This is a genomic window from Longilinea arvoryzae (assembly GCF_001050235.1).
Taxonomy (GTDB): Bacteria; Chloroflexota; Anaerolineae; order Anaerolineales; family Anaerolineaceae; genus Longilinea; species Longilinea arvoryzae.
The window spans coordinates 3,605,010-3,662,680 of the sequence record NZ_DF967972.1; the positions used below are offsets into that span (position 1 = coordinate 3,605,010).

Genomic DNA, 57,671 nt, shown 5'->3' on the forward strand with positions numbered 1-57,671 from the left:
CAGTTGGGAGCAGGCTCTTTACTGGGTCAAGCAGGCTGAAAACTACGGCCAAACGGAAGAATCGCTTGCTTATCGCAAGCAGGTGCAGGCAGCCCTTGATTCGATGGACGGGATCAGCCGTCTGGAGCTGCAACCCGCCCTGGCCGGTGGTTTTGGCACTCCGGTCAACATTACCCGCATCGTCACCTCGAACACAGACCTTTACCTGCTCGATTCCAGCCAGGGACGCATCCTGCGGCTCTTCATGACCGGTCAGGGGTATGAGGTCGATTCTGAATTTGATTGTTCGCCCGGTGAAAAGGGTTCGGTCATTATTCGCCCGCTTGTCGATCTGGTCGCTGTGCCGCTGACCAATTCTTACAAGGCCACCGTGATGGGTATCGATGACACCGGCAACCTGCTGCTTTGCGGGCCTGGCGTCACGGCATCCAATCAGACCACGCTGACCCCGCCCGACAATGGTTGGGGCAAGATTGTCGCCATTGCCTACAGTCAAAACGTGCTGTATGTCTTGGACAGCGTCAACAACGCAGTCTGGCGTTACGATGGCACAGATCTGGTCTTCCCGGATATGCCGCGCCTGTTCTTCGATCGCGAAGTCCCGGTCATGGCCGATGCCACAGATCTGACCGTGTACCAGGATGATCTTTACGTCTTGCACCAATCCGGCCAGATGAGCCGCTGCACCTACAGCAATTTTGATTTCTCGCCTACACGCTGCACCGACCCCGCGCCCTATGAAGATTCCCGTTCCGGGCGCGACTCCAATCCGACCTCCTTCAGCGACGCTCAATTCTTACAGCTTCAGGTCACCCAGCCCCCGGAAGCTTCGCTGTATATTCTGGACAGCAAGAAAGGCCCGGCCATCTACCAGTTCAGCCTCCAGCTCTACCTGGCCAAAGTGATGCGCCCGGCGGTGAATAGCGATTTCAGCTTACCCGAACAGGATGTAACCGCTTTTGCCATCACGCCCAGCCGTCTGACGGTCCTGGCCTTTGGCAACCAGCTTTATTACGCAACTCTGCCATGAGTCCGAACTTAACAGTGCACCTGCCGGGGCCCGGATTGCTGGCCCTGGTTGGCAGCGGGGAATATCTGCCCGGCATGCAGCCCGTGGACCGTTGGCTGATGGAATGGCTGGATCGACCGGTGAATGTGGTCTGTCTGCCCACCGCGGCTGGCACCGAAGGCAATGAACGCCTGGATTACTGGAACCACCTGGGTGTGGAGCATTTTCGAAACCTTGGAGCCGCCAGCGTGAATGCCCTGCCGGTGATCGATCGCAGCTCTGCGGAAAACGCCGCCTTCGCGGATCAAATTCGCGCCGCCAACTTGATCTATCTTTCTGGCGGAAAACCGGCCTATTTGCATGCCACGCTCGCGAATACAGTGGTCTGGCAGGCGATCGAAGCGGTGCTGGCGAACGGCGGAGTTATCGCCGGTTGCAGCGCAGGCGCGATGATTTTTGGCGACCGCATTCCGCGAGCGCGCAGCCCGTTCGAGTGGGGACCTGCCTTTGGCTATTTACCCGGCTGTCTGATCATGCCCCATTTCGATGAACTGCCGCCGTTTTTGAAAAGCGCCATCCCGTGGGTGGTGCAGCGAAATTTGCTGGTCGGCATCGAAGGATATACAGCTCTGATCTGCGTGCAGTCGGGTTTTCAGGTGCGCGGCCGCGGCGGCGTCACACTGGCAACCCAACATCAGCGCAATCGCTATTGCCAGGGAGATACCCTGCCCGCTTAATGGGTCTTCCTGCCCCGATTTTGCAACCAGGCAAGCAATTTTTCAGGCGGCCAGGTATTGATGATTTGTTCCGGTTCCAACCAGGCGCGCCGCGCCGCGCTGATGCCGTATTCGATCAAATCCAGTTGATCGGGAGCATGCGCGTCGGTGTTCAGGCTGAGTGGAATGCCCATCTCGGCCGCGCGCCGGGCATAGACTTCATCCAGATCCAGGCGCGCCGGATGCGCATTGATCTCCAACGCCACACCGGTTTCGCGGGCCGCGGCCAGCACTCGTTCCCAATCCAGATCAGCGCCCTCCCGGTTGGGCAGCAGCCGGCCGGAGGGATGCCCGATCACGTCCACATTGGGGTTACGCATAGCGCGCAGCAGCCGTTCGGTGATCTGTTCGCGGGGCTGCCGCAGGCTGGAATGCAGCGATGCCACCACCACGTCCAGTTCGGCCAGCACTTCATCCTCATAATCCAGGCTGCCGTCGGCGTGAATTTCCACCTCGGCGCCCTGCAGCAGGCGCAGTGAATCACCCATTTTTTCCTGCACGCTCTCGATCTCGGCGCGCCGCTCGTGCAATTTCTCCACCGACATCCCGCCCGCCACGCCCAACCCGCCGGAATGGTCGCTGATGGCCAGCACCTTCAACCCGCGTTCCCGGGCAGCGGCAGCCATTTCAGCGATGGTCGCCGCGCCGTCGCTCCAGGTGGAATGCACGTGTAAATCGGCCTTGAGATCCGAGCGCACCAGCAGGTGAGGCAGTTTTCCGGCCAGGGCGGCCGCGATTTCACCTCGATCTTCGCGCAGTTCGGGGGGAATCCAGGGCAGTCCCAATGCGGCGTAAACGCCCTTCTCATCGGCATAGGTTTGCTCGCTGCCGTCTGCCCGGCTGATCGACTGTTCGGAGAGGGAGAGGCCTTTCTTCTGGGCCAATTCGCGCAGGCGGACGTTATGTTCCTTGGATCCGGTGACGAACTGAAGCAGCGTTCCAAACCGCTCCGGGGGTTGTATCCAGAGCTGAATATTCAGCCCCCCGGCGGCTTCGATGCTGGATTTATTCTCGCCCTGCCCCGCAATCCGCTGCACTTCAGGGTGGTGGATAAAAGCGTCCATGATGGGTTTGGGGTCGCGCGCCGCCGCCACGAAATCCAGGTCGCCGATGGTGATTTTCCGCCGGCGCAGGCTGCCGGCGGCTTCGGCCTGCTCCACCCCGGGTAATTTTCGCAGCCATTCCACCCAGCGTATCGCAATCGGCAGCGCCACGCCGATCGAGAGGCGTTTGCTGCGCCGCGCCAGCGCTTCCAATCCGGAGATAATTCTGGCTTCAGATTTTTCGCCCATGCCGGGTAATCCGCGCAGTTTCCCGGCGCGGGCCGCAGCCTCCAGTTCGGCCAGGGTGGTGATGCCGCCCTTTTTCCAGAACATGGCGGCCTTCTTGGGGCCGATATCCGGCACCTTGAGCAGGTCGACCAGCGTGGGCGGTACTTCCTGCTCCAACTTCAGCAGGAAATTCAGCTTTCCAGTCGTCAGAAGCTCGTCGATCTTTTCGGCAATGGCTTTGCCAACCCCGGGAATGTCCAGCAGTTTTCCTTCGCGATGGATTGCTTCCACATCCGCGCCCAGGTTGCGGATGCTGTCGGCTGCTTTGCGGTAAGCCAGGGTTTTGTAAATAATCTCGCCCTTGATCTCGGAGAGATCGGCAATACGCTCGAATATGGCGGCAACCTCTTCATTATTCATGGTTTTATTATACACATCCGCTAAATCGGGAGATTCGGGTAAAATCGGATGACGCTTTGCGGAGGAAATTATGTCCATCTTCGAGTCGATCGACCGCCCCACCCTGCTGCTGAACGAGAAACAGGCCCGCCAGAACATCGCCTTCATGGCCGAAAAAGCCGCGCAAAACGGCGTTCGTTTCCGGCCGCACTTCAAGACGCACCAATCCGCTGAAATCGGCGAATGGTTCAGGCCGTATGGGGTCAGCGAGATAACCGTATCTTCGGTGGATATGGCTGAATACTTTGCCGATCACGGTTGGAACGATATCACCATTGCATTTCCGGTCAATTTACGCCAGGTTCAGGCCATCGATGCCCTGGCGCGACGCATCCGGGTCGGGCTGTTGGTCGAATCAACCGAAAGTGCGGCTTATCTGGCCCGGCACCTCACTGCGCAGGCAGACGTTTGGATCAAGATCGACGTCGGCGCCGGGCGCACCGGCCTGCCCTGGCAGCAACCTGAAAAGATCCTTCCGATCCTGCAGGTATGCCAATCCTCACATCCGCTCCACCTGCGCGGCCTGCTCACCCACGCCGGGCACACCTACGGCGCCGGTTCGGTCGAACGGGTCCGCCAGATCTACGCCGAGACCCTTCAACGATTGGAAAGCGTGCATGCGTATCTCTCGCAGGCCTCCCGTTCTCCGCTCGAACTTTCGGTCGGGGATACGCCGGCCTGCACGCTGGTGGAAGATTTACGCGGCGTCGACGAGATCCGGCCGGGCAACTTCGTTTTCTACGACGCGGAACAGACCTTGTGGGGGACCTGCCGTCCGGACCAGATGGCGACCGCTGTCGCCTGCCCGGTGGTTGCCGTTCATGCGGAGCGCGAGGCTGTCGTCGTCTACGGCGGCGCGATCCACCTGAACAAGGATTTCACAACCTACCAGGGCCAACGCGCGTACGGACTGGTAGCTTTGCCCGAAGCAAATGGTTGGAGCGAACCGCTGGAAGGCGCTTATGTCAGTTCGCTCTCCCAAGAGCACGGTCTGGTGCATGTGCCTGAACGCTGGCTGGATCGCATCCAAATCGGCGGTTTGTTGATGATCCTCCCGGCGCATTCCTGTTTGCCGGTCACGGCCCTCAAGTCTTTCCTGACCCTCGAAGGCCGTCGGATCGATACGCTAAACAGTTGAAATCCGAGGGGCCAAATTGTAAAGAATTGGGACGCAGGAACAGCCCCAACAATCAGGGACGACTGCCTGGCCCAGGAAAAAAGCCGGCGGAGCGCCTCTGCCCGTTTACTTGGACAACCCATCATTCGGGTCGCAATTCAAATCACATGGCGTACAGCGGCACGGGGGTGAACAACAGGACGAACACCACCAACCCCAGGCCGGCCAGCCACTTGCGCCGCGTATCCAGTGTGGTGATCTGGTCGAGCGGCTCGGCGTAGGAGCGGCCCACCAGGAAGAAGATCAATACCGCCCACAGCCACCATCCGCTCCAGAAAAATCCCATCACGCCCATAAACATCAGGATGAAGGGCAAAACGCGGCGGGCATTTTTGGAGCCAAACAGTACGTAAAGCAGGTGGCCGCCGTCGAGCTGGCCGGCCGGAATCAGGTTCAGCGATGTCACCAGCAATCCACCCCAGCCTGCCCAGGCCACCGGGTTTACCGACACATCCACGCCCCCATACGGCAGGGGTTGAGCCGTAAAGAAATAACGCAGCCAGTAAAGCGCCGGAGATAGATTTCCATAACTTACTGGCGCCGGCAGCAGCCGGCCGAATTGCAGGTATTTGATTAAAAAGTACAGGATGGAATTGCCTTCCATCATGTTATAGGACGTGGCATTCGCCGCGGCCTGCGCGGGCAGTGGGTTGATATGCGAAAGCGAAAGCCCCAGGATTAACACCGGGATCGCCACAACCAGGCCGGCCAATGGCCCGGCAATCGCGATATCCATCAATTGGCGTCGGTTGCGGGGACGCTCCTTCATATTGATAAAAGCGCCCAACGTACCAAAGGGGCTGATTGGCCAGGGCAACGGCAGGAAATACGGCAGGCTGACATGAACGTGGTGCAGGCGGGCCGCAAAATAATGCCCGAATTCGTGAGCCGCCAGGATGGCGATCATGCTCACGGCAAATGGCCAGCCGGCCTTTATGATCGCCAGCGCCCATGCCAGCGGTTCGGAAGGGGCAGCGCTCGTCATACCGAGGGCGCCGCCGGTGTAGACCACACTGATCAGCGTGACGATGAAGAAGAGCAGATTGACGACCGGATTACCGGTGTTGATCTGCGGCACGCCGCGCACCAGATAGATTGCCTGGCGATCGCCATCCCACCGGAAAAGCGGCGTGATGCCATGTGGCTTCATCCATTCCGCTAATTGATCATAAGCCAGTGCCGAATCCGCGCCCGCTAAATGGCCATGGTAACGGACCACATAATCCTGGTCACCATGCCCGGCGGTAATATCCTCGATATAAAAAACGCGCCGCACCAGCGCATCCAATACTTGCGTATCCGCTTCGAGTGGTGTGCTCATGAGCTACTCCTAAAGAAGGACGTTTACGCGATTTGTATCCGACCACATCGACACTCACAGGCGGGAATGGATGGGAGTCGAACCCACCGCGGCCCGCAACGCGACCCACCACCGGTTTTGAAGACCGGGGAGCCCACCGGAACTCAGCCACTCCCAACATTAAGCATACCTTACCCGATAAGGTTTGTAAAGAATGGAGAGGCTGGAAATTGGCGATAAATGGTACGAATCGTTAGAATATGGGTCCGAAGAAGCGTCTGATCCCGGAGGTGATCCCGCTGAAATTGGTAACGATAAAGAAAACGGCAATCAGGAACAGAACGATCAACAGAATAGCCAGCATTGCGCCGGAACCGCTACTGGCGAAGCGGAAGAATATTTTTACGATTGCCAGGAGAATAATTACCGCCGCCGCGAAAATGATCAGATAGGAAAGCCAGACCGGTATGCTGGGCGGCATAAAAGGGATGGGAGGAAGATAGGGAAGTCGCATAATCGCCGTCCTTTGATGAAAATATGAATGATTTAATCATAATCATTTTTCACAGTCTGGCAAGGTTGAATCCTCCGTTGAGGTAAAATCCAGACCAGCGCGTGGATTAATGATCCAATTTTCATGGAAAAATCGATGAGCAATTTTGTCGATTCCTTAAATTAACCTCTTGTAATCTGGAAAAATCGGACTATACTACGATGCTGGTTGATCAAAATTAGACAACCTATCAACGCTTAAAGGGTATAGCAATGGACGAACTCAATATTCTTGAAACTGAGCCTCCTGGAGAAGATAAGCCCCCCAGTATGCCACCGCGACCGGTTCGCTCCTGGCGGGTAGCCGTTGTTGCCAACGTGAAGGGGGAGACTTTACTGCCCCAGGATGCTCCAGCCGATGCCGGCGCGGAATTTGACCGAAGAGAAACGATTCAGGCAATTCAAGACGCTATTGAATCCGACGGCCACTATACAAAATTCCTTTCAGCCGACGCCAATTTACCTTTCGCCTTGCGCGATTTTTGTCCCGACATCTGCTTCAACATTGCCGAAGGAATCTGCGGCGATGGTCGCGAAGCTCAGGTGCCGGCCCTCCTGGAAATGCTGCACATTCCCTATACGGCCTCACGCGTGTTGGCCAATGCTGTCGGTCTGGACAAGACCATGACCAAACGCATCTGGCGCGAACAGGGTTTGCCGACCGCCGCTTTCCAGGAATTCTACTCAGAAGATGAGCCGCTCAATCCGGCGCTCCGGTTCCCGCTCTTCGTCAAACCGGCCCGCGAGGGTACTGGCATGGGAATGGATTCGGGCGCGATCATCCAGGACGAAGCTGCTTTGCGGCGGCGGGTGGCCTGGGTAATCGACAGCTACCAACAGCCTGCGTTGGTCGAAGATTACCTGCCCGGGCGCGAGTTTACGGTGGCTGTGATGGGACGCCATGACGCAACGGCTTTCAGCCGCCATCCCGAACGCTACGACGCAGATGGTTTTCACCGCTTCCCCATTCTGGAAGTCGATAACGCCTCCTCCGTTACGCCCGGTATTTATGGGTATAAAGCCAAGACATTGCATACGGGCGAAGAAGGCGTGCCTGGATTCATCTGCCCGGCCACGGTCGAACCGCACCTGGCGGAGAAACTTCAAAACCTGGCCATTCGCGCCCATCTGGCGGTCGGCGCAACCGATGTATCGCGCGTCGATTTCCGCCTGGATGCAGATGGCAATCCCCGGTTGCTGGAGATCAACACCCTGCCCGGGTTGACGCCCGGCTTCAGTGACCTGTGCGTCATCGCCAACGCTGAGGGGACTTCCTACACGGACCTGATCCTGGAGATCCTCGACCTGGGCGCTTCGCGCTACGGTCTGCTGCCGGAACTCGGTCACGAAGAGGAAAAACCGCTGCGCGTTCCTGCGCTGATCCACATGCTGCCGTCGATGGCGACCATGATGCTCAACTGACCTCGATCCAAACGGAGCGGCCCGCTGAAATTTAGCGGGCCGTTTTTTTTACAAGCCAAACGGGTCAGAATCTAGAACAAAAACGGGAACCAGCCGACCAACAGCGGGGCAATCGCCAGCATGGCAAACCCAGCGAGAACGCCCAACACCCATCCGGCCAGGATATCGGAGAGATAATGAACGCCGGTTGAGACCCGCGCCAGGCTGACCAACGGCGCCCAGATCAACACCACCCATCCGAACCAGGCCGGACCCAATCCCCAGGCCATGACGGCCAGCATTGCCGCCCGGGCGGCGTGCCCGGATGGGAAGGAATGCGGGTCAGTATTGCGGTAGATCGCCCCCCACTCTCCTTCCGGCCGCTGGCGGCGGATGGTGAATTTGATGGCCAGCACCAGCACGGCCAGGACGCCTACGCCGATGGCCAGAAGCGCGGTATGGTTATGCCAAAAACCGCGCGCGAACAACCAGACCACCACCAAACCGGCCATCCAGAACCAGGAATCCCCGGAATGCGCGAAAAACACGGCCAATTTCCAAGCCGGGCTGCCATCCTGGTGCAGGCGCACGCGCCGGCTGATGCGCGAGTCGAAATCCATCAGGCGTTGAAACAACTCAGTTCCCTTTGACGGCGGCCATGCGGGCCGTCAGGATATCTTCCAGAACATCGATATCCCGCGGCCGGTCTACGTCCAGCCCCAACTCAGCGAAGGGACATGAAACGGCGCGGGCGTTGATGCCCAGACGGCGGTTGATGGACGTTTCGGCTTCCTTTAATGTAAGCTGCCGCAGCATCAACAGGAATAAAACATCATACCCCAACAATGCAGCCTGCCGGGTTGGGCTTTTTCGCGCCTCCACCAATCGCTGCCAGAGGGGATGCTCGGGGCGGTTGGCAAAGTCAATTTGAAGGCCGCCAACATCCGCCAGACAGACTTCTTCATTCTTGAGATGCACGTAAATTTGGCGTGAATCCTTATCGACCGCTTCGATGATTTTCCGATTCAGAGAAAACCCGTACAATTCATGGTCGCTTTCCTGAACGCGTTCGATCAACCATTCGATCATCTCGGGCGTGATGGCTGGTAAATCGGCCGAAATGATCAGCACTTTCGCCGCCTCGGCATTTTGTTTCGCCAACTCGATCGCACCAAGACGGACATTTTCGATGATCTCACCCGATTCGGGGAGCATGATCAAAGGCTTTTTGCAGTCCAGAGCGGTAATCGGCGGCAGGCCGACCACGGCCACCCGCTGTACCGAGGGCGCATCCGACAGGGCATCCAAAACCCATTGAACCATCGGCTTCCCGGAAATATCCAGCATCACCTTATAGGCGCCTTGCGTGAACGCATACAACGGATCCCCTCGCTCAGGGACTCCGCCGGCCACGACAACCACATCCATCATCACCAGTCTCCCGCAGCAGAGACGTTACGAAACGCCGCTACCTATACGAAAAAAATAATTTAAGTGCAGAATGGGCCAAAACGAATCATCTTGACCGGGATCAGGAACATGGAAATTTTATCCCACGCGAGTATACACCAAGTCTACAAATCTGCAAACTCGTGCATCTTGAATAGAATTATCCGGGCAAAATTGTATAATCAATCCCGAGAATAAACGCTTGAATGCTCTTAAAACCTCAGTTTATCGAATTCAAGTAAATTGAGATTCATTTTCCTCTCAACACCCTCAAAGGATACTGTGAAATCACGTTCTCTCTACGCCCTCCTGGTCCCTTTTATACTATCCAGCCTGGGGCTTAGCAGTTGCCAGGCGGTTCAATCGGTTCAGGCGCAACCGAATTCAGGCGCATTCATTGCCCAATCGATCGTTGCGCCCGATTGCAATAACGGCAATCATATCCGCGCCATCCATGCAGTCGATCGAAATACCGTCACCTTCGAACTTTGCGCGCCAGATCGAACTTTTCCGGCCAAGGTGGGTGTGCCCGCTTTTTCGATTCAAGACGATGTGGTTCTCAATCAAACCCAGGGCGATCCGGAACAAATCAGCCTGATTGCGAACGGAACCGGTCCTTTTCGGATCACGAAAACGGCCGAGGACAGTCTTTTCGTAGGCCAATGGAACAATTACTGGGGCATTCCGGTGCGGTTGCAACTCATCACCTTCACCTGGAATAGCGATGCTGAAATCCGCCGCAAAAATCTGAGCCTGCGCACTGCGGACGGCATCAGCGCTGTCGATCCAATGGATGTGGGGACCATTCTCCTGGATGATTTTCTGAAGGTAGAAGAATCCCCGGTGATCAACACGGTTTTCCTCGGGATGAACAACACCCTGGCCCCTTTCGATAACCTCCTCTTTCGCCAGGCGCTTGCCACCGCGATCGATCGCCAGAAACTGGCCGACGATTTATTCGGCTCTTCGGCCCAGTCCGCCGATGAACTTGTCCCGGTCCTGTTTCCGACCGGTCACTCGAATACATCGACCGGTTATGTTTACAACACCGAAAAGGCGCAAGAGACCTTGAGTCAGAGTAATTTCGATCTCGATCAGGAACTGGTTCTGTCCTACGATCAAACGTCCAGCGGATTGATCCCCTATCCTGACAAATTGGCCGAAGAATTGGCGCAGGAACTGAAAATGATCGGCGTAAAAGTGCAGTTGAACCCCCTGCCGACGCAAGAGTTTCAGCAATCCCTCTCGGAAGGGAAACTGGGGCTGTACTTTATGGCTTTCAGCCCGGATTATCCGGACGCCAACAGCTTCTTCGAACCGCTTTTTTCCCAGGATAATCCGATGATCGGGAAGACCGACCCGGTTGTCGCCGGGAAGATCGCTGCCGCGCTGGCCACCAGCGACACAACCGTGATCCAGGAAAACTACGATGATATTAACGAGTGGGTCAAGAACCAGGCGCCTTTGATTCCACTGGTATATACCAATGAAGCCTATGCGTATCGGACTGCGGTGGACGGCATTCTCAACGGCGCGTTTGGCGAGAGCTTTGCTCAGATGGCCACCACCACTAAAAGCCTGACCTTTATGCAAGCCGACAAACCCGGGACCCTCTGGCCGGTTGATTTTAGCTCCGAGGATACCTTACGGATCACTCGCCTGGTCTTCGACACGCTTACCTCCTACGACCCGGCCGCGTTACTCACGCAACCTTCCCTGGCCGATACCTGGTCATCCAACGCCGATTTCACAGAATGGACGTTTCTGTTGCGTTACGACGTCCCCTTTTCCGACGGCAAAACGCTGGACGCGAACGACGTGGTGGCCACGTTCGCTGCCCAGGCGGATCGAACCAGCCCGAATCATCGTCCGGATTTGAACTATGATTATTACCAACGTATGTTCGGTAATTTCATGAAATAATCCATGCCACATTCCGGCGGATTGATGTACGGCGGCCTTCCGGCCGCCGTTTTTTAATCTCCAAACCTGGCAGACAGGCCTCGAAAGGATTGATCTTGGGATCATTCCTATATAATATGAGTAATAATGTTCGAAAACGCTGGAACCTTGATCTCGAGAACAGCGTCTGGTACACAGACTGTAATTGCGATCCCCTAATCCATACGCAGTGTATAGGGCCAACCTCATGAACCCTAAAATCCAATATTCCTCTAACCACCGCCTGCCGGTTAAGCCTGTTTTCTTTGGACTGGCAGTAATTCTGATTCTCATCAGTTCGGCCTGCAACCTCCCCATCGTCTCACCCACCCCGACCACAACCCCGCCCACCGAACTGCCCGCAACGCCCGTCGCGGCGGCCAAACCGCTGCCCGCCGCCGTGGTGGAAACCGATCCACTTCCCAACAGTGATCTTTCCGTGGACGGCGCATTGACGGTCTATTTCAACCAGCCCATGCAGCGCGCCTCCGTCGAGGGCGCACTGCGCACCGAACCGGTAATGGCCGGAAAATTCGAATGGCCGGATCCATCGACCATGCGTTTCATCCCCGACCAGGCCCTGCCTCCCGACACGCCCATCACCCTGACCATCGAAGATAGCGCCACGGCCGCCAATGGCCTGGCCATGAGCAGCCCGGTCTCGTACGAATTTCAGACCGCGCCTTACCTGACCGTCACCGAGCGGTTGCCGCGACCCGAAAGCACCGATATCGACCCGACCTCGGCAGTGGTGGCGACGTTCAATTTACCCGTGGTTGCGCTGGGCGAAACCAGCGCTGCGCCGGATGCCTTCATCATCGATCCCCCCGTGGAAGGCCGCGGCGAATGGCTCAATACCAGCACCTATATCTTCTACCCGGATCCAGCCATGCAGGGCGGCGTGAAATACACCATCACCCTCGCCCCGGATCTGAAAAGCCAGTCCGGCAGCCCGTGGTCATCGGATGCAAGCCTGAACTGGTCCTTCACCACCGCCCTTCCCCAACTGGTGAACCTCGAGCCGGCTTCCGGTACCGAACTGGGCCTGGATACCCCCATCACATTGACCTTCAACCAGCCGGTCGATCGCGCCAGCGTGGAGGCCAATCTTAAATTTACTCCTCAGGGCGGCGACCCCATACCGGGCAGCCTCAAATGGTCCGAGGATGCCACCCAGGTTACCTATACACCCGCTGAAATGCTGGCCCGCGACACCCTTTATACGTTGGCCTTATCGACCCAGGCCACGGGCCTGGGCGGCACCGCCCTGAGCAAGCCGTTGGCGGCAAACTTCCATACCGTTCCGGCGTTATCCGTGGTCGGCACCGACCCCGGACAGGGAAAAACGATCAAAAGTTACGGCGGTTACGGCGGCCTGGTCCTCACCTTTTCGTCACCGCTGTCCACAAAACAGGATTTTACAGAGTTGGTCCAATTCAGTCCGGAGATCAACGATGTCAGTTATTACGCCACCGAAAAGACGCTGAATATCTATGGCTATTTCAAACCCAGCAGCGATTATGTACTCACCCTCTCCGGCGAACTCGCCGATCAGTGGGGCATGGCGCTGGGCGCGGATTTCACCCTGAATTTCAACACCAAGGAAAGCCAGCCGGTTCTGAACATTCCAATGGTGGAATCCACCGGCAGCCGCGTGCTCTTCCTGACTTCCGACGACAGCCTTCTGCCGGCAAATGCCACCAACCTGACCTCCCTCAACATTCGATCCGGCGAACTGACTCTGGAAGATTTCATTTCCGGAACCCAAAATTACGACACCTATCCGCCCAAGCCAAACCGCTGGCAGCAGGCGGTGAACCTGGAAGCCAACCGCAATCAGACCATCGGGGTCGAATTGACCCCTGAAGGCCAACCGCTCAAACCGGGCTTATACGCTTTCAGCGTCGGTTCTTCTCAATTATTTAGTTACGACCACGATATCAACTTCTACATCGTCTCCAGCCACATTCAAATGACGCTCAAGGTCAGCATCGACGAAATGTTGATCTGGGCCGTGGACCTGGAGACCAACCAACCGGTCAGCGGTCTGGATGTCCGGGTTCTGGATCAAAATCAGACCGAGGTGGGCAGCAGCACAACCGACCCAAACGGACTGGCAACCGTTCCTCTGTCGTCGGATCGCAATGTCTACGATTACCTATATGTTGTCTCGGGTCAGCCGGGCGATGCTAATTTTTCATTGGCCGTCACGAACTGGTACGCCGGCATCAATGCCTGGGATTACGGAATTTCCAGTTTGATTCAACCGTCCAAACCGGGAGTCTACCTGTATACGGACCGCCCGATCTACCGGCCCGGCCAGACAGTTTATCTTCGCGGCATCGTTCGTACTCCTGTGAACGGCCGTTATGAGTTGGCTCCTGAAAAGGAATATACGGCCTCCATGGTCGGACCTTTCGATCCGCTCACGGGCGAGTCCGCGACTCTCGATACGCAAAACAAATCCCTGACGGCCTTTGGCACGTTCAGCATGACCTTTACCCTGCCTGAAAATGCAACTCCCGGGCAGTATCATTTCGAAGTGCCAGGTACGGATACCTATCTATTCTTTCTGGTGGCCAACTACCGCAAACCCGAGATGGAGGTCAAGGTCGATTTCGATTCGAACCAGGCCGTCAACGGCAGTGATCTGCACGCTGTTATCGACGCCCAGTATTACTTTGGCGCGCCGGCCGGAAATTTGCCGGTGACCTGGTCGCTTTCACGCCAGCGCTCGGATTTTTACATTCCGGGCGGATATCAGGTAGGTCCGGTCGACACCAACTGGCTGAATCCCTATTTCTATTTCACCTATTCCGGCCCACAAATTCTGTTGACCGGCGAAGCCACCACGGATACGTCCGGTAAAGTAGAGCTTACCTTCACGCCGGATCAGTTATCCACTCTGAACCAGACCGAATTGCAGGATTTGACATTGGAAGCGACCATCACCGATCCTTCCAACCAACCCGTCAGTGGGCGCGGATCGATGCGCCTGCTGCCAGCCGATTTTGCAATCGGCGTCCAACCCGAGGTCTGGAGCAGCCAGGCCGGCGATGAACTGGCCTTCAGCGTCCTGACGGTGGATTGGAATCAGAAGGTAAGCCCGAATCACCCCTTGAAAGCGAATTTCCAGAAAATTACCTGGAAACAGAGTTTCAGCGCCGATGCGGGCGAAATGGCCAACACCCCGGAATTTACTTCCGTGGGCAGCACCGATTTCACCACTGGCGCGGACGGCCTGGCGCGGATCGCCTTTACGCCGCAGGATCCGGGAATCTATCAGGTGACGGTTTCCAATGCCAATGCAGTGACGCAGGTTTGGGTCTGGGTGAGCGGCGCCGGATCCGCCCCCTGGCCGATGCTTGCCAATCAGCGCCTGCGTCTATCCGCGGACGCGCAGAGCTACCAACCCGGACAGAGCGCGCGAATCTTCATTCCCAATCCATTTGCCGGCGAGGCCCTTGCGCTGGTTTCCGTCGAACGCGCCAAAGTCATGCGCACCGAAGTCGTCCACCTGACCGGATCGGGGTTGGATTATCAATTGCCGTTGTCCGAAGAGGATGCGCCGAATGTCTATGTTTCGGTCACCATCCTGGGCTCTGCTGGCGGGCGGTCTGATTTCAGGCAGGGCTTTATCGAACTCAAGGTCGATCCGGCGGCCCAGATCTTGAATGTAAAGCTGACCGGCGAACCTGCCCGCGCCCGACCGGGCGAACCGCTGACTCTGACCCTGGAAGTGCGCGACGCCGCCGGGCAACCCGTGCAGGGTGAATTCTCCCTGGCGCTGGTGGATAAAGCCGTGCTGGCGCTGGCCGATCCCAATTCCGCGTCGATCATCGAGGCGTATTACGGCGATCAATACCTGGGCGTCTCCACCAGCCTGTCGCTGGCTGCCTACGGCCTGCGCTCGATCGCCATTCCGCCCGGGCGGGGCGGCGGCGGGGGCGACGGTATGGTAGCCGCGCCGACTGTACGCGAGGATTTCCAGGACACAGCCTATTGGAACGGTGAAGTCGTCACCGATGCAGACGGTCGCGCGCAAATCAACCTGACCCTGCCGGATAACGTCACCACCTGGGTGGGCATGGTGCGCGGCATCACCCGGGATTCGCTGGTGGGTGAGACTGAGTTGGAAATCATCGCCACCCGCGATCTGCTGGTGCGTCCGGCCACACCGCGTTTTCTGGTCGCCGGCGATCACCTCGAACTTGCGGCCGTCGTCAACAACAACACCACCCAGGACCTCGATGTGCAGGTCAGCCTGAAACCGACCGGCTTCACGCTCGATGATTCAGCCCAGGCCCTGCAGACCGTTCAAATACAAGCCGGCGGTCAACAACGCGTGACCTGGTGGGGCACTGTGGAAAGCGTCGCAGAAGCCGACCTGGTATTCGGAGCCCAGGGCGGCGGGCTGGAAGACTTCGCCCGCCCAAGCTGGGGCAAACTGCCGGTCTTGACCTTCAGTGCGCCGCAGACTTTCGGCACGGCTGGCATGCTTTCCGAAGCGGGGCAACGCATCGAGACGGTCTCGCTGCCGCGCAGCTTTACCGCCACCAGCGGGGAACTTCAGGTGGAACTATCGCCTTCGTTGGCGGCAGTGGTGTTGTCCGACCTGACCGTCATCGAGCAATCACGGTACGATTTCACCGAAGCCATGGTTTCACGCCTGGTTCCCAACCTGGAAACCTACCGCGCGCTCAAAGAACTGGGGATCAGCAACATCGAACTCGAAAACCAGCTCAATGCCCAGATCAAGACCGATCTGCCCAAGTTGATCGCCCGCCAAAAATCGGACGGCGGCTGGGGTTGGGATTCCACCGCCGGCAGCGATCCGCAGATTTCCATTTACGCCGTCTGGGCTCTGACGCGCGCCCGTGAAGCCGGCTTCGAAGTCGCGAACCAACCCTTCAATAATGGCGTGCAGTACCTGCTCGCCAGCCTGATCGCGCCTCAAATGTCCAGCGAGGATTACCAGCTCGACCGCCTGGCGTTCCAGTACTTTGTGCTGGCCGAAGCCGGCCAGACGGCGCTGGAGCCGCAATCCCTGCTCGCCCTGCGCAGCCGCCTCAACCCATGGGCCAAGGCGATGCTGGCCCTGACGCTGGAAAAACTCGAACCGGGCAACGCCGACACCACCACCCTGCTGTCAGATCTGCAGGCCACGGCCCTGCGCTCCGCGAGCGGTGTCAACTGGCAGGATGCCGTCGAATACCGCCAGAATTTCGTCACCCGCAACCTGAGCACCGCCATCGTCACCTATGCCCTGGCCCGGCTCGACCCGGCCAGTCCGCTGCTGGTGGACGCGACCCGCTATTTGATCACCAACCGCGAAGAAATCGGCGGCTGGTCGACCAGCTATGAATCGGCCTGGGTGATCACCGCTCTGATCGAGACCATGAAAGGCACGGGCGACCTGCAGGCGAATTTCACCTTCACCGCCGCGCTCAACGGCTCACCTCTGGCCAGCGGCGAAGCCGGCGGCGCAACGGCGCTGAATCCGGTGCGCGCCAACGTACCCATCGGCCAGCTTTTGCCGAAGGATCCCAACGAACTGGTGATCTCGCGCCAGGGCGGAAACGGACGGCTGTATTATCGGGCTTACCTGAAAATCGACCGCCTGGCCCAGGATGCGAAACCGATCGAACGCGGCATGGCGCTGGAAAGGCGGTATTACCAGGTCGATGAGACCTGCAAGCTGCCGGATTGTCCTGAAATCACCACCGCCCGCCTGGATGCGAAGGCGCCCATCTGGGTGCGCCTGTCGCTGACCGTACCAAGCGACCAGTATTACGCCGTCGTCGAGGATTGGCTGCCGGCCGGCACCGAAGTGCTCGACCTGAGCCTGAAGACCAGTCAATTGGCCCTGACCGATCAGGTGGCGGGATCGCAATACAACCCGCGTAACCCCTTCGCCCAGGGCTGGGGCTGGTGGTACTTCGGCGATCCGCAGATCAGCGACGATTCGGTTACCTGGGTGGCGCCTTACCTGCCTGCCGGAACGTACGAACTGACTTACCAGCTCGTCCCGACCACAGCCGGCGAATTTCAGGTTCTCCCGGCGCATGCTTTCATCTATTACTTCCCCGAGGTGGAAGCGACCAGCGCCGGTAATCTATTGACCATCGAATAATCGAAGTCCAGGTCCGGACCCCGGCAGAGTAACTCAACGGCCTGTTTCTCTGCCGGGATTTTTTTGCCACGAGCCAGGTAGACCTCCCGGATCCAAACCGTTCCGGGATCGGCCGCCAACATCCAAATTTCTGTAAGGATGGGCTTCGCCCTGAGAAAACGATCCTGCCTTGTGATTTTTATCACACTAATTTGATCGTTTTAATAAAAAATATAACCAATCAACAATTCAGGAAAGAGTACATAAATTCTGATGACACTTACCACGTGACTTCTGGAAGTCATCAAGTTATACAAAATAGGTCCCATATTATTATTTCATCCCTCAAGGAGGTCGTCCCATGTGGCAAATCCTCATCATGGTGGGAATTCTGCTGTGCGCCATTATGGCGATCCGCACGCATCGTTTGCTGGTTTCAGCGATCTGGCTGGCCGGCACGAGCGCCCTGGTCGCCCTGTTCCTTTATCTTCTGGGCGCACCAGAAATTGCCGTCATCGAACTGAGCGTGGGCGCCGGCTTGGTCACCGTGTTGTTTGTCTTTGCAATCAACATTTCCGGTGAAGAAGCCATGGCAGCTCACCCGTTGATTCCCCGTCCTTTGGCGTGGGCTATCATCACTGTTTCTATTCTTTTGGTAGGCTGGTTGATGCTGCCCGGCGTGAATGTCGCCATGCCAGCGTTGCCAACCGGTGATCTGGGCACTACCTTGTGGCAATCGCGCAGCCTGGATGTCTTCTTGATGGCCGTTTTGATCCTGGCCGGCGCGCTGGCCATGCTGGGTTTGCTGGCCGAAGACAAGAAAAAAGAGGTGCACGAATGACACCATCCATTCCTGTGATCGCCGGCATCGTCATTCTTGGCCTGGTCGGCATCGGCCTGTATGCTTTGCTGGCCGTCCGCAACCTGATCAAGGTCATCATCGCCCTGCAAATCATGGTCAAGGGCGTACTGGTGGCCTTCATTTTGGCTGGCAGCCTGCGCGGGAATATCGCTCAGGCGCAAAGCATGGCGCTCGTGGTCATCGTCGCAGATACCATCGTAGCCGTCGTTGGTCTGGCATTGGCCATTCAAATCCGCCGCCATACTGGCACGCTGGATACCAAAGCGCTCACCACCTTGCGGAGATAAGCCATGGCAGCCATACTTTTATCCCTCACAATTGCAATTCCCTGGTTGGGTGGGCTGGTCGTTTGGCTGGCCGGCAACGGCCATCCCAACTTCAAGCACTATGCTGCCGTCGCCTTTGCTTTGCTGGCCGGCGGCGCCGGCGTCGCCCTGATTCCGTACAGCACGAGTCAGGTCGCGATCAGCATCCCGGTCGGCGGCGTTTTTGGTAATTTCACCTTCATCGCCGACGGGTTGGGCGTCTTCCTCACCGTGGTCGCCACGGTGGTCGGCTCTCTGGCCGTTATTTTCTCGGTCGATTACATGCGCGGCGAAGAGCAGCTCGGCCGTTACTACGCCATGGTGCTGTTCTTCATCGGCGGTATGTCCGGCCTGGTGCTCACCAGCAACCTGCTGCTGGTCTTCCTGTTCTGGGAAATTACCGCTCTGTGCTCTTATGCTTTGATCTCGTTCCATAACGATGACCCCAAGGCAGTGGCCGGCGGCATCAAAGCCCTCATCATCACCCAGTTGGGCGGCATCGGCCTGTTGGCCGGCGCGTTGCTGCTTTATTCGGCCACGGGTTCGGTTGATTTCAATGCACTCATCGCCAATCCCAGCCTGATGCCCGGAAATCTGCTGGCCATCATGGCCTTCGGTTTCCTGGTCGCCGCGGCTGCCAAATCCGCTCAGTTCCCCTTCCAGACCTGGTTGCCGGACGCAATGGAAGCCCCGACCCCCATCAGTGCGCTCATCCATGCGGCCACCATGGTCAACGCCGGCGTCTACCTGATGGCGCGCTTCTATCCGGCCTTCAAGGGTGTGCCGGGTTGGACGATGGCCGTCCTTCTGGTGGGGTTGATCACCGCGTTGATGGCTGCCGTCATGGCCCTGGTTTCGAATGATCTCAAACGCGTGCTGGCCTACTCCACGGTAAGCCAATTGGGCTACATGTTCTACGCCATCGGAGCCGGCGGCATTTACGCCAGCCAGTTCCATTTGTTCAGCCACTCCATCTTCAAGGCGCTGCTCTTCCTCGGCGCAGGCGCGGTCATCCACTCGGTGGGCACCCGCGACATGCGTGAGATGGGCGGCCTGGGCAAGCAAATGCCGCTCGTGCGCGCCGTCTTCATCATCGGTGGGCTCGCGCTGGCGGGCATTCCCATCTTGAACGGCTTCTGGAGCAAGGAAATGATCCTGGAAGCCGGGCTTAAGGGCGCGCCGATGTGGACGTACGTCCTCATGTTGATCGGCGCCGGCATCACTGCCCTGTACACCTTCCGCTGCATCTGGATGGTCTTCTACGGCGAACCGCACTCCGAAAAACACGTTCACGATGCCGGTCCCGCCATGAAAGTGGCGCTGATCCCGCTGGCTTTCGCCACGCTCACCTCCTGGCTGTTGGCCGGGCCGTTTGGCAAGCTGCTGGGACCCAATACCCTGCCCTCGCATGGCATCGAAATCACCTCGCTGGGCGAAGTCGTCCACGAAGTGCTCAGCGTTCCGACTTTGGTCGCCCTGGTGGTCATTGCGTTGGGTTTGGCGGCCTGGTGGTGGCGTGAGAAGCTCTCCGGGCTTTCCAATGCGCTGCAAGGCATTGGTCGGGCTGCTGCCAACAGCTTCGGCTTCGAAGCCATCAACCACGGCATCGTCAAAGGCACGCAAGACTCGGCCGAGGCGCTGCGGGTGACGCAAACAGGCTTACTTAACTGGAACATCTTTGGCATCGTTGCCGGGCTGGTCCTGGTCCTGGCGATTGTTATCTTCGGAGGGTAGCCATGGATGCAAACACCGCTTTTACACTGGTTCTCGGGCTGCCCCTGGTAGCTTCTCCGATCGTATATCTGGTCGGGCGTCTCTGGGCGCGCCAAAACGGCAGCTCCAGCAATGCCAATCCGGCCCGCTGGCTGGCGATCCTGGCGCTGCTGGCTGCGGGCGTCTTCACTTACTTTGCCGGAGTTGGCGCGACTGCCACGTACACCGGCATCACCCTGACCTTTGGGGACCTCAGCCTGACCATGGACGGTCTTGGGCTGTTCCTGACGGTCACCGTCCTGGCGTTGGGTTTGATGGCCACCCTCTACTCGACCAAATACATGGAAGCCACAGTCGGCGAAGAAAAATTCTACGCCCTGTTGGTCGCCATGATCGGCGCCATCATCGGCCTGGGCTGCGCCACGGACGTGTTCAACATGTGGCTGTGGTTCGAGCTCATGGCCGTCACCTCCTACTTCCTAGTTGCCTTCTACCGCGATCAAAAGGCATCCCTCGAAGCCGGCATCAAATACCTGGTCCAGAGCGCCACCGGTTCGACGCTGGTGATGCTGGGGCTTGCCCTGACGTTTGCCGCCACCGGAACCATGCGTTTCGACCTGCTGCGTCAGGCGGCTCAATCCGCCAATCCGCTCCTGCTGGCGGCCGGCGCGTTGTTCGTCATCGGTTTTGGCGTCAAATCCGCCCTCGTTCCCCTGCACACCTGGCTGCCGGACGCGCATTCGCAGGCGCCCAGCGGCATTAGCGCCATGCTTTCCGGCATCGTCATCGAAGCCGGTTTGGTGGCCATGCTGCGCTCTCTGAGCTGCCTGTATGCCACCAGCACCAGCCATATCTGGGGCATCCTGCTCCTTGTCTTTGGCGCGCTGAACCTGCTGGTCGGCAACCTGATGGCCCTGCGCCAGACCGAAGTCAAACGCCTGTTGGCCTACTCCAGCGTCAGCCAGGTCGGCTACATGCTGCTCGGCTTTGGCATGGCTTTCACCTACGGCGCCGCCGATGGCGCGGTGGGCGGTTTCTTCCACCTGTTCAACCATGCGCTGATGAAGGGCCTGGCCTTCCTTGCGGCCGGCGCCCTGCTGTATGCACTCTACATCGCCAACGACCGCCACGGCGCGTTGACGCTGAATGACCTGAACGGCGCCTCCCGGCGCTACCCGGTCACGGCGTTCTGCCTCAGTCTGGCGGTTCTGGCCCTGGGTGGGCTGCCTCCGCTGGCCGGCTTTATGTCCAAATGGCAGATCTTTGCCTCCGGTTTCGAAACGGGCAATACCGTGGCCATCGCCCTGGTCATCTTCGCGGCGCTCAACAGCGTGCTCTCCCTGGGCTACTATGCGCCCATGGTCAACCGACTGTACCGTAACGAGCCATCTCAAACCGTCCTGGAAGGTAAACCGATTTCAGCCTGGATGGCAGCGCCGATGATCCTGCTGGCGCTGGCAATCGTTGTGATCGGCGTCTGGCCTTCATTGCTCACCGAACTTACCAGCCGGGCGGCGCTCAGCCTGTTCCTGCTGATGGGCGGCTAATCGAGGAGAAAAACAATGGATATCTTGTTAACCCCGCCGCTAGCATTTCTAATCTACATCCCGCTCGTCCTGGTAATCTACTGGATTGGCATGCGACTCGCCGGCCCGACGAAGGAAAACGCCGTCAAGAGTTCGGCTTACGGTTCGGGTGAAGAATCCCCCACCCGCTCGGCCGCACCCGGCTACAGTCCCTTCTTCGTCATCGCGCTCTTCTTTGCCATCTTACACCTGGGCATGTTGGTGTTGGGTCTCGGCGATTTCAGCACCACCATGGTTCCTTTCCTGGTGGGGCTGATGCTGGCCCTGGTTGCCCTCCTGTTGGGTTGAGTGGAAAGGACAGAAAAATTATGGATATGCAAGTCAAAACTCCCTCAAGTCCAATGCAGAAAGTCATGGATGGTCTGCGAGCCTGGGCGCGCATCAATTCTCCCTGGGTAATTCATTACAACAGCGGCTCCTGCAATGGGTGTGATATCGAAATTCTGGCAACCTTAACCCCACGCTACGACCTGGAACGATTTGGCGTCAAGCTGGAAGGCAGCCCCCGGCATGCGGATGTGCTCCTCACCACCGGTCCGGTAACCCTCCAGAGTCGCGACAGGCTGTTGCGCATCTACGAACAGATGCCGGATCCCAAGTTCGTTGTGGCAATCGGATCGTGCGGCCTGTCGGGCGGCGTGTTTCACGATTGCTACGGCATCGTTGGCAGCATCGACGAAGTTCTCCCTGTCAGCGCTTACATTCCCGGCTGCCCGCCACGCCCCGAAGCCATCATCCAGGGCGTCGTGGCGCTGCTGCAAAGTCTGAAACCGAAATAGGAGGCAGCATGGATATCGAAACTCGTTTACAAACTGTTGAAAGCCTGCTGCAGCCCTGGACCGCTACTGCAACGCACCCCGAAGCGAACCGCTGCGACGTGGTGATCGATAGCCAGCATCTTCATGCAGCCGTCCAGGCGCTGAAGGAAGTCGGCTGGGGATACCTCTCAGCCATCAGCGGATTGGATTGCGCGGCGCCCGCGCCTGCCGAAGGCCAGCCGGCCGTGGAAGGCCATCTGGAAGTTCTCTATCACTTCTGCGACGGTCCCGCCGTACTCACGATCCGGGTCAGCCTGCCATATGCCGACGCCATCCTTCCCAGTGTATGTGATCTGCTGCCCTACGCCACGCTCTATGAACGCGAACTCATGGAATTGCTCGGCGTTCGCATCGAGGGCACCCCGAACAGCGACCGTCTGGTCCTTCCCGATGAATGGCCTGACGGGGTTTACCCGCTGCGCAAAGCCTTCACCGGCTTTGCTGCGCCGGCAACCGAAGGAAAGGAGTAAACCAATGGCTGTACAGGAATCGAACCAGAAATTTATCGTCCCCATCGGTCCGCAGCATCCGGCTTTGAAGGAACCGGGACATTTCGAGTTCACCGTGGATGGTGAAATCGTCACCGGCGCCTCAGTTCGCCTGGGCTACGTCCATCGCGGCATCGAAAAAGGCACTGAAGACCGGAACTGGACCCAAAACATCTATCTGCTCGAACGCATCTGCGGTATCTGCTCCCACATTCACGCCACCGCCTACACCGAAGGCGTGGAACAGCTCGCCAAGGTCGAAGCGCCCCCGCGCGCCCAGGCCATCCGCACGCTGGTCGCTGAACTCGAACGCATCCACAGCCATTTGCTCTGGTTGGGCGTGGCCGCCCATGAAGGTGGTTTCGACACGCTCTTCATGTACTCGTGGCGCGACCGCGAAACGGTCATGGACATCCTCGAGACCATCAGCGGCAACCGCGTTCACTATTCGGCCAATGTACTGGGCGGCGTCAAGTTCGACATCGACGACAAGCAGCGCGACATGATTCTCAAGGGGATCGATTTCCTTGAGCAGCGCACCCACCACTACATGAAAGTCGTCACCACCGATGAAACCTTCCTCGGGCGCACGCGCGACGTGGGCACGATGACGAAGGAACAGGCCATTGCGCTCGGCTCGGTGGGTCCCACGGCGCGCGCCTCCGGCGTGACCATCGACATCCGCGACTCGGCACCGTATGCCGCCTACAAAACCTTCCCCATCAACGTCATCACGGACGAAAACGGCGACTTGCTGGCGCGCTTTGTGGTGCGTCTCAAAGAGCTTTATGAGTGCTACCGTCTGGTGCGTGAAATGCTGGATCACATGCCCGAAGGTGAGCTGACCACGCGCGTCCCGCGCCGAATTCCGGCCGGTGAAACCATCAGCCGGGTCGAGGCGCCGCGCGGCGAGCTGTTCTACTTCTTGAAGAGCAACGGCGGTGAAAAGCCCGAGCGCGTCAAAGTACGCACCCCCAGCCTGTGCAACTGGTCTTCGGTGATCAACTTCGCCGTCGGCCACAAGCTGGCGGATATCCCCATGATCCTGGCCGGCATCGATCCGTGCTTCTCCTGCAACGATCGCCTGATTAAAATTCGCCGCGCCAATGACGCCCAGGTATGGACCTGGGAAGACTTACGCCAACACGGAATCGAGTATTACCGATGAACCTACCACTGCCCTCCATCGTACTGCTTTTGTTCTTCCCCGGTGGTCTTTTCCTGCTGGCCAGTGGTCTAGCTTACGAATGGGCCGACCGCAAGCTGGTGGCCCGTTACCAAAACCGCATTGGCCCGCGCTGGTTCCAGCCCCTGGCAGATGTGTTCAAGCTGCTCTCCAAGGAAGAGATCGTCCCGGCAGGCGCGCATGTCGGCCTGTTCCACGGCCTGCCCATCGTTGCCCTGGCTTCGGCGCTGACTGCCGCGCTGTACGTGCCGATGGTCGGTTTCAACGCTTCCTACAGCTTCAAGGGCGATCTAGTCGTCGTCTTCTACCTGCTCAGCGCGATGACCATTTGTATCGGTCTGGCGGGCGCGAACAACATCTCGCGCTTCTCCATCATCGGCGCCACCCGTACCCTCACCCAGATCTTCGCCTACGAAGCGCCGTTCCTGCTGGCGTTGTTGGGTCCGGCCATCGCCGCGGGCAGTTGGAATATCAGCGAAATCAACGCCTACGCACACGAAAATGTCTGGCTGATCGTCGCCCAGCCGATCGGCTTCCTGGTTGCCCTGGTGGGTCTGATGGGCAAGCTGGAACTGCCGCCCTTCGATGCACCTGAAGCCGAGACCGAAATCGTTTCCGGAGCGCTGACCGAGTATTCGGGCCGCGGCCTGGCGCTCTTCCGCATCGGCAAGGATGTCGAACTGATCATCGGACTGACCCTGATCGCCACCTTCTACATGGGCGGTCTGACCAATCCGCTGGATTGGCTGTGGAAAACGGTGGTTCTCCTGCTGGTGGCCGCCGGTTTACAATCATTGTTTGCCCGCCTGCGTATCGATCAAACCGTGGGCATGTGGTGGCGCGTTGGCGCGCTGGTCGGCCTGCTGCAACTGCTGGCCATCATCGTCGGCCGCCTGGTTGGCCCGCTGTTCTAAGGAGGGATAAACATGGCTATTGGTGCGATGTTTGGTGATATCTTCAAATCGCTCTTCAAACGCCCGGTGACGGAATTGTATCCGTTCCAGCGAAAACCTGCGCCTGAGCACCTGCGCGGTAAATTGATCTGGGACCCCGGTAAATGCTCCGGTTGCCAGTTGTGCATCAAGGACTGCCCGGCCAACGCCATCGAGCTGATCGTCCTGGATAAGGTCGCCAAGAAATTCGTGATGCGTTATCACGAAGACCGCTGCACCTTCTGCGCGCAGTGCGTGCAAAGCTGCCGCTTTGGTTGCCTTCAGATGAGCAGCCAGGAATGGGAACTGGCCCAGTTGGAACGCAAACCGTTCGAAGTCTATTATGGTAAGGACGAGGATGTCCAATTCCTGCTGGAGCGAGCTGCTCGCGCAGAAACTGGCGACGCTGAGTGCGGCGCTTGATCGTTCGCCGCGCCTGGCGCTGCTGGGCATCGGCAACGAACTGAATGGAGATGATGCGGCCGGGGTGCTGGTGGTGCGCGGATTGATGGCGCGCCTGGCCTCCCGGCCGCACCTTTTACTGTTGGAAGCCGGCCTGGCTCCCGAAGCCTTCACGGCGCCGCTGCGGCGTTTTGCGCCCGACTGCGTCATCCTGATCGATGCCGCCCTGCTAGACGATACCCCCGGCGCGGTGATGCTTGTCGATTGGCGCCAGACCGACGGTCTGAGCGCCACCACCCACACTTTGCCGCCCTCCGTGCTGGTCAAATTCCTTCAGCATGAACTGGGCTGCGCGGTGGAGCTGATCCTGATCCAACCCGAAGACATCGAGTTCGACCATCCGGTCACGCCCGGGGTTCTGAAAGCCGTCGATCACACTGTCACGGAGCTGGCTCGATTGCTCGCCTGAAATTCTGACAAAAATATAAATACCGGTTTGGGCGTGCTGTGGAAACTTCCAATGTATAATTCCTTCGGGAGGCAACCATTGAAGAATCCACGCACACGAAACCTGATCATCGGCCTGAGCGCAATTCTCTGGCCGTTTTTCATTTTACTGTTCTATTACGTCAGCCACAAACCCTTCACGCCCGAAATGGCGGGCAGCCTGATTACCGGATTGTGGCGCCTGCTGTTGGGTCTGATCCTGGTGGCGGTCTCTGGCGCGATCGGTCAGCGCGTTGCCCCTCTGGAGGATCTGCCCCGCCTGGTGCGCCTGAGCATCCAGGCCGCCCTCGGCCTGGGCGCCTTTGCGCTGGTCATCCTGATCCTCGGCTCGACCGTCGGCCTGTATCCCTGGCTGCTGGCGCTGCTGCCGGTGATTACCGGCGTACTCCTGCGCCGATCGCTGCTGACCTGGCTGCGTCAGGCGGCGGCGCTGCGTGATCTGTGGCGCGAAAGCGACGGCTTTGGGCGCACGGTGGCCATCCTGTGCGGCCTGCTGCTGTTGAACGCCCTCATCGTCGCCATGGCTGCTCCGCTCAAGTTCGATGCGCTCGTATCGCACCTGGCGCTGCCGCAGGCCTATCTCGAGGCTGGCCGGGTGCAATATCTGCCCTGGCAGGTGATGAGCGGCATGCCGCAAAACGCCGAGATGCTCTTCACCTGGGCCATTGCCCTTGGCGGGCTTCCCGCCGCTGCTGTGTTGGGCTGGTGGGTGGCGTTGCTGGCGGTGGTCGGATTGCTGGGTTATTTCAGCCAGAAGCTGAACGTGCGCTCCGCCTGGGTGGGTGCAGCCGCTCTGCTGGCCGGTTTCTCCCTGGTACTGCTGGCCGCCTGGGGCTACGTGGACTGGCTGGCGCTGCTGTTTGGGTTCTGCACGTTGGTATTGCTGGACCGCTGGCGGCGCAGGCTGGACGACCTGTCCCTGCTGCTGGCCGGCGCCTTCATTGGCCTGGCGATGGGCACGAAATATACCTCCGCCGTGCTGGCCGTGGCCGGGGCGGCCGGGTTGGCCTGGCACATCTGGAAACGCCAGGTCGCCTGGCGGGCCGGCTTGCTGGATGCGCTCAAATTCGGCGGCGCGGCGCTGGCCGTTTTCCTGCCCTGGTTGCTGAAAAACCTGTTCACCACCGGTAACCCGCTGTATCCCTTCCTCTTCGCTTCCGGCGCGATGTCTTCCCTGCGCCTCGAGGTCTACCAGAGCGTGCCCTCCTACGGCAACTGGTTGGATTTCTTCTTCCTCCCGCTGCGCGCCACTTACCTGGGCGTGGAAGGTGGGGACGGTTACATGGTGGCTCTGGGGCCGCTGCTGCTCGGCTTTGGGCTGTTTGCCTGGCTGGGTCGCGAACGGCGCACGCCCGAACAGCAGAATACGCTTGAAAACGCGGCCGTTCTGGCCATTTCCGGCCTGCTGATCTGGGCAGTCGCCAACCGCGTTTCGGGCAACCTGATCCAGACGCGATATTATTTCACCCTTTTCCCCGCCTTTACCACGCTGGCTGCCTTTGGCTATTGGGGCTTGAGCCATGTCTCCCTGCCCCAGGTGCGCCTGAACCGCATCTTTACCGCGCTGGTCTTGTTGGTTCTGGCCTTCAATTTGATCGAGGTCAGCGCTTTCACCTGGAAGAGCGGCGCTCCGCAGGCCGCGGCCGGTTTGGAGAGCCAGGAGGATTACCTGGCGGACAACCTGGGCTGGTACCAGCCCGCCATGCAGGCGGTTAAAGAACTGCCGGAGGGCAGCCGGGTGCTGATGCTCTACGAGCCGCGCAGCCTGTACTGCGCCCCGGCCTGTTCGCCGGATGAAATCCTCGACCGCTGGAAGCGCGACCTGAACGGGTTCGGCGACCCGCAGGCGATTCTCAGTTCCTGGAAGCAAAACGGCTATACGCACGTGATGGTCTACTCCGCCGGCATCGACTACCTGCGCACCGCGCATGACCCCCACCACCCGCTCAGCGATCTGACTGCGCTGGATGCCTTCCTGGCGGGCCTGCCCGCGCCGCAGACCTTCGGCGACGTGTACGCCCTGTACACCCTGCCGCACTGATCCGACTGCTCATCCCGGTTTTCGAGTATAGTTAATCATATCGCACGCTTTTTGGGAGGTTATTGTGGATCCGAAGAATTTCTACCTGGGACGCATCTATGATCCGGCACAACACAAAGCCACCGATCAATCCTTTTTATACGACCCGGCCAACCTGACCACGCATGCCATCATCACCGGCATGACCGGCTCGGGCAAGACCGGCCTCGGCGTCGGCATGCTCGAAGAAGCCGCGCTCAAGGGCATCCCGGCCATCATCATCGATCCCAAAGGCGATTTGACCAACCTCCTGCTGCACTTTCCGGATTTCAAACCCGGCGATTTCGAACCCTGGTTGGACCCCGAAGCCGCCCGTCGGGAGGGAAAGACCCTCGACCAACTGGCGGCAGACACCGCGGCGAGCTGGAAGACGGGCCTGGAAGGCTACGGCATCGGCCGCGAGGATATGCTGGCGCTCCAAAATTCAGCCCGGTTCACCATTTTTACCCCCGGATCGACCTCCGGCGTGCCGATCAACGTGCTTTCTTCTTTTGCCGCCCCGGACGTGCCCTGGGAAGATAACCGCGAGACGCTGCGTGAAAAGATCAGCAGCATGGTCACCGCGCTGCTGGGATTGGTCGGCCTGACCGATCTGGATCCCCTGCGTTCGCGCGAACATATTCTGGTCTCGAATGTCATCGAAAACGCCTGGAGCCAGGGACGATCGCTGGACCTGACCAGCCTGATCATGGAAGTGCAGAAACCGCCCTTCGACCGGCTGGGCGCTTTCCCGCTGGATTCCTTCTTCCCCGAGAAGGACCGCTTCGAACTGGCCATGCTTTTGAATAATTTCCTGGCCTCGCCCAGTTTTGAATCCTGGCTCGAGGGAATTTCGCTCGACATCGGCGCGTTGCAGACCTCATCGGACGGCAAACCCCGCCACAACATCTTTTACCTGGCCCACCTCAGCGAAAGCGAGCGCATGTTCTTCGTCACGCTGCTCTTTGCTGCCATCGAATCCTGGATGCGCGCCCAGCGCGGCACCAGCGGCCTGCGCATGCTGGTCTATTTCGATGAAATCATGGGCTATCTGCCGCCGGTGGCCAATCCGCCTTCGCGTACCGTGATGCTGCGCATGCTCAAGCAGGCCCGCGCCTTTGGCGTCGGCCTGGTTCTGGCCACCCAGAACCCGGTGGATGTGGATTACAAGGCGCTCTCGAACGCCGGCACCTGGATGATCGGCCGCCTGCAAACCGAGCAGGACAAAAATCGCCTGCTGGACGGTCTGCGCTCGGCCAGCGGCGCCAGCGACATCAACGCCATCGACAAACAGATCTCTGCGTTGGACAAGCGCGTCTTCCTCGTCAACAACGTCAATAAGGCCAGCCCGCAGCTCTTCACCACCCGCTGGGCGATGAATTACCTGGCCGGCCCATTGATGCGCTCCCAGATTCCGGCCCTCAATCAGTTGGCGGGCATCCAGCCCTTCGGCAAAGCTTCCCAGGCGGCGCCGTCAGGTACGCCCGATGCAACCAAGGCGACCTCCCCAACCCCGGCAGCCGCTCCGGTTTCACCGCGCGGCGCAGCTCTGACCAGCACGCGCCCGGTGGTGCCGTCCGGCGTCTCCGAATACTTCCTGCCGCTCGATTTGAGCTCCGCTGAGGCCCTCCAGGCCGCACGCCAACCCACCGGCGCCCAGGTGAAAGCCGTTGTCTATCGACCGGCATTGATCGCCCAGGCTGAAGCCCGTTATGTGAACACCCGCTACCGCCTGGATACTTCCAAGCAATTTGCGTGCGTGATCGACGATTTCGAAAGCATGAATGTGGAATGGGACCGCTTCATCTGGCGACCGTACAAAACCGACCAGGTGAACGACGATCCCCGCCCCCAGGCGACCTATGCCTCACTGCCCGGTTGGCTGAGCGATCCCAAGCGTTTCACCGCCCTGCAGCGCGATTTCGAGGATTGGGTCTTCCGTAACGGCGACCTCAAGGTGCGCGCCAATGAAACCCTCAAGGTCTACGCCGGCCCGGAAGTTACGACTGCCGATTTCCGCAAGTTGTGCAGCGACGCTGCCCGCGACGCCATGCAAACCGATCTGGAAAAGATCGGATTGGCTTACGACAAGAAAATGGACGTGCTCAAGGAAAAAGTCCGCAAGCAGACCAACAAAGTCGAGGAAATCCAACGCGAGGTCAGCCAGCGGACCGCAGAAGAAGTGGGCAAAGGCCTCGAAACATTGGTCGGCCTGTTCGGCGGGCGCAAACGCAGTCTGTCCGGCAGCCTGTCCAAACGCCGCATGACCGCCAGCGCCAAAGCCGACCTGGACACAGCCCGAGAAGACCTGACTGCGCTCAACAAGCAGCTCGAGGAGCTGACCGACTCACGTGAAAAAGAAGAAAAGGGTGTGGAAGAAAAGTGGGCGCGCATGGTGGATGATGAGACCGAGGTGCCGGTCAACACCACCAAGAGCAACATCTACATCGATTTGTTCGGCGTGGCCTGGGTGCCGTATTATCAGGCTGAAGCTGCCGGTCAGACGGTCGAGATCCCGGCCTTCAAGAAAGAAAGTATTTGATTTTAACGACTTACGTCGTTACTGCCGTTCCTTCGTAGTAACGACGTAAGTCGTTTCTTCCAGAGCGATAACCCTCGCCATCACAGGAAGTTTTACCTTCTTCGTAGTAACGGCGTCAGTCGTTTCTTTTCTTCGTCATCAGTTCGTCATTTCCTGGCGTCCGGATAACGCCCGCAGCAGCGTATTCTGATCGGCGTATTCCAGATCGCCGCCCACCGGGAGGCCGCGCGCCAGGCGCGTCACGCGCACGTTCAGCGGCAGCAGTTGCTGGCGCAGGTACAGGGCTGTGGCGTCGCCTTCCATGCTCGGGTTGGTCGCCAGAATCACCTCGCGCACCGAGCCGGCCTTGACGCGTTCAATCAGCGGGCGAATCTTCAGGTCATCCGGGCCGATGCCCTCGATGGGCGAGAGCACACCATGCAACACGTGATAACGCCCCGTGAAGCCCCCGGTCCGTTCCAGAGCCACCACATCCAGCGGTTCTTCCACCACGCACACCTGGGCTTCATCGCGCTGTGAACTGCCGCAAATATCGCACACGGACTGACCGGCCAGGGTGATGTTGAAGCATACCTGGCACAGGCCGGTGGCCGATTTCAAAGCAGCCAACGCGTCCGCGAGCTGTTGCGCCGAATCGTTGGTGGCGCGCAGCAGGTGAAAGGCCAGTCGCGATGCCGTTTTGGGGCCAATTCCGGGCAGCCGCTCGAAAGCGGTGATCAGGTTTTGAACGGGCTCAGGCAGGATCGGCATATTCTGGCCTAGAATCCCATGCCGGGCATGCCCCCGGCCAACGGCCCCATCCGGTTGGAGGCCAGCTCGCGGGACTGGTCCAGCGCGCTGTTGACGGCGCTCAAGATCAAATCCTGCAACATCTCCGCGTCCGCGTCTTTGAGCATTTCAGGATCGATCTCCACCGACCTGCAAACCTGCTGGCCTGTCATGACGACCTTGACTGCTCCGCCGCCCACGCTGGCGGTTACGGTTTCATCCGCCAGTTGAGCCTGCACCTGCTCCATCTGTTCCTGCAGGCGACGCAGTTGCTGCATCATACCGCCGCCCGCGCCGCCTCCGCCCGCCGGGCGGTTGAATCCCTTTGCCATACCATCCTCCGTAATTGTTCTCTCGATCCCCGTGCGGGGCATCGGTTAATCTTTATCCACGATTTTTCCGCCCAGGTTGAGGGCGGTTCCCACCATGCCGTCGGCGTCCACACCCAGGTCATCCGGCAGTGTCTTGGCCTTGGCGTTGGCCACCACACTGCTGATGAGAAGGCTGACGCCGAGCACCTGCTCGACCGCCTGGCGGGTTGCTTCCAGGTTTTCTCCGTCCATCTTCGAGCGCACCACTTCGGTGGCAAAACCCAGCACCAGGACGCCGTCTTTCAAGGTGAAGTTTTTGACCGAATTGAGCAGCCCCACAGCCTGCGGGCGGCGGGCTTTGGCCGCTGCGCAGATTTTAGCCCAATTTTGATGAATGGCCTGCAAACTGATCTCGCCGGCCGGCGCATTTGCCTGAACGGCTGCCTGCGGAGCCGCAGCGGCTTCAACCGGCGCGGCTTCAGTTTTGGGCTCCGATCTGTCAGGCCGGGGTGCGGGAGGCTCGGCCGGCTGGCTTGCCGGAGCGGGTGTGAAAGCCGGGCTCGGGCGCGAGGACCGGGCCGGTTCCGGATTTTGAACTTGCGCCGGAGTATAAACCGGCGCCGCATTGGCCGGGATGGCGAGGGTTTCGGTGAGGGCCAGTTCCAGCATCAGGCTGGGCTGCCAGCCCGAGCGGCCTTCGTTGGCCGCAGAATTGAAAACCTTGATGGCCTGCAAGAGGGTCGGCAAATCGAATTGGGATGCGTGCGCTGCCATCTGGGCGCGCATTTCGGTCGTCGCATCCACCTGATCGGCGTTGCCCATGCGAACCAGCAGCAGGCTGCGCAGATATTCAACCACCTGGCGCGCGAACTGGCGCGGATCGGTCCCGCTGTCCAGCGCTTGATGGATGAAATCAAGCCCACGATCGGCCTGGCTCGCCAAAATTGCGCCCACCAGATCCACAACCACCTGATTGGTGGCCGTGCCGAGCACTTTCTGGGCATTTTCCAGGGTAATCTTCTCCCCGGTGGAGGCGAGCTGATCCAGCAAGGATATGGCGTCCCGCATGGCGCCGGTGGATTGTCGCGCGATCAAGATCAATGCTTCTTCCTCCACCTGGAGGTTCTCGGCGGTTGCGATCGTGTGAAGATGCTGGACGATATCGTGCACCGGGATGCGGCGGAACTCGTGCCGCTGGCAGCGGGATAGCACCGTGGCCGGGATCTTGTGCACCTCGGTGGTGGCCAGGATGAAGATGGCGTGCGCCGGAGGCTCTTCGAGCGTTTTCAACAGCGCGTTGAAGGCCGCGGTCGAAAGCATGTGCACTTCATCGATGATGTAGACCTTGTAGCGTCCCTGCGAGGGGGCAAAATTGATCTTGTCTCTCAGGTCGCGGATGTCGTCCACGCTGGTATTGGAAGCCGCGTCGATCTCGATCAGGTCCAGAAAACGGCCTTCATCCACCGCTTTGCAATGCGCGCATTGGTCGCAGGGACGGTCACTCAGTTCATCCGCCAGGCAATTGACCGCCTTGGCCAGCAAACGGGCAGTGGTGGTCTTTCCCGTGCCACGCGGCCCGGAAAACAGGTAGGCGTGTCCCACCTTACCGCCGCGAATTGCGTTTTGCAGCGTGTGGACGATATGTTCCTGGCCGACCACCTGGTCCCACAATTGGGGCCGCCATTTGCGATAGAATGCCTGAGCCATGCACCTAATCCTGCAATTGAGATTCCGCAGACCGGGCGTCAGGATTTTCGCCTAACGCCGCGGCGCGTTCTTTGTCCAGATCCAGGGTACCGCGCTGAAAAACCATCGCCGGCACACGCAGGTTGTACTGGAGGATTTCACGATTGAGAAGCTCGATCCGCCTGGCGAAAAGTTCATAGGCGGTATCAAGTTCCTCGCCAGCAGTTCCCCTGTGGGCGCTGCGCAACAAGCGGTGCGCCAGCAGGCGCTTGCGTTCGATTTCCATGCCTTCTTCGATCCAGGGCAAGGTGAATCCGTTGTTCTTCAATAAGCGGAAAGCGGATCCGCAACCTTCCGCTTCGTAAGGGTTTTCATCGAGCTTGAGGGGCTTACCCTTGCCGGCCAGGCGATCGAATTCGCCGGCTTCCATTGCTTTGCGAATTTTTTCTTCCGCAATTTGATCCAATCCGCTCACAATCGCCCTTTCCATTTCATACCGATTTATGGAATACGGTAGGAGGCCTGCAACGTTCCCTGCGCATCCACCAGCGCAACCAGTTCGCCGGCTTCCCAGACGGCCTGTTTTTGACCCCAGAACAATTCGATCACCGAATCGGTTCCGCTGCGTGTATAGACGCGAATGGCACCTTTCTTGAGCGTCAGGTTGGGGAAGGTATATTCATGCCCATTCTCGTCGCGCAATTTCCAACCCGTAAGAACCAGATCGGTATCGGCGTCGCGGGTGATTTCCACCACTTCGGTTTGATAATCGCCAACGCCGAAAACATTCTCGATGGTAATCTTGCCATCCCCGGCCGGCGCCTGAGCGACGCTGGCGGGCGTGGTCTGGGTCGCGGCGGCGACATTGGTGGAGGTTTGAGCGGCCGGCAACGCCGAACTGTGCGCGTGGTCCCAGATCGTAAGCACCAGAATCGTGGTCACAGCCGAGACCAATACATTGATCAGTAAAAATGGAAGGGTGCGTTTCCATGAAGCCATAGGGTCTAATCCTGGTAGAATCATAGCACAGTTTACCGGTAAAATGGAAGGATAGGGAAGCGCAATATCCATGCCTTACCTGATCGATGGTCATAACTTAATTCCAAAATTAGCCGGCTTCAGCCTGAGCGCCATGGACGATGAAGCCCAGCTCATTCCCCTGCTGCAAACCTACAGCCGTGTGCGCCGCCAGCCGGTCGAGGTATTTTTTGACGGCGCACCGCCCGGCCAATCCGGGATGCGCCATTACGGCACCCTGACGGTTCATTTTGTCCGCCAGGGTCGGACCGCGGATGACGCCATCCGCGCCCGGCTCGACAAATTGGCGGCGGGTGCCCGTAATTATCGAGTCGTCAGCTCCGACCGCCAGGTGCAGGCCGAAGCGCGCAGCCGGCATGCCACCAGCATCTCCTCCGAAGAATTCGCCCGAGAGCTCCAGCTCGTTGTGGATGAATCACAACCTTCCGAACCAGGCCCGGGCCAGCTCAGCGACCGCGAACTCGATGACTGGCTGCACCTCTTTGGAGAGGATTCGAAGCAATCTTAAGATTTTCCAGGCGATCGTCTTTCTTATGATTGTTTAATGTTAATATTACAAATTAGGTGTATATTATCCATAAGACATCGGCTTATCGGTAAATAAAATCAGGTGTCTAGCCACAATAAAGTGGCGAATGAAGACGGTGGTTTTCCCTCCCTGAAGGTCTCCAGGCCTGTCCCCCCCAGGTCTGGAGATCCCCTTTTAATGGGGCCGGTGCGGATCAGTGGTTTTTAATGCAACCTCGAAATTACTATGGTATAGTGATTTTGCACGAGCGGCCTGCTGAAACTTCATAGCCGGGCAGCTTGCCTGGCAATTGTCTTCTGTGTGGCGCCAGCCACTATTTGGGACACTCTGGGTGCCCCACTTTCAGAAGCTTGACGCGCCATCCGCGTTTGCGGAGGCTCCTGCCCCAGGTAGGATTGACGTCGTGGAGATTTTTCTCCGAAGCAGCAGGCAGTTCGTGCTCCATTTAAACCAGTCTTGCCGGAGATTCCGGCTGATGCTATAATCCTTTCGTCCGCCCCAGTGGCTCAAGTGGACAGAGCGAGGCACTCCTAACGCCTAGGCTGAGGGTTCGAGTCCCTCCTGGGGCACTGAATGAGAATTATTCAATAACAAAACTGTAATACAACTGCAATATAACCAATCTTCCATTCGCTGGAAAGCGATGATAGAATGACTTTCGATAAACGTCTGGATGCCCCCCTCACCCAGGCGTTTATCATTTAAATAGTTCGTCTGTTATTTTTCCCGAATGACTTCAAGCATCAAACCCAACCAGTCCTGCCAGCCCTGGCGGGTCAACGGCCGCACGCGCACTTCACCGCTTCCGGTGTCGGTTGGAACCGTCAAAACCGCGCCCTGTGGGCCGGCCAGAGCCGAGCCGCCGAACAGCTCTTCCTCCCCGTCCGGATAGGCATGGCGCATAAAGGCGACCGTCGTTGAATTTTCGGCGCCTGCCAGTATAGCAGCCAGTTTTTCTGCAGCCTGACTCGAAAGGCCGCCCTGCATCAAGACCTCGCCGCCGGCGGCTTCGTCGCCCGCATCGCGGCACACCTGCCGGGCTTTGTCGAACGCCGATTGCATCACCAGGCCTTCTTCCATCGGGCCGGCATCTTCGCTCAAGTGAACCTCTGAAGCGCCCATAAACCGGCGCACCAGATCGCTGTCAGCCGGTAAAGCCCGGAAGCGATGGATCCCTTCCTGTGGAATGCTATGCTCGACGATCAAACTCTTGATACCATGCCAGAACACGCCGTTGGAGCGATCCAGACCCGTGTTTTCCATTATCACGGAATATAACGGCCGCACGCAGGTGCCGACCACCGCCAGCGCGAATTCATCCATGGTCGCGCGGCCGTCCACCTGCAGGGTCACCAGTCCGCGCGCCACCAGCGCGCGCCGGGCGGCGTCCAACAAATGAGTACGCTCCTGCTCGGTGGCGTCGGGTTCAAAAATCCCTTCCAGGCCGGGGATCCGGCGCGCCTTCAGCAGCACCAGTAGAAAATATAGTTCTTCCTGGCTTACGGTTAAAATCGGTTCCGGTTTTGTGGTTGTCATATCCCTCCCGTTGAACGACTCATTCCCAGTGGTGCGAGGGTAACAGCCAGTCGTTCGATTTCCTTTTTCGTATTGTAATGGGTTGCGCCGATCCGCACCAGTCCCCCATCCCCTTCCAATCCCAGGCGCTCGGTCACTGCCAGCGCATAGAAGTTCCCGTTCCAGACGTTGATATTCCGTTCGGCCAGATACTGCGCAATTTCGGCCGGTCGATATCCCTCCAGCGTGAACGAGACCGTTGGAACGCGTTCAGGCAGGCGGTCTGGATCCTGGATGCCGTATATCTTGACTCCGGGAATCGCCAGCAGCGTCTGAAGCAGTTCGCGGCTCAGGTCATATTCATACGACCGTACCGCCGACATGGCCTGCTTGAAAACGAGCCTGCGTCCGGGGTACTGTTCGGCATACAATTCGAGGTAATCTTCGCCAAATAGGTAACCCAGCCATTCGAAATATTCCAGCGCGCCCAGCAATCCGGCCATGCCCTCGAAATTTCCCGTTCCGGTCTCGAATTTACCCGGCGCTTCGGCCGGCGCGGGGCGCACGCGGTAAGCCGGCAGATTTTCCAGCACCTCCCGCCGGCCGTAGAGCACGCCCAAATGCGGGCCAAAGAACTTATAGGCCGAGCAGACCAAAAAATCACAGCCGATTTGTTGCACATCGATGGGTCCATGGGGCGCGTATTGGACCGCGTCCACATAAACCAGCGCGCCGGCCGCTTTTGCCATCTCAGTCATCTTTTCGACCGGATGGATCGTTCCGACGGCGTTGCTGGCATACCCAAAGGCAACCACTTTTGGATGCTCGGCCAGTGCAGCTTCATAATCCGCCAGATCGAGCGTGCAATCCCCGGGCTTGAAATCGACCCAGCGAATGTGACAATTGCATTCTTCCGCCACCCTGACCCAGGGTGTAATGTTGGCGTCGTGATCCAGGCGGGTGACCACCAGGTGATCCCCGGGTTGCAGCAGCCTGCCGATCGACCGGCTGATCTGGAAGGTCAGGCTGGTCATGTTGGCGCCGAAGACGATCTCAGCCGGTTCACGGGCATTAAGAAAATCGGCCACGGCCTGGCGGGCTTTCTCGACCAACGCGTCCGACTCGCGGCTGGTGTGAAACAGGCCGCCGTGGTTGGCGTTTGTATCCACCAGGTAGCGGGTCATCCGTTCCAGGCATGAACGGGCCACCTGGGTGCCGCCGGGGTTATCGAAAAAGAGGGTCGGCCGTTGCAACGCAGGGAACTGGGCACGTATCAGGTTGAGGTCGAGCGGCATTGTGGGGCTCCGGATAAAAAAAACTGGGCAGCGATTAACATCCGCCACCCAGTTGCCAGAAACGTTTATTGATTCCCGTCCGGATCTTCCTCATCCAGGTCTGTATCGCCATCATCGGACACCTGATCGGAAGTCCGGCGAATCCACAGCAACAGCACCTGTCCATCCTGGGTCTCCAGCGAGCGGGCTGCCATGATCGGCGCGCGTTCTTCAAGGCCCAGGCGATTGCGATAATGCAGGAAAATCGCTGAACCTTTATGCCAGGCGCGGTAGCAACGTTCGACAAGAGAGGGTCCGTTGAATGTACGCAGGCGTGTCAAAGACAGGTCGTAAAAATACGGCCCTTCGTTCAATCCCAACGCCCAACCGTCCTGAATACTCTCGAACGTGGGCGTGGGGCCTTCAATAATCGTGATCTGTTCTTCTTCCATAAGGCTACCATTCCACATCAGCGATGATACCACAAAATAAGGACTCCATCAGCCTTCCGAATGGATGAATGGCCTGCCTGGACACCGGGATTTTTCTTATAAATCTTCTATATATTGTTTGCATTCCTCAAATATACGGGAAGTAAGATTACATCAAGTTCGAAAAGAAAGATCAAATCAATCAATCAACCGACAGGTTTTTTGGAGGTATATCATGACAATGTATGTTCGCAATCCCATGAGTGAAATGCTTGCCCGCCGCATGGCCTGGAACCGCGCCATGGAACAATGGCCGGATGTCGAAGTCCGGGTTGCCCTTCCGCTCGATGTTCGATCTGAAGGCGACGATTATATCCTGACGGCTCTTCTGCCGGGTGTCAAAGGCGAAGATTTGAACGTTCAGGTGATCAACGATACCATCACCATCCAGGGTGAATTCAAGAGCGAGGATGAGAAGAGCGAATTCCTGCTCAACGAAATCCCCACCGGGCGTTTCTACCGCGAATTGACCCTGCCCGCTCCGCCGGATACCGGGAAGGTCGAAGCCCATCTGGAGAATGGTGTCCTCACGCTGCGCGTCCCCAAGGCAGAGGAAGCTCGCCCGAAAAGCATCAAGGTTGTCACCAAATAAGTTCTCTCCTCAGAGTTTTGGACGTTGAAAGCAGATCGAAGAGCAGGCGAGGCGAATGCCTCGCCTGCTCTGTTTTTTAATGGGTCCGCAGGGAATGCGCTTTGGGAACTGCGGTACAATAAATCCATGAAAGACGACCCAGACGAAACCCGGCTGCGCGAGCAGCTTCAGGGACTGCCGCTGTCGGAAGTGCGCTTCAGCGCTGAGACCGGCTCGACCAACGATGATGCCGGGCGGTGGCTTGAAACCGGCGCGCCGGATGCCGCGGTGGTGGTGACCGACTGTCAGATCGCCGGACGGGGCCGTCTCGATCGCCGCTGGATCACCCGGCCGGGCGCGGCTCTGGCTTTCAGCCTGATTTTTCACCCGACTCCAGCCGAAATGGAACATCTCGCCTTATTTTCACCTTTGGCCGGTCTGGCGGTAAGTGACGGTCTGAAAGCCGGTTGCGGGTTGAAGGCCGAGATCAAATGGCCGAATGACGTGCTGCTGCAGCGGCGCAAGGTATGCGGCATACTGGCCGAGACGAGCTGGCAGGCTGGCCGCCTGACCGGAGTGGTGCTGGGTATTGGTGTGAATGTTGCACCTTCTGCCGTACCACCGGCTGACAGACTTCTGTTTCCGGCCATCAGCGTCGAAGAAGCTGCCGGGCATCCCGTGGAACGCTGGATACTGCTTTCCGAAATTCTGGCGTCTCTTTTTGCCTGGCGAAAAAAACTGGCCAGTCCGGAATTCTTTCAGAGTTGGGAAAGCCGCCTGGCCTTCAAAGGTGAGGACGTGCTGGTTCAGATGCCGGACGGCCAATTGGAAGGAAAAGTAATGGGAATCGACCCGCAGGGTGGGCTTGTGCTGCGCACGCCTGCGGGAAAACAAGAAGTGATTACCGTCGGAGATGTGCATTTGCGCCCGGCGCACCTGCCCCCGGCGGAGCAATCCTGAAGATTTTTGGAGGCCGCTCATGCTTGATGATCTACGCAATTCAGCCGCACAGCAACCTTTTGAAGAAGATTTGCCGCCTGAAAAACCGGAAGTTCGCCGCACGTTGCGGCCTTCGCGAAGCCCATTCCTCGGAATGACCGCCAAGCAGCGCTTTATCATCGCCTTGATGCTCTTCTTGATGGTGCTGGTGCTGGGCACCTTCTGCCTGGTCGTTACCGGCAAGATGGCTTTCTAATACGTCGTTTGAATTTATAATAATGAACAGCGGATCGCTGCCGTTTCAGGCTGCCATCCGCTGTTCTTTATAAATCTTATCCGGGCAGATCTAGTTCTCTGGCGCGGAATTCTTTTCTTTACCGAACTCGCCGTCATTCGTGGCCGGGAAGCGCGCCACCGATGCCACCGCGTCCCCCGCGCCGAGATCCATCAGGTGCACGCCGCGCGTGGCCCGACTCGTTAGTGAAATATCCTTCACCTTCAGGCGCAGAACGATGCCGTTGCTGGAGATGAAGGTTACATCATCGGCTTCCTGTACCACCCGGGCCGAGACCACCTGGCCGGTGCGGTCCATATTCTTCACGTCCTGGGTAATGACGCCACCGGTAGCGCGGCCTTTGCGCGGGTATTCCGCGAGCGAAACGCGCTTGCCAAATCCCTGGCGGGTGACCACCAGCAGATAGCCGTCCGGTTCGACCACTTCCATGGAGGTCAACCGGTCTTTGGCTTTCAATTTCATGCCGGCGACGCCACCGGCCGTGCGGCCCATCACGCGGATATCATCCTCGGCGATGCGCAGCGCCTGGCCGCCAGCCGTTACCAGAATGACGTCGTCCTTGCCATGAGTCAGGCGCGCCCAACCCAGTTCGTCGCCGGAATCCAGCGTGATCGCGATCAAACCGGACGGGCGGACATTGGCGAATTCCGAAAGCGCCACCCGTTTCATGCGTCCCCGGACGGTAGCCATCGTGCAATAATGCGCGGCTTCGAAATTCTGCACCGATAGGGCGGCCGTGATGCGTTCGCCGGGTTCCAGAGCCAGCACATTCACGATCGAGATACCCTTGTCGGTGCGCCCGGCGTCCGGCAAATTATAGGCCTTTTCCGAATACACCTTGCCGCGATCGGAGAAGAACAGCAGCGTATCCAGCGAACGCCCCGGCAGCAGCGTGACGACCTCATCTTCTTCGCGCACCGATTGGCCGCTCACACCCCGCCCGCCGCGGTTTTGCGTGCGGTACAGGTTGGCGGCCGTGCGTTTGATATATCCGCGCTGAGTAATGGTCACCAGCACGGCCTCATCCGGCACCAGGTCCTCGATCTTCAGGTCCTCATGGGCTTCGGCAGTGATGCGGGTGCGCCGGTCGTCCCCAAATTTATCACTCAAGGCGCGCAAGTCATCCTGAATCACGCTAAGGATTTTCTTTGGGTTGGCCAGCAGATCTTCCAGGTAAGCAATCCGCTCCATGACCTCGGTGTGCTCATCTTCGATCTTCTGGCGTTCCAGGGCGGCCAGGCGGCGCAATTGCAAATCCAAAATGGCCTGGGCCTGAATTTCGGTCAGCTTGAAGCGTTCGACCAGGTTTATCTTGGCCGTATCGGCATCCCTGGCCTGCCGAATGGTTTGAATTACATCGTCCAGGTTGGCCAGGGCAATCAACAGGCCGTCCAGGATGTGCGCGCGGGCGCGGGCTTTTTGCAGCTCGAATTCCGAACGGCGGGTGATGACCACTTCGCGATGATCGACGAAGATCTGCAATGCGCGTTTGAGCGATAGCACGCGCGGCTCATTGTCCACCAGCGCCAGCAGATGCACGCCGAAGGTTGTCTGCAGTGGCGTGTATTTGAACAGTTGATTCAACACCATCTTCGGCTGGGCGCCGCGCTTGAGTTCGATCACGATACTCATGCCGCGGCGGTCGGATTCATCCCGCAGGTCCGAAATCTGGTCGATCTTATCCTCGCGCACCAGTTCGGCAATCCGTTCGATCAAACCCGTCTTGTTGACCTGATACGGAATTTCGGTAATGTTGATGGCGTAACGCCCGCCCTTCATCTCTTCGATATGCGCCAGACCGCGTACGATCAACCGCCCGCGGCCGGTCGAATAAGCCTGTCGGATGCCCTCGCGTCCCACGATCACACCGCCGGTTGGAAAATCCGGTCCGGGAATGCGTTCCATCAGATCTTCAATGGTTACATCGTCGAGGTTGGTGTAATTATCGATCAGATAAATGATGGCGTTGCATAACTCTTTCAGGTTGTGGGGTGGGATATTGGTCGCCATACCCACTGCGATACCGGAAGAGCCGTTTAGAAGCAGATCGGGCGAACGCGACGGCAGCACCATGGGTTCCTGCAACGAACCATCGAAATTGGGCGCAAAGTCCACCGTGTTCTTTTCGATATCGACGAGCATTTCCTCCGCCATGGCCGATAACCGGGCTTCGGTGTACCGCATCGCGGCCGGGGGATCGCCGTCCACCGAACCAAAGTTACCCTGCCCATCCACCAGCGGATAACGCATGGAAAAATCCTGAGCCATGCGCGCCATGGCGTCGTAAACAGCCGAATCGCCGTGCGGGTGATATTTACCCAGCACTTCACCGACGATACGCGCCGATTTCTTATAAGCGGTATTGGAGCGTATGCCCAACTCTTGCATTGCATACAGAATGCGACGATGAACCGGCTTTAGCCCGTCCCGCGCATCCGGAAGCGCACGGGCGACGATTACGCTCATGGCGTAATCGAGGTAGGCTGTTCGCATCTGTTCATCAATGTCGACGGGTTGGATCGTACCAATATCCATAAGGTCTAGTTCCTCTCCGTAAAGTTCACAACCTTGTAATTATACCCCACCCTATTACAAATTTCCGGTTTTTTTCTATTCACAGGATTTTTACGCTATAATCAGTACTTGGTATGAAATGGCGCATCACTCCCCTACTGATTTGCCTGAGCTTGTTTCTCACAGGCTGTTCAACCCATTCCAACTCGTCCGATTCCCAACAAAATTCGACCATTTACCTTCAAAATAAAGGCTCTGATACCATCGTCAACCTGGCGCTGGCCTGGGCTGAACGCTACCAGACCATTCGCCCGGAAGTGAGCATTTCGGTGACCGGCGGGGGCAGCGGCACAGGCATCACGTCTCTCATCAACGGAACGGTGGACATTGCCAATGCGTCCCGCCAGATCACCCAGGAAGAGATCGCCGCGGCGCAGGCCAACGGCATCGATCCGGTGGAACATGTCATCGCGCGGGACGCCATCGCCGTAATCGTCAACCCTGAGAATCCGGTCAGTCAGCTCACCATGGAGCAGATCTCGCGCATCTACCGCGGTGAAATTGCCAACTGGAAGGAAGTTGGCGGCGAAGATCGCCCCATCGTACGCCTTTCGCGCGAGACGAATTCGGGTACCCACGTCTACTTTCTGGAAGCCGTCGTCCGCCTGGGCAACAAGAACGACAAGGCCATCTTCTCCCCTCTGACGCTGTTACTGCCTTCCTCTGAGGGGATCATCTCCGAGGTGCGCGACAATCCGAATGCTATCGGTTATGACGGGCTGGGATACGTGACGCCTGAAGTAAAAGTCATCGCGGTATCCCCGGGCAACGATAAAGCGTACGTTCTGCCCTCCATCGAGAGCGTGAACAACCAGAGCTATCCGATCGCGCGCGATCTGTATATGTATTCGAAAAAGGACGATCCCCAGGCAGTTGTCGATTACATGCAGTGGATCCTGTCGCCCGAAGCGCAGCAGATCGTCATCGACCTGGGTTTTGTGCCCATCAAAACCACCCCATGAGCACCCTTTTATGATCGAACAAACTCGTCGTGAACGTCCCGTCAATATTTTGATCAAAGCCGCTGGTTATTCCAGCATTCTATTTGTTACCCTGATTTTTATCTTCTTGATGCGTGAAGGACTGCCCGCGCTGGCCAATGTCAGCCTTTCCAGCCTTTTTGGAACCATCTGGTATCCCATCGAGGGATATTTCGGCATCTGGCCTTTATTCTTCGGCTCGATCATCGTCACCCTCACGGCTATCCTCATCGCCATACCGTTGGGTATTGGAACCAGCCTGTTGATCTCCGAAATTGCCCCGATGTGGCTAAAGAATGTCCTCAAGCCGTTGATCGAAATTCTCGCCGGCCTGCCTTCCGTGGTCCTGGGTTTCATCGGCATTCAGGTGGTCGTGCCCCTGGTGCGCGAGGGCCTGAATCTGCCCACCGGCCTGTCCGGCCTGACCGGCGCCATCCTGCTGGCTTTCATCGCCACACCAACCATCGTCTCGATCTCCGAAGATGCCCTCAACACCGTACCGGCTTCCTATCGTCAGGCGGCGCTGGCGCTGGGCGCCACCAAATGGCAAACCATCTGGAACATTACCCTTCCAGCAGCGAAGACGGGCGTATTGACCGCCGTCATGCTGGGTGTCGGCCGCGCCATTGGTGAAACCATGGCCGTCATGATGGTCACCGGCAATGCCCCGGTGATGCCGCATGGCCTGGACGCGATCTTCCTGCCCATTCGCACCATGACCGCCACCATCGCTTCCGAAATGGGGGAAGTCGCCAATGGCAGCCCCCATTACCAGGTGCTCTTCTTCATCGGTATCATCCTGTTCATGGTTTCGCTGACCATCAACGTGGTTGCCTCGTGGGTCAGCACTCGCGGCCTGAAGCGTTCAGAACGGTCGCTCTCCTAAGGAATCAGTATGGAAGATGGCCTCCGCCCCAACCCCGTTTTGACCGCGTCGCACCGCCAGGAGAAGATTTCGATCTGGGTACTGTGGCTGCTCACCCTGATCACGGTGCTGCCCATCGTGGCGATCGTGATTTACATCATCGTCAAAGGCGCGCCTTCCATCTCCTGGGAATTTCTCACCAGCTTTCCACGCGACGGCATGCGCCAGGGCGGCATCTGGCCGGCGATCGTCGGCACGTTTTACCTCACCCTCGGCACGGCTCTTTTTTCGGTGCCGCTGGGCATCGCGGCGGGCGTATATATCGCCGAATACGCGCCGGATAACCAATGGACGCGCATCATTCGGATCGCCATCATTAACCTGTCTGGCATTCCCTCGGTCGTGTATGGCTTGTTTGGCCTGGGCGTTTTCGTCCTCTTTCTCAAATTTGGCACCAGCATCCTGGCCTCCTGTCTCACGCTCTCCATCATGACCCTGCCGACCATCATCAGCACCACCGAAGAGGCGTTACGGCAGGTGCCCTACTCCTTCCGCGCGGTGAGCCGTTCGCTCGGCGCCACCCGCTGGCAAACCACCTGGCGGATCGTGCTGCCGCAGGCCATTCCCGGCATTCTCACGGGCGTCATCCTGGGGCTGGAACGGGCCGCCGGCGAAACTGCCCCCATTCTCTTCACCGGCGTCTCTTTCTTCCTTCCCCAGTTGCCCGGCTCGATCATGGATGCCACCATGGCCCTGCCCTATCATATCTTCGTCATCTCCACTTCCATCCCCGGCATGCCGGTGCAAATCCAATACGGCACGGTGCTGGTGCTGCTCTTCTTCGTTCTGGGCATGAACATCCTGGCCTCGATCGTGCGCATTCGCGCCCGCGCCCGGCGGCAATGGTGATTCCTATGGACAAGATTGTGATCGAACACCTCAACCTGACCTATCAGGACGGCACCGAGAGCCTCCGGGATGTCAACCTGCGCATCGCGTCGAACGCGATTACCGTTTTCTTCGGACCCGCCGGCGGTGGAAAATCGAGCATGCTGCGCGTGCTCAATCGCTTGAACGATCAGACCGATGTGGCCCGATTGACCGGTAATGTCCTTTTGAACGGTAAGAACATCCTCAGCCCCAGCGTGGATCCGGTAACCCTGCGCCGCAAGGTAGGCATTGTCTTCTCACGCCCGGTGACGTTGCCGTTGACGATTTATGAAAATGTGGCTTACGGGCTGCGCCTGATGGGCGAAAAACGAAAAAGCCGCCTGGATGATGCGGTGGAGCAGGCTCTGCGCCTGGCAGTGCTATGGGATGAGGTTTATGATCGCCTGAATGCTCCGGCCAACGCCATATCCGGAGGTCAGCAGCAACGCCTGTGCCTGGCGCGCGTGCTGGCTCTGGAGCCCGAGGTGATCATGCTCGACGAACCCACATCGGCGCTCGACCCGGTTTCGACCTCCAAAATCGAAAGCCTGATGCAGGAGTTGAAACAACGCTTTACCATCATCTGGGTGCCCCACAACGTGCAGCAGGCAGCGCGCATGGCCGATTTCGCTGCCTTCTTCCTGCAGGGAGAATTGGTCGAATTCGCCGCCGACAAGCAGCTTTTCGTCTATCCCAAGGACAAACGCACCCAGGATTACATGGAAGGCAAATTCGGTTAAGCGGCGACGGCCCGGGAGAAATCCTTGCCATCCCATGCGAGTTCTGCTATAATCTCATTCGCTACGGGCGCGTAGCTCAGTTGGTCAGAGCGCACGGTTCACATCCGTGAGGTTCGTGGGTTCGAGCCCCTCCGCGCCCACAATTTATCCATACTGCCGCCAACGCCGGGCGGCAGTTCTCTTTAACATCCCATCCGTGCACCATCGAGGTGCGACCTGATCGGTGACTCGAGCGCATCCGGTTGGAACGGAGGAGAATCGGACCCTTTTTATCATATGTGATAGATTCGATTGACGTACTTCAAAATTGGTGAAATAATGGGAAAATCGGTAACCTGATTGTCAGGTTATCTTTTCGATGATCATTCTGGGGGAGTCAATTATGGTAATTTCATTGCAGAAATTTTTTTCTCGAAATTATTTATTCGGACTTTTGATTATTCTTCTGCTTCTCTTCCAACCAAGCCTTCTCGTCCGGGCCCAAACCCCGGATCCTTTTACCTCCTGCGCGGCAATATCAGGCATTCCGGGCGCCGAATGCGAGGTCCTGGTTGCACTTTATAACAGCACTAACGGGAGCAATTGGACCAACCACACCCACTGGCTGGAGACAAACACCCCGGAAGATTGGTACGGCGTGATCGTTTCGAACGGCCATGTCTATCGCGTTCTGCTGATGTCCAACAACCTGGTGGGAACCATTCCACCGGAGTTGGGAAACCTGACCGACCTGCGTTCCCTGGACCTTTCGGGAAACCAGTTGACCGGCACCATTCCGGCCAGTTTGAACAACCTCACCCAATTGGCCTATCTCTACCTGTCGTCCAACCAGTTGAGCGGCGGCATTCCCACCGGATTATCCAACCTCCTCGAACTGGATCTCTCGAACAACCTGATCTCCGGATCCATCCCCCCGGCCATTCAGGGCTTAAGTCACCTGAAAACGCTATATCTGTTTTACAACCAGTTGGCCGGTTCGATACCGCCCGAGCTGGGGAATCTGGCCAATCTCGTCAGCCTGAATTTATCGCACAACCAGCTTTCCGGTTCCATCCCGGAAAATCTTGGCAATCTGTCCAATTTGACTTCGCTGTACATGACGAACAATGCCCTGGGAGGCAGCATTCCGCCTCAATTCGGAAATCTATCCAATCTGGTCTGGCTGGTTCTTTCGGATAATCAAATCAACGGATCGATACCCTCTCAACTGGGAAACCTGAGCCACCTCAAATGGTTGATTGCAAACGATAACCGCCTCTCCGGATCGATTCCGCCGGAGTTGGGCCAGTTGGCTGCCCTGACCCGTCTGGAACTTTCCTATAATGCTTCACTGACGGGCGATTTACCGGCTTCTCTGGGAAATTTGGCAAATCTGGAATCGCTGCTCGTTTCCTCGACGGATCTGTCGGGTTCGATCCCCGACCCGCAATTCCTTGCTCTCACGCATCTCTCGATTTTCCATTTTTCCGGAACGCAAATATGCGAGCCCAATAATGAGGCGTTTCTGGACTGGAAAGCCAGCGTACCCACCTGGGTGAGTACCGGCCTGTTATGTGCATTTCCGAATGGAATCCAGGTCACCGGGAAAATCACCGATCAGAACGGAACCCCCGTTTCGAATGTCGACCTCGCCATTGGCGGCCCGGTGCTCATCTCGAATATCAAGACGCTATCGGATGGCAGTTATTCGATTCTCCTTCCCGTAATGGGCGTCTACACATTCACGCCAGGTCTGGCAGGTTATCAGTTCTATCCGGTCTCGCTGGCCATCCAGGTCCATCGTATTCGCAGTGAGCAAAATTTTCGCGCCCGGGCTGTGAATTGCTACTCGGCGGGTGTTCCCAACGGCCAGCCCTGCACGAACCAGACCTATTCCTCGGTTTTCCAATTGCCGATCCAGCTCAGTTATGCCGACGATTTCGCTTTGCAGGACGAAGATTTTTCGAACGGCCTGATCACTTCCTGGTTCGACCACACCGCCGGATCATCCGTTCCACCCGCTACCAGCATCGAATTGCACGACGGGCAGACCTATTCGAGCCTGACCGAAAATCTGCTCAATGGAGTGTCCTGCTTCAACCGGCATTGTTCGAATCATCTGATGGGCACGGGCATCAAGGCCCCGGCTGGAGAAACGGATACGCAAATATACCCGGCAGCCTCCGGCGTCGTCACCGAAATCTGCGACCCTGGAATTCGCGGCGCCTGCGAGCGCGATTCGAGGTTGGGCCGTTACGTGCTCGTCCAACATTCCGGCACGCCGTATGCCACCCTTTACGGCCATCTGGCTGCCATTCCGACCGATCTCCTTCAGGGCAATCCGGTCAGCGTTTCCAGCGTCATTGGAAGCATGGGTGGGTCGGGCGGCCGTCCGTTGAGGGAGGATTACTGGCCCCGCCAGCTTTTCTTCATGGTGTTCTTCAACGGCGCCAACGCCAGCCCCTGGACCCCGAATACGGCTGAAACCGTCGATCCCTTTGGCTGGCAGCCTTACGATGAACGTCCGGACGATTGGATGATGCCAAGCGCCCTGCTCTGGAAGGACGCGCATGCCATCCGCAGTGAAGCGCCGGATACGGATAGCAGCGTGCTTTCCAGCGACGGCGTGACCTTGAATATCCCTGGCGAAACCCTCCAGGTGGGGCAGATCATCACACTGGCCGATTCTACGCTGGGCACCGCTCTGGATGCCAACCTGCGATCGGTTTGGCGCTCCTTCCAGGTCAAAATCTTCGACAGCACTAACCATTGGTCGATGCTGAATGATATCGCGTCGCCGGTTTCCGCTCAAATCGATTATTCGCAGGCCAACCTGGCCCATCTGGACCCGGAGCAAGTTACGCTCTATCAGCTCGTCGATCAGAATTGGCTTCCCATGGCCACCACCCGCCGGAACGGCGTTGCCGCCGCGAATCTTCTTTCCGGCGGAAAATTCGCCCTGGCTGCCCCGCTTGTATGCGCCCAGGATATCCAGGAGCCCTACGATGACGCGCCGGATCCATATAAGCTCGCTGAGCCCTGGAATGGCACCGCGCCACTGGATCGCACTTTCGACACGCCCACCGACCAGGACTGGATTCCGGTGGAAATGATGGCCGGCATCACCTACACCTTCCAGCTCACCCCCGCCGGCGAAAATATCGATGGCGCCTTATCCATTTACGCGCCGGACGGCACCACTTTGCTGGCCGCGGCGGATCCAGCGGAGACGCATAGCGCGCAAATCGTGTTCACCGCGGACGCAACCGGCACCTATTTCCTGAGCGCCTCCCAGGCGGCTGGCAGCGTTTCGGCTTGCGACGTCTATCAGATCCGCGAGGAAAATGACGCCAGATTCCTGTATATACCCCTGGTTCAACGCTGACCCGAAGAGCTGATCGACCTCATCCGCGGATTTGTTTGATCGATAAGCCGGATGGAGAAATATTTATATCGTTCCCGCGAATATCCTCGGGTGCGATAATGAGCTTTGTTACTTGACCATTTTGGCCAAATTTGAAAAAATTAACCCAGTTGGATCATTTGATTTTGGATTTCCATGAGGTTATGTCATGAAACTGGTTACTTATGATATTGCCGGCCGCCGGGGGATTGGCGCGCTGAAAAATGACGCCGTCATCGATCTGACCGCCGCCGGGCTGCCTGCCAGCATGCGCGAATTGATCGCCGGCGGGGCCGCCCTTCTGCAAAGCGCCGCCCGCATCGAGAAACCCGTGCTGCCCTTGAAAGGCCTTCATCTGCTGGCGCCCGTGCCGGACCCGCAAAAGGTCGTCGCCATCGGATTGAACTATATGGACCACTGCCGCGAACAAAATGTGGCCGTGCCGACCAAACCCCTGGTGTTTGCCAAATTTCCTTCTTCCATCATCGGACCCGAGGCGCCCATTTACTACGATCCCGCGCTGACCAATCAGGTCGATTGGGAAGCCGAGTTGGGCGTGATCATCGGTAAACGCGCACGCAACGTCAAACGCGCTGAAGCGCTCTCGTATGTTTTTGGGTATACCCCCCTGAACGATGTTTCGGCGCGCGACCTGCAGTTTGGCGACAAGCAATGGGTGCGCGGCAAGAGTCTGGATACTTTCTGCCCCTTCGGCCCCGCCATCACCACGGCGGATGAAATCCCTGATCCGCAAAAGTTACACATCTACAGCCGCGTCAACGGAATGACGATGCAAGATTCCTCCACTTCCGAGATGATCTTCCCGGTGGACGAACTGGTTGCCTTCCTCTCCAACGCCTTCACCCTCGAACCCGGCGATGTCATCGCCACCGGCACACCCAATGGTGTGGGCGTCTTCCGCACCCCCAAGGTTTTTCTGCAAAACGGCGACCGCGTGGAAATCGAGATCGAAAACCTGGGCGTGCTCCTCAACCCGGTCGTCACCACGGCCTGAACTCTCGATCCAGTACATACAAAATCCGCCGGCTCAAACGCCCGGCGGATTTTTCGATCAAAAAATATTTACGATTTGGATTTTGCAGCCGGCTGCTGCTGGGTGATGCAATGAATGTTGCCGCCGCCGAGCAAAATCTCGCGCGCGTACACACCCACCACCTTGCGTTCCGGCATCAATTTCTGCAGGGTCTCCAGCGCGGCAGCATCGTGCGGATCGTTGAACACCGGCACGATGGCGCCTCCATTGACCATGAAGAAGTTGACATACGATCCGGCCAGCCGGTCGCCCGTCTGGCGCGGGAGCGTGCCTTCGATGGCATCCACGCCGCCGCTCTCGGCATCGGTGATGTAGATCGGCCCGGGCTGGTAGATCTTGTGAACTTCCAGCTTGCGGCCGCGTGCATCCGTGGCATGGATCAGGCGCTCATAGGCATCGTTCGAAATCTCGTACTGCGGGTCGTTCTTATCGTCCGTCCAGGTCAGCGCAACCACACCCGGCCGGATGAAACAGCAAATGTTATCCACGTGGCCGTTGGTCTCGTCGTTGTAAACGCCCTTATCCAACCAGATGATCTTCTGGACGTTCAGATATTCCTGCAGATTGGCTTCGATTTCAGCCTTGCTGAGCTGCGGATTGCGGTTCTTGTTCAGCAGACACTCTTCCGTGACCATCAGCGTGCCTTCGCCGTCCACGTGAATGGAACCACCTTCCAACACCATCGGCGCCTTGTAACGGTCGACCCGTTCGATGTCGGCGACTTTCCGGGCCACCAGGTCGTCCTGGTCCCATGGGAAATATAAGCCCCCGTCCAGGCCGCCCCAGGCGTTGAATTCCCAATCGATGGCGCGCACCTCTTTACCGTTATTGACAAAAGTCGGGCCGCAATCGCGAATCCAGGAATCGTTGTTGCTCATTTCGACCACGCGAACCCGGGAAGGCAGCATGTTGCGCGCGTTGCCGAACTGGGCGGCGGAAACGCCCATGGTCAGCGGTTCGAACTGACTGATGGCGGTTGCCACATCTAGGAAAGCCTTCTGGGCGGGTTTGGCGCCCAGCCGCCAGTTGTCGGGGCGTTCCGGCCACAACATCCACGAACCATCGTGGCGTTCGAACTCGCCCGGCATATGGAAACCATCTTTGCGCGGCGTACTCTCGATCAATGCTGTCATAGAAATACCTCCTGTAAAAACCGGGGGATGAAGTTTCATCCCCCGGAATGATCCTGATTAAGCTTTTTTCTTGCGGTTGATCATAAACTCGCCGACGATCAGCGTCAGCGCCACACCGATCAACACCGGGCCGGCGTAAGCCCAATCGATGGGCGAACCCGGAACCCAGACGAAGAAGACGATAGCCTGAATGATGAAGATCATGCAGATCACGGTAACGATCGTGGCAACGGTGTTGCCGCCCGGCATCTTATACGGTCGCTCGATATCCGGTTCGGTCTTGCGCAGCTTGAGGAAAGCCGGGAATAGGGCCAGATAGGGCAGCAGGAATACCATCGAAGAGAAGGCGAACAGCGTCCAAAACAGGTCTTCAGCGGAACCGGCCATGAAAGCGTAGATGATGAGAACGACGGTCGAAACGATGCCCGTGATGATGAAGGCGCCGCTTGGGGTCTTATTGACGGGGTGCATCTTGCCAAACACAGCCGGCAACTCGCCTTCAACCGCCGCTTCGGCTGCGGTCCGGTTGGCGCCCATGGTCCAGGTGACCATGTTGGAGAGGAAGGTATACAGCGCGCCGATGCCCAGGATGGTTACGAGCACGCCGCCCACTCCGCTTTCACCCAGCAGAATCTTGAGGGTATCCACGATACCCGAGATCAGGCCAAGGTCTTCCAGCGGCAGCGCCATGAGCATGCCAACGGTGCCGAGGATGTAGAACAGGGCAATGAGCAGACCCGACACGACGATGGCGATCGGAATATCCCGTTTCGGATTTTCCATCTCTTCACCCGCGCCGGACATCAATTCAAAACCCATAAAGTTGTAGACGATCACCGGCAGGAACGCCAGACCGGCATCCCAGTTAGGCAGCAGGTTGGTGAAGGACAGATCGTTGGCAACGCCGTTCCGGGTCGCATAAATGATGCCGCCCACGCCCAGCACAATCATGATCAGCACCTTGATGAACGCGCCGATGTTGGGCACCCACTTGCCCGTATCCAGAGCCATGATGCCGATACCGACGGTCACCCAGGTCATCACGATGGCCAGGGCAATCTGCATCCACATGCTCATATCCGGGAAAAACAGTTGGGCAAACACGCCCGAGAACATGACAAAAACCGAGGGCATCCACAGGGCCACGTTGATCCAGTAGAGCCAGGTGGTTCGGGCAGCCCAGCGCTCGCCAAATGCGCGTTTGACCCACACATACAGACCGCCCTGCTCGGGATAGGTGGTGCCTAATTCGGCTGTGATCAGGCCGTATGGGATGAAGAACAACACCAGGGTGATGATCCACCATGAGATCGAAGACGGTCCGATGGCCGCGGAGGGGGCCAGCGTATCGATAACCAGAATGGCGGCCACAGTAAAGAGGGTCATATCCAGCAAACGGAACGCCTTCTTGAAGCCGCCACCTTTCTTGGTTTCTACTGCTTGTGTTGTCATAAGTATTCTCCTGTGCTCTCACAAACGAAGGAAGAAAATTTCACCGCCTGGCGTGGAAATCCGTCAGGCGATGAATGAATTTGGATTAAAGCCTGCCGTCGAGGAAATTCTGGATTCGCCCGGCGTGAAATGCCTTGAGTTCTTCGCTCGGCCGCTTCAACAACGGGTAGACCAACCACACCAGAATGCCTTTTTCAGTATGCAGACGATTTTCAGCCTGGTCGAAGATGATCGATTGCGCCGAATCCAGCACCTCGTCGGTCGCTTCGACGCCGCGGGAGGCCGGCAGGCAGTGCATCACCTTGCAATGGGCCGGCGCTTTCTTGAGCAGTTCCATGCGGACCTGATACGTCGGCATGAAGGCCGCCCGCCGTTCGGGAATCTGGTCTTCCTGCCCGACCCACCACCACAGATCGGTGTAGATGAAATCCGCATTTCGGACTGCCGCGACCGGGTCTTCGGTGATGGTCAGCTTTGCGCCGGACACTTTGCAGTTGGCTTCCGCCCAGCTCACCCATTCGGCCGGGGCCTGATATTTCTTCGGCGCGGCGTGGGTGAAGTTGATGCCCAGGCGGGTGCAGATCAGCATCAGGGAGGACAGCACGTTGGTCGCATCGCCGATGAAGGTGACGTTCAGGTCTTCCATCTTCTTTCCGGCCGGCATGTGCTCCAGCATGGTGATCACATCGCAAACCACCTGCGTGGGATGGTTGTAGTCGGTCAGGCCGTTGATGACCGGGACCGTGGCCTGGGCAGCCAGTCCGGTAATGGTTTCATGCTTGAGGGTGCGCGCCATGATCACATCGCACATGCGCGAGAGCACCTTGGCCGTGTCGCCCAGCGATTCGCGGACGCCCAGGTGAATCTCACCCGGCTTGAGGTACAGCGCGTGTCCGCCCAATTCGGTCATGGCGGTCTCAAAGGAGACCCGCGTGCGGGTGGAAGGCTCTTCAAAAATCATCGCCAGGGTGGCGTCCTGCAGCAACTTGGGCGTACAACCCTGCTTATCGGCCGCTTTGATCATGCGGGTCAATTCGATCAGTTCCAACAATTCTTCTTTGCTGAAATCCTGAGTATCAATGAAATTCCGGTAGTTCATTTTTTCTCCACTAAAAAGGTTGTGCAAATCGCGGTTATGCGATGAAATGCCTTAATTTTCGTTATCGAGATGGGCGAAATCGTCTGCTTTTGGCAGCCACGAATCGATGTTGCGGATGATCCTCGGGACCAGCGCATAACCCGTGACGTGCACGCCCGGCACGGCCGGCAGCACCCGCCCCAGGAATTCGCGCATTTCTGCAATATCCTTGAACCGTCCTTCGATGGAAACTTCCTTTGTCCCCTGGCCCAACGCCAGATAGGTGATTTCCTGACGGTTCAAAAGGTTATCGATGGCGGCCTGTTCCTGTTCCGGATCCACTTCCAGAAAGATATCGACCGTGTTGACATACCCGAACGCGTGCGGATCGACGATCGATGTCAGCCGGATCGCGCCGGATTCCGCCATGCGGTCGATCCGATTGCGTACGGTTCGTTCATTGGCGCCGGTGAGTCTGGCAATGTCAGCGGCGGGCTGGCGCGCGTTCTCGCGCAAGGCCAGCAGGATCTGGTAATCCAATTCATCAAAAGGTGCGGGGGTTCGAGCCATCACAGCCTCATTCTTGTCTATAATTAATTACCGTTTCGGAAATTATTATTTCCGTTTATTACATGATTATCATAGCAAGTATCGGGGTTGTTTTCAAGCGCTTTTGCCGCGCTTGTGATATTTGTCACACTTTAATATGACTATTTCGGCATCATTATATTCCGTTTCGGAAATATATAAATCACGCGTCTTATGTAACTTATTTTTAGTTTTAGCATCTAAATTGTAGAATTCGAAATTGAAGATCTGGAGTAGAAAATGTCCTATATTAACGAATCCAATATCGATCGTATCATTCGCGTCATCCTGGGCGTCATCATGCTGGTTCTGGGTTGGGCAAACATCCTTCCGGGCGCGCTGGGCATCGTTTTTCGCTATCTGGCTTTTTTGCCGCTGCTCACCGGATTGATCGGTTTCTGCCCGGCTTACGCAATCTTGAAGATCCGAACGAACAAGCATTAAACTCGATGGCAATCAGCCATCGACTCGACCCGATAACGACCGTGATGCAGGAAATTGCATCACGGCCGTGGAGTATCTTGATGACATCTGAATAATTCGGCTCTGCTTCTGCTTGGCTTGAATATCACCGGCCTACCCGGGGCGCTGCTGGTTCTGGTTGGCGGCGTGATCATCTTCAGCGCCTTCTACGATCAGCGCCCAATCGATCAAGCGGTCCGGACGCGCTTGAAAACATTACTGAAACGCATGCATTCCCGGTCAATGATATAATTGGCCGCGTGAATACAGACGAAACTTCGCTTGAAGACCGCACTTTCGAAACGCAAATTCCCGTCCAGGTTTACCAGCGCCCCGCAGGATCGGCGGCGGGCAGCGATTGGCAGGAACTGGATGCAGGCCCCGGCATCATCCACCTGCCGGCCGGACTCGAATTTTCAGTCCGCGCCCGCAACCTGTACGATGAGACCCTGATTCAACTGATTTCGGATTTGAACAAGGCGCCTGAGATCATCTCGCTCAACCTTGCCGAATGCCGCAATGTAACCAATGAAGGCATCCGCCACCTCAAGGCGCTGCCGCACCTCACCGAACTCAATCTGAGTTCATGCAGTCTCACCGATAGCGGAATGGATGAGCTGAAACCCTTCAGGCACCTGTTGCACCTGAATCTGAGTTACTGCAACCGCATCACCAACCTGGGTTTGGTAAAATTACGCAATCTGCGCAACCTGGAGTACCTGGATTTGCAGGGCTGCGTTAAGATCAACCGCGGCGGCCTGGTAAAAATTCAACGCCGTGGGCTGATGATCCATAAATAAGTCGAAACTGGAGGCGCTTGCCGGCTTTATCGGCAAGCCTGGTAATTTGCATGTCACAACCCGTTCAAAGACCGCCGACAGGCAACACTGTACCGGCACCAACCGCCCAAAAAACGGATCCCTTATCGTATTATCAACCCATCCCGGTGACCATCCAGCCTCTGCCGCCCAAACGCCGCAAATGGGGCTGGTGGCTGGTGGCGCTCGTGTTGATCTACTTCCTGGCGCCGCTGCGAACCAATTTACTGGTGCTGGGCACCGACCGCACCGAAGGCGTCAATATTGGCCGCAGTGACACCATCATCCTGATGAGCGTCGTCCCGCTCGCGCCCAATGTGGTCATGTTATCCATCCCGCGCGACCTCTGGGTGACCATCCCCGGTTATGGCGAACAGCGCATCAACACGGCGCATTTCTTTGCCGAGGCCCAACAGCCCGGCAGTGGCCCCCAGGCCGCCATGAATACCATCGAAGCCAATTTCGGGGTCCACGTTTCACGCTATATCTCCATCAATTTCGATGGATTCGTCGAGATGGTGGACGCAGTCGGCGGCGTGGATGTCGAACTGGAGCATGATGAAGGCGGCCTGACCGCCGGCAAACATCATCTGGATGCGGGTCAGGCGCTGGCCTTCGCGCGCGAACGCTACACCAGCGACGATTTCCACCGCATGAAGCACGGCCAAATGGTGATTCGCGCCGCGGCGCTCAAGATGGCCAACCCGGTAAACTGGTACCGCTGGCCGAAGTTGTTGGCGGGTCTGAGCCATGCCGTACAGACCAATCTGCCCATTTATGACTGGCCGCGTCTGGGCTTCGCCGTGCTGCGCGCCGCGCTGACCAACACGATCGATTCACATGTCCTCGACCGCGACTACGTCACCCCCACCATCACGGACGAAGGCGCTGACATCCTGATGCCCAATTGGGATGCCATTCGCCCGCTGATCGTGGATCTGTTCGCCCCATAGAATTCTTTCTACGTAATCGATTCAGCCGCGAGTCAACGGGTTGCCTGCTTGACTCGCGGCTTTCGATATCCCTATAATGGAGTCGCATGAGTTCACAGGTATGCCACAGATTGAACGGTAACCGTAAAGAATCTTGATCCTTCTTTTTCCCGGGGTGATATTGACTGGAGGTACTGGTATGGCAGAGGACAAGAAAACCCACTGGGACGATCCCAATTTGCAGGAAGCGCGTGAACACTTCAAGACAGCTCGAGAAGCTTTTCGGAAAAGCGCGGAGGCCTGGATGCCGCCAGCTTTCCTGGAAAATCGGCGCAAGATGCGCAAAGAGATGCTGCTCGGCCTGCGCAGCCTGATCGATACAGCCATCGAGTTGACCGAAAAACACGAAAAGACCGCCT

General features: G+C 57.9%; 51 protein-coding genes and 3 tRNA genes (2 of these 54 cut by a window edge). 36 read left to right on the plus strand and 18 right to left on the minus strand.

What is annotated here, in order from left to right:
- A protein-coding gene (locus tag LARV_RS16185; RefSeq protein ID WP_075074614.1) for a hypothetical protein crosses the window boundary here: on the plus strand, positions 1–1,030 show its 3' portion. It extends 1,277 nt beyond the left edge of the window; the window shows 1,030 of its 2,307 coding nt (coding positions 1,278–2,307); its start codon lies beyond the left edge, outside the window; its stop codon occupies positions 1,028–1,030.
- A complete protein-coding gene (locus tag LARV_RS16190; RefSeq protein ID WP_075074615.1) occupies positions 1,027–1,746 on the plus strand; it encodes a Type 1 glutamine amidotransferase-like domain-containing protein in 720 nt (239 codons plus the stop codon). The genes LARV_RS16185 and LARV_RS16190 overlap by 4 nt, the downstream gene beginning before the upstream one ends.
- On the opposite strand, the gene polX is transcribed toward LARV_RS16190, so the two are convergent.
- Positions 1,743–3,476: a DNA polymerase/3'-5' exonuclease PolX gene (gene polX / locus LARV_RS16195; RefSeq protein ID WP_075074616.1), complete on the minus strand. Its 1,734-nt coding sequence runs from the start codon at positions 3,474–3,476 to the stop codon at positions 1,743–1,745. The two genes, LARV_RS16190 and polX, sit on opposite strands and share 4 nt — an antisense overlap.
- Before the next feature lie 70 nt (positions 3,477–3,546).
- Here polX and LARV_RS16200 point away from each other — a divergent pair, with 70 nt between their 5' ends.
- On the plus strand, positions 3,547–4,653 hold the full coding sequence (locus LARV_RS16200; RefSeq protein ID WP_075074617.1) for an alanine racemase: 1,107 nt from the start codon (positions 3,547–3,549) through the stop codon (positions 4,651–4,653).
- Positions 4,654–4,795: 142 nt separating this feature from the next.
- Here LARV_RS16200 and LARV_RS16205 read toward each other — a convergent pair whose 3' ends face one another.
- Both LARV_RS16205 and LARV_RS20245 read right to left on the minus strand, forming a co-directional pair.
- Positions 4,796–6,013: a site-2 protease family protein gene (locus LARV_RS16205; protein ID WP_075074618.1), complete on the minus strand. Its 1,218-nt coding sequence runs from the start codon at positions 6,011–6,013 to the stop codon at positions 4,796–4,798.
- Between the two features lie 61 nt (positions 6,014–6,074).
- Positions 6,075–6,168: transfer RNA gene (locus LARV_RS20245), tRNA-Sec, on the minus strand.
- A gap of 38 nt (positions 6,169–6,206) precedes the next feature.
- Here LARV_RS20245 and LARV_RS20250 point away from each other — a divergent pair.
- Together LARV_RS20250 and LARV_RS16215 are read left to right on the plus strand one after the other, a co-directional pair.
- Positions 6,207–6,533 carry a hypothetical protein gene (locus tag LARV_RS20250; RefSeq protein ID WP_152031829.1) on the plus strand — a complete coding sequence of 109 codons (327 nt, stop codon included), beginning with the start codon at positions 6,207–6,209 and terminating at the stop codon, positions 6,531–6,533.
- 281 nt (positions 6,534–6,814) lie between these two features.
- A complete protein-coding gene (locus LARV_RS16215; protein WP_075074620.1) occupies positions 6,815–7,966 on the plus strand; it encodes a D-alanine--D-alanine ligase family protein in 1,152 nt (383 codons plus the stop codon).
- A 71-nt stretch (positions 7,967–8,037) separates the two neighbouring features.
- Here LARV_RS16215 and LARV_RS16220 read toward each other — a convergent pair whose 3' ends face one another.
- Both LARV_RS16220 and LARV_RS16225 read right to left on the minus strand, forming a co-directional pair.
- Entirely contained in the window at positions 8,038–8,580 is a 543-nt protein-coding gene (locus LARV_RS16220; RefSeq protein WP_075074621.1) for a phosphatase PAP2 family protein, read from the minus strand.
- 1 nt (position 8,581) lies between these two features.
- Positions 8,582–9,376 (minus strand): NTP transferase domain-containing protein, encoded by a 795-nt coding sequence (locus tag LARV_RS16225; RefSeq protein ID WP_075074622.1) that lies wholly within the window; start codon positions 9,374–9,376, stop codon positions 8,582–8,584.
- Positions 9,377–9,676: 300 nt separating this feature from the next.
- Here LARV_RS16225 and LARV_RS16230 point away from each other — a divergent pair, with 300 nt between their 5' ends.
- The 15 genes from LARV_RS16230 (at position 9,677) to LARV_RS16300 (ending at position 30,847) form a co-directional block, all read left to right on the plus strand.
- Complete coding sequence (locus LARV_RS16230; RefSeq protein ID WP_075074623.1) at positions 9,677–11,317, plus strand: ABC transporter substrate-binding protein; 1,641 nt, start codon at positions 9,677–9,679, stop codon at positions 11,315–11,317.
- A 226-nt stretch (positions 11,318–11,543) separates the two neighbouring features.
- Positions 11,544–17,468 carry an Ig-like domain-containing protein gene (locus LARV_RS16235; RefSeq protein ID WP_075074624.1) on the plus strand — a complete coding sequence of 1,975 codons (5,925 nt, stop codon included), beginning with the start codon at positions 11,544–11,546 and terminating at the stop codon, positions 17,466–17,468.
- A 340-nt stretch (positions 17,469–17,808) separates the two neighbouring features.
- The gene (locus LARV_RS16240) at positions 17,809–18,288 is read left to right on the plus strand and encodes an NADH-quinone oxidoreductase subunit J (protein ID WP_075074625.1); all 480 of its coding nucleotides are present in this window, start codon (positions 17,809–17,811) and stop codon (positions 18,286–18,288) included.
- Entirely contained in the window at positions 18,285–18,596 is a 312-nt protein-coding gene (locus LARV_RS16245) for an NADH-quinone oxidoreductase subunit NuoK (RefSeq protein WP_075074626.1), read from the plus strand. Before LARV_RS16240 ends, LARV_RS16245 begins: the two co-directional genes overlap by 4 nt.
- 3 nt (positions 18,597–18,599) lie before the next feature.
- Positions 18,600–20,348 carry an NADH-quinone oxidoreductase subunit 5 family protein gene (locus LARV_RS16250; protein ID WP_075074627.1) on the plus strand — a complete coding sequence of 583 codons (1,749 nt, stop codon included), beginning with the start codon at positions 18,600–18,602 and terminating at the stop codon, positions 20,346–20,348.
- Positions 20,349–20,350: 2 nt separating this feature from the next.
- Positions 20,351–21,874: a complex I subunit 5 family protein gene (locus tag LARV_RS16255; RefSeq protein ID WP_075074628.1), complete on the plus strand. Its 1,524-nt coding sequence runs from the start codon at positions 20,351–20,353 to the stop codon at positions 21,872–21,874.
- 15 nt (positions 21,875–21,889) lie between these two features.
- A complete protein-coding gene (locus LARV_RS16260; protein ID WP_075074629.1) occupies positions 21,890–22,201 on the plus strand; it encodes an NADH-quinone oxidoreductase subunit A in 312 nt (103 codons plus the stop codon).
- 26 nt (positions 22,202–22,227) lie between these two features.
- Positions 22,228–22,692: an NADH-quinone oxidoreductase subunit B family protein gene (locus tag LARV_RS16265; RefSeq protein ID WP_083522761.1), complete on the plus strand. Its 465-nt coding sequence runs from the start codon at positions 22,228–22,230 to the stop codon at positions 22,690–22,692.
- 8 nt (positions 22,693–22,700) lie between these two features.
- On the plus strand, positions 22,701–23,201 hold the full coding sequence (locus LARV_RS16270; protein WP_075074631.1) for an NADH-quinone oxidoreductase subunit C: 501 nt from the start codon (positions 22,701–22,703) through the stop codon (positions 23,199–23,201).
- 4 nt (positions 23,202–23,205) lie between these two features.
- Complete coding sequence (locus tag LARV_RS16275) at positions 23,206–24,387, plus strand: hydrogenase large subunit (RefSeq protein WP_075074632.1); 1,182 nt, start codon at positions 23,206–23,208, stop codon at positions 24,385–24,387.
- Positions 24,384–25,319, plus strand: a complete 936-nt coding sequence (locus LARV_RS16280; protein WP_075074633.1) for a complex I subunit 1 family protein — start codon at positions 24,384–24,386, stop codon at positions 25,317–25,319. Before LARV_RS16275 ends, LARV_RS16280 begins: the two co-directional genes overlap by 4 nt.
- A gap of 12 nt (positions 25,320–25,331) precedes the next feature.
- Entirely contained in the window at positions 25,332–25,760 is a 429-nt protein-coding gene (locus tag LARV_RS16285) for a 4Fe-4S binding protein (RefSeq protein ID WP_075074634.1), read from the plus strand.
- Positions 25,696–26,208, plus strand: a complete 513-nt coding sequence (locus LARV_RS16290) for a hydrogenase maturation protease (protein ID WP_075074635.1) — start codon at positions 25,696–25,698, stop codon at positions 26,206–26,208. The genes LARV_RS16285 and LARV_RS16290 overlap by 65 nt, the downstream gene beginning before the upstream one ends.
- 78 nt (positions 26,209–26,286) lie before the next feature.
- Complete coding sequence (locus LARV_RS16295; RefSeq protein WP_152031830.1) at positions 26,287–28,287, plus strand: hypothetical protein; 2,001 nt, start codon at positions 26,287–26,289, stop codon at positions 28,285–28,287.
- Between the two features lie 64 nt (positions 28,288–28,351).
- The gene (locus LARV_RS16300; RefSeq protein ID WP_083522638.1) at positions 28,352–30,847 is read left to right on the plus strand and encodes an ATP-binding protein; all 2,496 of its coding nucleotides are present in this window, start codon (positions 28,352–28,354) and stop codon (positions 30,845–30,847) included.
- 138 nt (positions 30,848–30,985) lie between these two features.
- Here the strand turns inward: LARV_RS16300 and recR are convergent, their stop codons facing one another.
- The 5 genes from recR to LARV_RS16325 are packed head-to-tail and all read right to left on the minus strand — an operon-like array spanning position 30,986 to position 34,611.
- Positions 30,986–31,597: a recombination mediator RecR gene (gene recR / locus LARV_RS16305; RefSeq protein WP_075074638.1), complete on the minus strand. Its 612-nt coding sequence runs from the start codon at positions 31,595–31,597 to the stop codon at positions 30,986–30,988.
- 8 nt (positions 31,598–31,605) lie between these two features.
- Positions 31,606–31,947, minus strand: coding sequence for a YbaB/EbfC family nucleoid-associated protein (locus tag LARV_RS16310; RefSeq protein ID WP_075074639.1), 342 nt, complete (start codon positions 31,945–31,947; stop codon positions 31,606–31,608).
- Between the two features lie 45 nt (positions 31,948–31,992).
- Positions 31,993–33,633 carry a DNA polymerase III subunit gamma/tau gene (gene dnaX, locus LARV_RS16315; protein WP_075074640.1) on the minus strand — a complete coding sequence of 547 codons (1,641 nt, stop codon included), beginning with the start codon at positions 33,631–33,633 and terminating at the stop codon, positions 31,993–31,995.
- Between the two features lie 4 nt (positions 33,634–33,637).
- Positions 33,638–34,087 carry a DnaJ family domain-containing protein gene (locus LARV_RS16320; RefSeq protein ID WP_075074641.1) on the minus strand — a complete coding sequence of 150 codons (450 nt, stop codon included), beginning with the start codon at positions 34,085–34,087 and terminating at the stop codon, positions 33,638–33,640.
- A gap of 26 nt (positions 34,088–34,113) precedes the next feature.
- Positions 34,114–34,611, minus strand: coding sequence for a lamin tail domain-containing protein (locus LARV_RS16325; protein WP_075074642.1), 498 nt, complete (start codon positions 34,609–34,611; stop codon positions 34,114–34,116).
- Positions 34,612–34,681: 70 nt separating this feature from the next.
- Between LARV_RS16325 and LARV_RS16330 the strand changes: the two genes are divergently transcribed.
- Positions 34,682–35,158: an NYN domain-containing protein gene (locus tag LARV_RS16330; RefSeq protein WP_075074643.1), complete on the plus strand. Its 477-nt coding sequence runs from the start codon at positions 34,682–34,684 to the stop codon at positions 35,156–35,158.
- A gap of 516 nt (positions 35,159–35,674) precedes the next feature.
- Positions 35,675–35,748 (plus strand) — tRNA-Arg (locus tag LARV_RS16335).
- A gap of 148 nt (positions 35,749–35,896) precedes the next feature.
- Here the strand turns inward: LARV_RS16335 and LARV_RS16340 are convergent.
- From LARV_RS16340 to LARV_RS16350, 3 genes are all read right to left on the minus strand, one after another.
- Entirely contained in the window at positions 35,897–36,715 is an 819-nt protein-coding gene (locus tag LARV_RS16340; protein WP_075074644.1) for an ESX secretion-associated protein EspG, read from the minus strand.
- Positions 36,712–37,989: a cysteine desulfurase-like protein gene (locus LARV_RS16345; protein ID WP_075074645.1), complete on the minus strand. Its 1,278-nt coding sequence runs from the start codon at positions 37,987–37,989 to the stop codon at positions 36,712–36,714. Before LARV_RS16345 ends, LARV_RS16340 begins: the two co-directional genes overlap by 4 nt.
- A 65-nt stretch (positions 37,990–38,054) precedes the next feature.
- Positions 38,055–38,420, minus strand: coding sequence for a hypothetical protein (locus LARV_RS16350; protein ID WP_075074646.1), 366 nt, complete (start codon positions 38,418–38,420; stop codon positions 38,055–38,057).
- Positions 38,421–38,634: 214 nt separating this feature from the next.
- Here LARV_RS16350 and LARV_RS16355 point away from each other — a divergent pair, with 214 nt between their 5' ends.
- From LARV_RS16355 to LARV_RS16365, 3 genes are all read left to right on the plus strand, one after another.
- Positions 38,635–39,051, plus strand: coding sequence for an Hsp20/alpha crystallin family protein (locus LARV_RS16355; RefSeq protein WP_075074647.1), 417 nt, complete (start codon positions 38,635–38,637; stop codon positions 39,049–39,051).
- Between the two features lie 126 nt (positions 39,052–39,177).
- Positions 39,178–39,990, plus strand: a complete 813-nt coding sequence (locus tag LARV_RS16360) for a biotin--[acetyl-CoA-carboxylase] ligase (protein WP_075074648.1) — start codon at positions 39,178–39,180, stop codon at positions 39,988–39,990.
- Between the two features lie 19 nt (positions 39,991–40,009).
- Positions 40,010–40,225 (plus strand): hypothetical protein, encoded by a 216-nt coding sequence (locus LARV_RS16365; RefSeq protein WP_075074649.1) that lies wholly within the window; start codon positions 40,010–40,012, stop codon positions 40,223–40,225.
- A gap of 90 nt (positions 40,226–40,315) precedes the next feature.
- Here LARV_RS16365 and gyrA read toward each other — a convergent pair whose 3' ends face one another.
- A complete protein-coding gene (gene gyrA / locus LARV_RS16370; RefSeq protein WP_075074650.1) occupies positions 40,316–42,799 on the minus strand; it encodes a DNA gyrase subunit A in 2,484 nt (827 codons plus the stop codon).
- Between the two features lie 113 nt (positions 42,800–42,912).
- On the opposite strand from gyrA, the gene LARV_RS16375 reads away from it, so the two are divergent.
- The 7 genes from LARV_RS16375 to LARV_RS16405 all read left to right on the plus strand — a co-directional run bounded on the left by LARV_RS16375 (position 42,913) and on the right by LARV_RS16405 (position 50,750).
- Entirely contained in the window at positions 42,913–43,800 is an 888-nt protein-coding gene (locus LARV_RS16375; protein ID WP_075074651.1) for a PstS family phosphate ABC transporter substrate-binding protein, read from the plus strand.
- 10 nt (positions 43,801–43,810) lie between these two features.
- Positions 43,811–44,704: a phosphate ABC transporter permease subunit PstC gene (gene pstC, locus LARV_RS16380; protein WP_075074652.1), complete on the plus strand. Its 894-nt coding sequence runs from the start codon at positions 43,811–43,813 to the stop codon at positions 44,702–44,704.
- Between the two features lie 9 nt (positions 44,705–44,713).
- The gene (pstA, locus tag LARV_RS16385; RefSeq protein ID WP_075074653.1) at positions 44,714–45,592 is read left to right on the plus strand and encodes a phosphate ABC transporter permease PstA; all 879 of its coding nucleotides are present in this window, start codon (positions 44,714–44,716) and stop codon (positions 45,590–45,592) included.
- A gap of 5 nt (positions 45,593–45,597) precedes the next feature.
- Positions 45,598–46,353 (plus strand): phosphate ABC transporter ATP-binding protein, encoded by a 756-nt coding sequence (locus tag LARV_RS16390; RefSeq protein WP_075074654.1) that lies wholly within the window; start codon positions 45,598–45,600, stop codon positions 46,351–46,353.
- 65 nt (positions 46,354–46,418) lie between these two features.
- Positions 46,419–46,493, plus strand: a tRNA-Val gene (locus LARV_RS16395).
- 242 nt (positions 46,494–46,735) lie between these two features.
- A complete protein-coding gene (locus LARV_RS16400) occupies positions 46,736–49,717 on the plus strand; it encodes a leucine-rich repeat domain-containing protein (RefSeq protein WP_075074655.1) in 2,982 nt (993 codons plus the stop codon).
- A gap of 187 nt (positions 49,718–49,904) precedes the next feature.
- The gene (locus LARV_RS16405) at positions 49,905–50,750 is read left to right on the plus strand and encodes a fumarylacetoacetate hydrolase family protein (protein WP_075074656.1); all 846 of its coding nucleotides are present in this window, start codon (positions 49,905–49,907) and stop codon (positions 50,748–50,750) included.
- Positions 50,751–50,818: 68 nt separating this feature from the next.
- Here LARV_RS16405 and aguA read toward each other — a convergent pair whose 3' ends face one another.
- The 4 genes from aguA to LARV_RS16425 all read right to left on the minus strand — a co-directional run bounded on the left by aguA (position 50,819) and on the right by LARV_RS16425 (position 55,022).
- Positions 50,819–51,922: an agmatine deiminase gene (gene aguA, locus LARV_RS16410; RefSeq protein WP_075074657.1), complete on the minus strand. Its 1,104-nt coding sequence runs from the start codon at positions 51,920–51,922 to the stop codon at positions 50,819–50,821.
- Between the two features lie 57 nt (positions 51,923–51,979).
- A complete protein-coding gene (locus LARV_RS16415; protein ID WP_083522643.1) occupies positions 51,980–53,374 on the minus strand; it encodes an APC family permease in 1,395 nt (464 codons plus the stop codon).
- An 85-nt stretch (positions 53,375–53,459) separates the two neighbouring features.
- Positions 53,460–54,473: a putrescine carbamoyltransferase gene (gene ptcA / locus LARV_RS16420; protein WP_075074658.1), complete on the minus strand. Its 1,014-nt coding sequence runs from the start codon at positions 54,471–54,473 to the stop codon at positions 53,460–53,462.
- A 51-nt stretch (positions 54,474–54,524) separates the two neighbouring features.
- Complete coding sequence (locus LARV_RS16425) at positions 54,525–55,022, minus strand: Lrp/AsnC family transcriptional regulator (RefSeq protein ID WP_075074659.1); 498 nt, start codon at positions 55,020–55,022, stop codon at positions 54,525–54,527.
- A gap of 258 nt (positions 55,023–55,280) precedes the next feature.
- Between LARV_RS16425 and LARV_RS16430 the strand changes: the two genes are divergently transcribed.
- The 4 genes from LARV_RS16430 to LARV_RS16445 form a co-directional block, all read left to right on the plus strand.
- Positions 55,281–55,484, plus strand: a complete 204-nt coding sequence (locus LARV_RS16430; RefSeq protein ID WP_075074660.1) for a YgaP family membrane protein — start codon at positions 55,281–55,283, stop codon at positions 55,482–55,484.
- A 278-nt stretch (positions 55,485–55,762) separates the two neighbouring features.
- Entirely contained in the window at positions 55,763–56,302 is a 540-nt protein-coding gene (locus LARV_RS16435; protein ID WP_075074661.1) for a leucine-rich repeat domain-containing protein, read from the plus strand.
- Between the two features lie 50 nt (positions 56,303–56,352).
- The gene (locus LARV_RS16440; protein ID WP_075074662.1) at positions 56,353–57,273 is read left to right on the plus strand and encodes an LCP family protein; all 921 of its coding nucleotides are present in this window, start codon (positions 56,353–56,355) and stop codon (positions 57,271–57,273) included.
- Positions 57,274–57,451: 178 nt separating this feature from the next.
- Positions 57,452–57,671 carry the 5' portion of a hypothetical protein gene (locus LARV_RS16445; protein ID WP_075074663.1) on the plus strand. The gene runs 2 nt beyond the window's last position, so only the first 220 of its 222 coding nucleotides appear in the window; its start codon is at positions 57,452–57,454; the stop codon is cut by the window's right edge — 1 of its three bases falls inside, at position 57,671.

Coding starts and splice junctions, on each gene's coding strand:
- LARV_RS16190 (WP_075074615.1), top strand. CDS start 1,027: ATGAGTCCGAACTTAACAGTGCACCTGCCGGGGCCCGGATTGCTGGCC.
- polX (WP_075074616.1), bottom strand. CDS start 3,476: ATGAATAATGAAGAGGTTGCCGCCATATTCGAGCGTATTGCCGATCTC.
- LARV_RS16200 (WP_075074617.1), top strand. CDS start 3,547: ATGTCCATCTTCGAGTCGATCGACCGCCCCACCCTGCTGCTGAACGAG.
- LARV_RS16205 (WP_075074618.1), bottom strand. CDS start 6,013: ATGAGCACACCACTCGAAGCGGATACGCAAGTATTGGATGCGCTGGTG.
- LARV_RS20250 (WP_152031829.1), top strand. CDS start 6,207: ATGGAGAGGCTGGAAATTGGCGATAAATGGTACGAATCGTTAGAATAT.
- LARV_RS16215 (WP_075074620.1), top strand. CDS start 6,815: ATGCCACCGCGACCGGTTCGCTCCTGGCGGGTAGCCGTTGTTGCCAAC.
- LARV_RS16225 (WP_075074622.1), bottom strand. CDS start 9,376: ATGATGGATGTGGTTGTCGTGGCCGGCGGAGTCCCTGAGCGAGGGGAT.
- LARV_RS16235 (WP_075074624.1), top strand. CDS start 11,544: ATGAACCCTAAAATCCAATATTCCTCTAACCACCGCCTGCCGGTTAAG.
- LARV_RS16240 (WP_075074625.1), top strand. CDS start 17,809: ATGTGGCAAATCCTCATCATGGTGGGAATTCTGCTGTGCGCCATTATG.
- LARV_RS16245 (WP_075074626.1), top strand. CDS start 18,285: ATGACACCATCCATTCCTGTGATCGCCGGCATCGTCATTCTTGGCCTG.
- LARV_RS16250 (WP_075074627.1), top strand. CDS start 18,600: ATGGCAGCCATACTTTTATCCCTCACAATTGCAATTCCCTGGTTGGGT.
- LARV_RS16255 (WP_075074628.1), top strand. CDS start 20,351: ATGGATGCAAACACCGCTTTTACACTGGTTCTCGGGCTGCCCCTGGTA.
- LARV_RS16260 (WP_075074629.1), top strand. CDS start 21,890: ATGGATATCTTGTTAACCCCGCCGCTAGCATTTCTAATCTACATCCCG.
- LARV_RS16265 (WP_083522761.1), top strand. CDS start 22,228: ATGCAAGTCAAAACTCCCTCAAGTCCAATGCAGAAAGTCATGGATGGT.
- LARV_RS16270 (WP_075074631.1), top strand. CDS start 22,701: ATGGATATCGAAACTCGTTTACAAACTGTTGAAAGCCTGCTGCAGCCC.
- LARV_RS16275 (WP_075074632.1), top strand. CDS start 23,206: ATGGCTGTACAGGAATCGAACCAGAAATTTATCGTCCCCATCGGTCCG.
- LARV_RS16280 (WP_075074633.1), top strand. CDS start 24,384: ATGAACCTACCACTGCCCTCCATCGTACTGCTTTTGTTCTTCCCCGGT.
- LARV_RS16285 (WP_075074634.1), top strand. CDS start 25,332: ATGGCTATTGGTGCGATGTTTGGTGATATCTTCAAATCGCTCTTCAAA.
- LARV_RS16290 (WP_075074635.1), top strand. CDS start 25,696: ATGTCCAATTCCTGCTGGAGCGAGCTGCTCGCGCAGAAACTGGCGACG.
- recR (WP_075074638.1), bottom strand. CDS start 31,597: ATGCCGATCCTGCCTGAGCCCGTTCAAAACCTGATCACCGCTTTCGAG.
- LARV_RS16310 (WP_075074639.1), bottom strand. CDS start 31,947: ATGGCAAAGGGATTCAACCGCCCGGCGGGCGGAGGCGGCGCGGGCGGC.
- dnaX (WP_075074640.1), bottom strand. CDS start 33,633: ATGGCTCAGGCATTCTATCGCAAATGGCGGCCCCAATTGTGGGACCAG.
- LARV_RS16325 (WP_075074642.1), bottom strand. CDS start 34,611: ATGGCTTCATGGAAACGCACCCTTCCATTTTTACTGATCAATGTATTG.
- LARV_RS16330 (WP_075074643.1), top strand. CDS start 34,682: ATGCCTTACCTGATCGATGGTCATAACTTAATTCCAAAATTAGCCGGC.
- LARV_RS16340 (WP_075074644.1), bottom strand. CDS start 36,715: ATGACAACCACAAAACCGGAACCGATTTTAACCGTAAGCCAGGAAGAA.
- LARV_RS16345 (WP_075074645.1), bottom strand. CDS start 37,989: ATGCCGCTCGACCTCAACCTGATACGTGCCCAGTTCCCTGCGTTGCAA.
- LARV_RS16350 (WP_075074646.1), bottom strand. CDS start 38,420: ATGGAAGAAGAACAGATCACGATTATTGAAGGCCCCACGCCCACGTTC.
- LARV_RS16355 (WP_075074647.1), top strand. CDS start 38,635: ATGACAATGTATGTTCGCAATCCCATGAGTGAAATGCTTGCCCGCCGC.
- LARV_RS16360 (WP_075074648.1), top strand. CDS start 39,178: ATGAAAGACGACCCAGACGAAACCCGGCTGCGCGAGCAGCTTCAGGGA.
- LARV_RS16365 (WP_075074649.1), top strand. CDS start 40,010: ATGCTTGATGATCTACGCAATTCAGCCGCACAGCAACCTTTTGAAGAA.
- gyrA (WP_075074650.1), bottom strand. CDS start 42,799: ATGGATATTGGTACGATCCAACCCGTCGACATTGATGAACAGATGCGA.
- LARV_RS16375 (WP_075074651.1), top strand. CDS start 42,913: ATGAAATGGCGCATCACTCCCCTACTGATTTGCCTGAGCTTGTTTCTC.
- pstC (WP_075074652.1), top strand. CDS start 43,811: ATGATCGAACAAACTCGTCGTGAACGTCCCGTCAATATTTTGATCAAA.
- pstA (WP_075074653.1), top strand. CDS start 44,714: ATGGAAGATGGCCTCCGCCCCAACCCCGTTTTGACCGCGTCGCACCGC.
- LARV_RS16390 (WP_075074654.1), top strand. CDS start 45,598: ATGGACAAGATTGTGATCGAACACCTCAACCTGACCTATCAGGACGGC.
- LARV_RS16400 (WP_075074655.1), top strand. CDS start 46,736: ATGGTAATTTCATTGCAGAAATTTTTTTCTCGAAATTATTTATTCGGA.
- LARV_RS16405 (WP_075074656.1), top strand. CDS start 49,905: ATGAAACTGGTTACTTATGATATTGCCGGCCGCCGGGGGATTGGCGCG.
- aguA (WP_075074657.1), bottom strand. CDS start 51,922: ATGACAGCATTGATCGAGAGTACGCCGCGCAAAGATGGTTTCCATATG.
- LARV_RS16415 (WP_083522643.1), bottom strand. CDS start 53,374: ATGACAACACAAGCAGTAGAAACCAAGAAAGGTGGCGGCTTCAAGAAG.
- ptcA (WP_075074658.1), bottom strand. CDS start 54,473: ATGAACTACCGGAATTTCATTGATACTCAGGATTTCAGCAAAGAAGAA.
- LARV_RS16425 (WP_075074659.1), bottom strand. CDS start 55,022: ATGGCTCGAACCCCCGCACCTTTTGATGAATTGGATTACCAGATCCTG.
- LARV_RS16430 (WP_075074660.1), top strand. CDS start 55,281: ATGTCCTATATTAACGAATCCAATATCGATCGTATCATTCGCGTCATC.
- LARV_RS16440 (WP_075074662.1), top strand. CDS start 56,353: ATGTCACAACCCGTTCAAAGACCGCCGACAGGCAACACTGTACCGGCA.